We start from the raw sequence: 57,671 nt of genomic DNA, 5'->3' as shown, positions 1-57,671 counted from the left end.
TTCATTTCCCTCGACCGGGCGCTCCAGGACGAGGCCTACCAGAAGCCACACGCGTATTTCGGCGGCAAGGGGGTCGGGTATCTCGAGATGATCGACCGAAGCGACCCGGACTTGCTCCCGGCGGGCGAGTGACAGTCACTGCGGCGCGGGAGGTTGGGTACAGCCGGCCCGCGCCGCGCGGACGGGAGGAGGTTTTATGCGCAGGGCAAGGTCATTCCTGTTGGTTCTGTTGGCGACGCTGCCGGCCGCCCCGGCCGGCGCCGATCCGCTTGACCGCCCCGGAGAGGCGGCTCTCAGCGCCGGCATCACGTGGGCCGAGGGGGATGTGTCCCGCTACGGTCTCCGCGCCTTCAGCGTGCTCGGCCGGGTCACTTTGCGCCCGAAACCGATGAGCATCTTCGCCCTCTGGTCCAATCTCAGCGGCAACCTTTTCAACAGCGAGGAGGAGGTCGTGAGTGTGCCGACCGACGGCGGGTACATGCCGGCCACCCGCTCGACCACCGAGACTGCGTTCGCCCTCCACCTGGGCGTCCAGCTCAATCCGCCCGCCGCCCGCAGCCCGATCCGCCCGAGAGTCGCGTTGGGGGCGGGCCTGTGGATGTTCAACAGCGACATCGCCTACCGCGTCGACCGCGAGGACGACCCGTTCCTGTCCGATGACGAGACCAGTTTCGAATTCGGTCTCCGCGGCAACGGCGGGATCGACGTGTTCTTCGCCGAGAAGTGGGGAATTGCGCTCGATTTCACCTTTGACCGCCTGTTCGGGGTGGACCGGGTGGTTCCAACCGACGATGCCGGGGGCGGCCGCCCGGCGGCGCAGACCGCCCGCTACTTCTCGGCCGCGCTCGGGCTGGTCGCTCCGCTGGACCGGCTCTTCTGACGCCTCGCGCCGGGCTGAGCGGAGGCCCCGAAAAAAGCTGCTTTTTTTTCGCGCGGGGAGCTTGACGGCCGGGCGGCAGAGCGTATTTTGCGCCCCGGAAATGACCGCAGGCCGCCCGCGCGCCTGCGCCCGGTCGCCCGACCGAACCTTTTAAGGTGATCCGGTGAGGTCACCAAAGGATTGACGGAGTTGAACGCCGAACAAGGATACGCGCCGCCGGCCGATTCCCCGCGCCGCCCGCGCCGCGCACCACGGAGCATGCGCCAACCCTATCCACTGTTGCCGACATGGAGGTTTCATTGCCTGCACAGACGGATCTAATTCTCGATGAGAAGAAAATCGCCCGCGCCCTGCAGCGGATCGCGCACGAAATTGTCGAGCGCAACGCCGGGGCCGAATCGCTCGTCATCATCGGTGTGCTCACCCGCGGCGCCTTTCTCGCCCGCCGCATCGCCCGGCACATCGAGGAACTGGAAGGCGTCAAAGTCCCGGTCGGGCTCATGGATATCAGCCTCTACCGGGACGACGTGCACTCGAAACTCGACCAGCCCATCGTCCAGCAGACCCAGATCCTCTTCGCCGTCGTCGACCGCAACGTCATCCTCATCGACGACGTGCTCTTCACGGGGCGCACGGTGCGCGCCGCGCTCGATCAGATCATCGATTTCGGCCGGCCGCGCTCGATCCAGCTGGCCGTGCTCGTCGACCGCGGCCACCGCGAACTGCCTTTCCGCCCCGACTACGTGGGCGTGAATATCCCCACCGCCCGCGACGACCGGGTGGTTCTGGAAGTGAAGGAGAAGGAAGGTCAGGACCGGGTGTACGTGATCCGCGCCGGGGGCCTGAAGAGCCGGCCGGCGGCTCCCGGGACAGCGCCGGCGAAGAAGACCGCACGCGCGGCCGGGAAAAAACCGAAAGGGAAGGGGAGCGCCAAATGAGCCGACTGAGTTCCAACCACCTGCTGGGACTCGAAGGGGTCCCGCGCGCCGACATCGAACTGATCCTGGATACGGCCGACACCTTCCGCGAGGTGCTGGAACGGACGATCAAGAAGGTGCCGACCCTGCGCGGCCTCACCGTTCTCAACCTCTTCTACGAGCCGTCCACGCGCACCCGGATTTCCTTCGAGCTGGCGGAGAAGCGGCTCTCGGCCGACACCATCGCCTTTACCAAGGCCGGCACCTCGGTGTCGAAAGGGGAGTCCCTCCGCGACACGGTGCAGAATATCGAGGCCATGAAGATCGACATGGTCGTGGTGCGGCACAGCTCGGCCGGCGCGCCCTACTTCCTGACCCAGTGCGTCGACGCCAACATCATCAACGCCGGCGACGGGTCGCACGAACACCCCACCCAGGCGCTTCTGGACATGTACACGATCCGCAAGAAGTACGGCCGGCTCGACGGTCTTCGGGTGGTGCTGGTCGGGGACGTGCGGCACTCGCGCGTGATCCGCTCGAACATCTGGGGGCTCAAGACCATGGGCGCCTCGGTCGCCCTCTGCGGACCATCCACCCTCCTGCCGCGCGAGATCGAGCAGTTCGGTTGCGACAGCTACACCGATCTCGATGAGGCGCTCGACGGCGCGGACGTCGTCAATGTCATGCGCATCCAGCTCGAACGCCAGCAGGCCGGCCTTTTCCCGTCCCAGCGGGAGTACACCAACCTCTGGGGCATCAACCGTGAGCGCCTCAAACGGCTCAACAAGAACTACACGATTATGCACCCGGGTCCGATCAACCGCGGCGTGGAGATCACCAGCGACGTGGCCGACGGCGACCGGTCGGTGATCCTCGACCAGGTCACCAACGGGCAGGCGGTCCGCATGGCCGTCCTCTATCTCCTGCGCGGCAAGGACGAGGGGGAGGTCGAGTAATGCCGAAAAAATCATACGATCTGGTCATTCGCGGCGGCCGCGTCATCGACCCCGCGCTCGGCTTCGGCCGCGAAGCGAGCATTTTCATCAAAGACGGCAAGATCGTCAAGATGGAAAAGACCTCCGAGGGGTCGCGCGACCTGAAAGGCATGCCCGAGGAGAAAGTCATTGATGCGGCGGGGATGATCGTCACCCCCGGCCTGATCGACGTGCACGTCCACCTGCGCGAGCCGGGGCGCGAGGATGAGGAAACGGTCGAGACCGGCTGCCGGGCGGCCGCCGCCGGCGGCTTCACCTCGCTCTGCTGCATGCCCAATACCGCCCCGGCCATCGACAACCAGGAAACCGTCAAGTTCGTCCAGGACCGCGCCCAGTCGGCCGACGCCCGCGTGTACGTGGTCGGCGCCATCACCAAGGGACGCAAAGGGGCCGAGCTCTCCGAAATCGGGGATCTCGTGAAGGTCGGCGCGGTGGCGGTCTCCGACGACGGCGCCTACCTGCAGAACGCCGAGATCATGCGCCGCGCCCTCCAGTACAGCCGCATGTTCAACATCCCGGTCCTCCAGCACGCCGAGGACCAGCAGCTGTGCGAGGGCGCCGTCATGAACGAATCGTTCGAGTCGACCAAGCTCGGCCTGAAAGGGGCGCCGCCCGAGGCCGAGGAGATCGCCGTGCTCCGCGACATCGCCCTCGCCCGCTCGACCGGCGGACGGGTGCACTTCCAGCATATCACGACCAAGCGGGCGATCGAGGCCATCCGGCAGGCCAAGAAGGAAGGGATCCGCGTCACCGCCGAGGCCGCCCCGCACCACCTCGTCCTCAACGACGCGGAAATCGCGAAAGCGTTCAATACCAACCTCCGGGTCAACCCGCCCCTCCGCTCGGAGAGCGACCGGCAGGCGCTCATCGAAGGCCTCGTGGACGGCACGATCGACTGCATCGCCTCCGATCACGCACCCCACTCCGAGGAGGAGAAAGACTGCGAGTTCGACCTGGCTCCCCCCGGTATGATCGGGCTGGAGACTTCCCTCGCACTCATCAACACGTTCCTCATCGAGAAGGGTCTGATGAACTGGGCCGACGTGATCCGCAAAATGACCGTCAACCCGGCCCACATCCTGAAACTCCCCGGCGGGACGCTGGCGGTCGGTTCCTCCGCCGACATCACGATCATCGACCCGGAGAAGAAGTGGACGGTGCGGGCCGACAAGTTCCGGTCGAAATCGAAGAACTCGCCCTATATCGGGTGGAAGCTGACGGGCCAGGTCGCCCGGACCATTCTCGGCGGCCGCACGGTCTACCAGCGCTAAGGTGCGGCGCAGGACGCCCCGGGGGCGGCGGTTCGCCCCCGGCAGTCCCGCGCGGGGCCGCGCGTGCGGTTTCCCAAAATGACCTTGTGATCGGGGCCGCGCCCGCGTACCTTTGACCCATTGACAGCGGATCGCGGCGGCCCGGCCGCCCGGTCCGATCGGCATCCACCAGCAAGGAGGCGAAATGCCGACCTTAAGTCGCAGCCGCATGGCGCGGATCGCTGCACGGACGCTCGCAAACATGGCCCGCCGCCGGCCCATCAATGTTTCGTTCGAAATCACCTACAACTGCAACGCCCGGTGCGAACACTGCGACCTCGGCGACTATGTCAAGGAACCCCGGCTCGGCCCGGAGGTGTTCGCCGACTGGCTGACCCGCCTCAAACCGGCAGTCGCCCAGATCTCCGGGGGAGAACCGCTGCTGCGCAAGGACCTCGTCGACATCGTGCGCGCCATGCGCGAGCGCGACCCGGTCCCCGTCTTCGTCATCACCACCAATGTCCAGATCATGACCGAGAAGAAATACCTCCAGCTCCGGGAGGCCGGCATGGACGAGTTCTCCTTCTCGCTGGACTATCCCGACGACCGCCACAGCGCCTTCCGCCACCTCAAGGACAACTTTCGCAAGATGAGCGAGTTGGTCCCGACGCTGGCGGCCCACGGCCACAAGGACATCGTGCTCGCCTGCGTCGTGCAGTCGGACAACTTCCGCGACCTTCCGAAAATCGCCGAGCTCGCGCGGGAATGGGGGGTGGGGGTGAATTTCAGCACCTACAACGCTCTGCGCACCGGGAAGAAGTACTACCTGATCACGTCGCCGCAGGATCTCGCCGAGCTGGAGACGATTGTCGACCGGCTGGCGGCGATGCAGCGGGAGGGCTACCCGATCATGACCTCCGAATGGACGATGCGGCAAATGATCGACTTTTTCCGTACCGGCGGCCACCCCCGCTGCCGCGCCGGGGAACGGTTCATGATCGTCAACCCGTGGGGGAAGCTGACCCCGTGCGGCATGTGCCGCGACCACTACGATGATCCGGCGCAGATCCGCGAGCGGTTCAGCCGCACGAATGAGTGCGGCGACTGCTACACGGCGATCCGCGCCAATTCCGAAAAAACCCCCTACCGGCTGATTGCCGATGCCCTCCGGGTGGTGCGGCGCTAGGCCCGGCACTCTCTTAAGCGCGACGTCCGCGCCGCCCACTCCCGGGTGAGCCCTATGCCGACACCGGCGCCGAAAGCCCCTACCGTCCTCGGCCACCTCGGCCTCTTCTACGCCGCCGCTATCTGGGGGGCGACCTTTTTCGTCGTCAAAGGGGCGCTCGCCGCCGTCGATCCCCTCATCCTGGTCGGGTACCGCTTCCTCATCGCCGGCGGGCTCCTGCTGGCGGTTGTGATCATCCTCGGACGGAACCTCACGGCCCATCTCGGACGGTCCGCCATCCTCGCCGTGATTCTCTGGACCCTCTACATCTCGCAGACGGTCGGCCTGCAGTACACCACGGCCTCCAACTCCGGCTTCATCACCGGTCTATTCATCGCTTTTGTCCCGATCCTTCTGAGACTGCTCTTTCGCCGCCGGCCGACGATCATGGAGGTTATCGCTTCGGCGGTCTCGCTGGTCGGGCTGTGGATTCTCACCGGGGGATTGCGCCAGGTCAATGTCGGCGACATGCTCACCCTCATTTCGGCCATGACCTACGCCCTGCACCTGCTGTATTCCGACAAGTATCTCAAGGAGGGCCTGGATCCTTGGGTGATGAGCTGCCAGCAGTTTCTCCTGGTGGGCGCACTGAGCATTGCGGCGGGGTGGGTGACCGGGCGGCCGTTCGCGGTGCGGACGGCCGGTGCGATGTGGGTGGTGATCTTCCTGGCCCTGCTGCCGACCGCCTCGGCGTTCGTGATTCAGATGCTGGCCCAGCGCATCATCGCGCCGGTGCGGGTGTCGCTGGTTTTTGCCTTTGAGCCGGTGTTTGCGGGGGTTTTCGCCTGGACTCTGGGCGGGGAGCCGTTCATTCTCCGCACGGCCGGCGGCGGTCTGCTCATATTCCTCGGCCTCATTCTCTCCGCCTTGCCCGATCCCCCGGCTTTCCGGCCGAAACGCGCGCCCACCGCCCGCCGGCGGGCTACTTGAGGAGGAGCATTTTCCTGGCGGCGCAGCGGGAGGGGGTCTCCAGGCGGTAGAGGTAGACGCCGCTGGCCGCCGGCCGCCCCTCCCCGGTTGTCCCGTCCCAGACGGCCTCATGCCGTCCCCCCGCCTGCTCCCCATCCACCAGCACCCGCACCTGCTGCCCGAGCAGATTGTACACCGTCAGCTTCACCCGCACCGTCCGGGGAAGCGTGTACCCGATGGTCGTGCGCGGATTGAACGGATTGGGGTAATTGGGCGTCAGGGCGAATCCGTCCGGCAGCGTCTCCTCCGGCGGCAGAGCAGTCGCCGTGCCGGTCAGGTCATTGACCGCCCGGTGCACCGCCGCGATCGCCGCCGCCTCGTCGAAGAACGACAAGGGCAGGTCAAACCAGATGTAGCGGTAGTCCGCCCCCAGGTACCGCCAGGCCACCGCTTTCCCCTCCGTCAGCGTGTCATCCGTGCCCGAATCGTAGGTGTAGAGGACATCGGGCAGGGAAGAGTTCAGCGTCACAAACGACCCCGCGCAGATGCCGAAAGGCGTCTGGATCGAGGGCTCCTGCTGCGCCGTCCGCAGCGAATCCCACGGCAGCGCCGGCCAGCCCGCCTGCTGGGGATGGGCCCCGACCAGATCCCCGGAGACCTGGCCTCCCGCCACCAGGGGCAGCACCGACCGCTCGGCGAGGTGGAACACGGTGCTGTAGGCGTCGTCCCAGGCGGCCGCGGTGGCCGCGTAGGGGATGGTCACCACCGTGTTGCCCGAACTCGGACCGAACCGGCCGAAGACGAGCAGCTTCCCGCCGATCGCGAGGTAGTAGGCCAGGGTGTCGAGCAGTCCGCCCCCCGCCGGGCTGAAAGCGACATTGTCGTAGAACGTCTCTCCGGCCACCACCACCAGTTCGTAGCTGACGAGGTCGTAGAGCCGGGTGCGGGAGGAGGCGTCGGCGTAGGCGGAATCGGAGCGGTAGTCGCAGGCGGCGCCGGCCAGGGCGGCGCGGAGGAACTCCCCGGTGAGCGCGACCTCGGCTCCGGGAACCGCGACATTGTCGCGGTTGATCGCCAATATCCGCCCCGGCGTCAAGGTCGCCGCCCGGGCCTCGAACGGCGTCCGGCCGATCGTGTCGGAGACAATGCCGTCGTCATCCACGGCCGCGACAAGGTACTCATGGAACTCCTCCCCCAGCCCCGGATCCTGGTCCTGAAAAACCGTGTCGGAAGTTGTGCCCGCAAGCGCGCCGTCGCGGTAGATCGCGTAGTGGCTCAAATCCAGTTCCTGGTTGTTCCGACCCCACTGCAGCGCCACGCCCTGATGAATCGGCAGTCCTGTCAGCCCCTCCGGCGGCGCCGGCCGCGACTGCGGGATGCCGATCCCGTCGGGCCACGTCAGCGAGGTCTGTCCCGCGGAATCGAACGCCTGCACGTAGAAGATGTACGCGGCCCCTTCGGTCAGCCCCTCCACGGTGTGTATGCTGTCGGAAGGAGGGAGGTCGAGACACTGGAGGGTCGCGGGGCTTCCCTGGCGGTACCAGCAGAGGCGGTAGTGATCGAGCGCGGTCCGGCGGAGGGGGCGCCACTCCACGAGGAGCGACCGGCCGTCGCCCGGCTGCCGGATCGCGGCTATCGGCACCGGCGGCGGCAGCGTCGCCGCCGCATACACGGCGGCCAGCGACACGCGCACGATCCGCTCCACGTAATCGAAATTGAGATAGGTCGTCGAATCGCTCGGCGAGTGGTAGTGGGTGGAGAAGTCGTCCTCGGTCAGACTGAGGAAGTCGTAGCCGTTGCTCCCGAACGGCACGTGGTCCGATCTCCCGCCGTACCCGGCGATATCCCCGACGAGCGGTCCGGTAGTCGGGGCGAGGAGCACCCACAGATCGGCGTAGACCGAATCGTGGTTGAAATACACGCGCGCGACCGAATCGTTCGTCTCGTGCCCGATCATGTCGAAATTAACCATGAGGACGATCTCGCGGTTGAGCGCCGCCATCGAATCGGCGTAGTGGCGCGAGCCCAGCAGGCCGCTCTCCTCGGCGTCGAACGGGATATACGTCAGAGTCACGGGCGCCGCGCACCCGGCGAGAACGCGGGCGAGTTCGAGCACCGCCGCCGTCCCCGAGGCGTTGTCGTCGGCGCCGGGGCTGCTTGCCACCGCGTCGTAGTGCGCGCCGATCACGATCTGCTGTTCGGGATATGCCGCGCCCGGCCGGCAGGCCACCACGTTGCAGCACTCGCCGGGGGGCGTGCTCGATGAGGGGTAGGGATCGAAATAGTCGAGCACCACCGAATCGTAGCCGAACGCGGCAAACTTAGCCGCCAGCCAGTCCCGCGCCGCCCGGCTCGAGTCGGTGTCGGACACGCGGCGGTAGAATGCCTGCAGCCGCTCGGTGTAACTGCGCAGCGAGTCCTCGCTCACCAGGGCGACCAGGCTGTCGATTGTATCCATGGCGCCGGCGGCCGGCTGCGGCGCCGGGCGCGCGGGGGAGTAGCGGATCGGCACGGGGAAGTCGGTGATCGGAACCAGCTCGGGGTCCTTCTCGGCGGCGGCGCGAGAATCAACCTGCACCAGCCGGAGTCGATCGCGCGCAAACACCACCGCGTGCGGTCCCCGGTACGCGCCGGGGGCGCTGCGGTCGATCGCCAGACGGTCGGCTGCGACGCCCTGGGCTACGACAGCGGCCTCCACGCCGGCCGCGGTCAGGCGGGCCAGGCCCGAGTCGGAGATCACCGCCAGGTACAAGTTCCCCGCCGCCGCCACCGCCGTCGCGCCGGCGGCCTCGAGCTGCTGGGCCTCGGCAAAATCCCGAAGCGTCACTTCCACCAATTTGTCGGCGACTACCGGGGCGGCGCCGAGCATCACCGCCGCTAGCGTCAGGAATCCCATGCGGAACGTCATATCCACTTTCCTCCAACGCCACCGCCCGCCGGCGGGCTACTTGAGGAGGAGCATTTTCCTGGCAGCGCAGCGGGAGGGGGTCTCCAGGCGGTAGAGGTAGACGCCGCTGGCCGCCGGCCGCCCCTTCCCGGTTGTCCCGTCCCAGACCGCCTCATGCCGTCCCCCCGCCTGCTCCCCATCCACCAGCACCCGCACCTGCTGCCCGAGCAGATTGTACACCGTCAGCTTCACCCGCACCGTCCGGGGAAGCGTGTACCCGATGGTCGTGCGCGGATTGAACGGATTGGGGTAATTGGGCGTCAGGGCGAATCCGTCCGGCAGCGTCTCCTCCGGCGGCAGAGCAGTCGCCGTGCCGGTCAGGTCATTGACCGCCCGGTGCACCGCCGCGATCGCCGCCGCCTCGTCGAAGAACGACAAGGGCAGGTCAAACCAGATGTAGCGGTAGTCCGCCCCCAGGTACCGCCAGGCCACCGCTTTCCCCTCCGTCAGCGTGTCATCCGTGCCCGAATCGTAGGTGTAGAGGACATCGGGCAGGGAAGAGTTCAGCGTCACAAACGACCCCGCGCAGATGCCGAAAGGCGTCTGGATCGAGGGCTCCTGCTGCGCCGTCCGCAGCGAATCCCACGGCAGCGCCGGCCAGCCCGCCTGCTGGGGATGGGCCCCGACCAGATCCCCGGAGACCTGGCCTCCCGCCACCAGGGGCAGCACCGACCGCTCGGCGAGGTGGAACACGGTGCTGTAGGCGTCGTCCCAGGCGGCCGCGGTGGCCGCGTAGGGGATGGTCACCACCGTGTTGCCCGAACTCGGACCGAACCGGCCGAAGACGAGCAGCTTCCCGCCGATCGCGAGGTAGTAGGCCAGGGTGTCGAGCAGTCCGCCCCCCGCCGGGCTGAAAGCGACATTGTCGTAGAACGTCTCTCCGGCCACCACCACCAGTTCGTAGCTGACGAGGTCGTAGAGCCGGGTGCGGGAGGAGGCGTCGGCGTAGGCGGAATCGGAGCGGTAGTCGCAGGCGGCGCCGGCCAGGGCGGCGCGGAGGAACTCCCCGGTGAGCGCGACCTCGGCTCCGGGAACCGCGACATTGTCGCGGTTGATCGCCAGTATCCGCCCCGGCGTCAAGGTCGCCGCCCGGGCCTCGACAGCCGCCGCGGTGTCCGACAGGTTGCCGTCGAAGTCGACCGCCGCGACCAGGTAGCGGTGCAGCTCGGTTCCCAGCGCGGGGTCGCGGTCCTCGTACACGCTGTCGGCGGTCGTGCCTGCAAGCGTGCCGTCGCGGTAGACGGCGTAGTGCTCGAAATCGAGTTCGTGATCGGTGTGGCGCCACCAGACCCGGACCCCGTGAGAGATCGGGAGCGCCGCCAGTCCGGGCGGCGCGGCCGGCCGCGAATCGGGCCGTCCGAGCACCTCCTCCACCGCCAGCGCCGTCCGCCCCTGCACGTCGTACGCCCGCACGCCGAAGACATACGTGACTCCTTCGGTGAGCCCGGTCACCAGCGCGCTGCTGTCGCCGGCGGGGAGGGTGAGGTTGTGCGCGTTTCCCGGAGAACCGTCCGGGTACCAGTACACCCGGTAGTGGTCGATGTTGGCGCTGTGAATCGCGCGCCACTGGACCAGTTGCGACTGGCCGTCGCCCGGCTCCCGGATGGCCGTGATGCGCACCGGCGGAGGCAGCGTCCAGACTGTCGCCGCGGTCGCCAGGCTCACTTTCACCATGCGCGTCATGTATTCGAAATTGAGGTGGGTGGTGCTGTCGCTGGGCTCGTGGTAGTGGGTCGAGAAGTTGCGCTCCTGGACGAAAATCACGTCGTAGCCGTTCTCCGCGAACGGCAGGTGGTCGGAGGCCGTGCCCCCCATCAGGCTCGCGGCAATTCCGCCGTAGGTCGGCGCCAAATCCGCCCAGAGCGCCGCGTAGGACTGGTCGGCTCCCCAGTAGAGGTTCGCTCCGGCGGTGTTGGATTCATGCGCGATCATGTCGAGGTTGATCATGAGGACGATTTCCGCCCCCTCGGCCGCCACCGAATCGGCGTAGTGGTACGATCCCCACATCCAGGACTCTTCCGAGTCGAACGCGATGAATTTGAGGGTCATGGGGAAGTCCCCGGCGGCGAGCACGCGCGCGATCTCCATCGTGCCCGCCGTTCCGGTGGCGTTGTCGTCGGCGCCGGGACAATCCGGCACCGCGTCGAAATGGCCGCCGATGATGATCTCCTGCTCCGGGTAGAGCGCCCCGACTTTGCACGCCACGACGTTGTAGCTCGGCACCGGGACCCGGTCCCAGAGCTGCTCGCCGACAAAGGGATCGATCGCCACCGAGTCGTAGCCGAAGGCCAGGAACCGGGCGGCAATCCAGTCGCGCGCCGCGGCGGAGGAATCGGTGCCGGTGAGGCGGCGGTGAAAGGCCTGCAGGCGCTCGGTGTACGACCGAAGCGAATCTTCGCTGATCAGCGCGACCAGGCTGTCGATGGTGCCCATGGCGCCGGCGGCCGGCTGCGGCGCCGGGCGCGGAGGGACGTAGCGGACCGCAACCGGGCCCCGGACGAGCGGCGCCAGGTCGGCGGCGTGCGGGCCCGCGAGGGCCGAGCGGTTCGGCAGAGCGACGAGGCGAAAGCCGTGGCGGTCATACACGGCCGGGTAGCCGGGCCGGGCATCTCCCGGCGGACGGCGGTCGAACGCCAGCAGAGGCCGCGCCACATCAAAGGCGACCGGTTCGATCCGCACCCCCGCCTCGACCAGCTTCTTCCACTCCGCGCGCTCCCCCAGCGCGAGGTACACGTTGCCCGTCAGCGCCACCGGGGTCAGCGCAGATTCGCGCAGCGCCCGGGCGTCACGATGGCTGCCGATTGTTACTTCGAGGAGATCTTCCGCCGCGGCCGAGGCCGCCAGGCAGATACAGAATGCCGCTGCGAGCACCCGACTCATAGGTCTGTTCCCTATTGAGGTTCCTTCTACTGCCAATATACGAAAACACAACGGCCGCGCCGCAGACGGTTGTGAAAAAAAACGCCCCGAACCGGCCGGCGCAGACTCGGCTTTTTTGTTCTCTCCCGGGCCGCCCCGCGCTAAGTTGAGAAAAAGGATCCGTCGATGATTCAGATATTCGGCACGCGAAAATGCCCGGACACCCGCAAGGCGGAACGGTTCTTCCGCGAGCGCGGGGTGGCTATCCAGGTCATCGATCTGCGCGAGAAGGGAGTGAGTCCGGGGGAGCTGCGCAGCCTCGCCCGCGCCGTGCCCCTTTCCGAACTGATCGACACGGAGGGCAAGGAGTACGAGCGGCTGAACCTGAGATACATCCGCCACAACGTGGAGGAGATGCTCCTGGCCCACCCCCTTCTTTTTCGCACGCCGATTGTGCGATCAGGCCCGCGCGCGGCGGCCGGGTATCATCCGGAAATCTGGCAGACTTTCGCCGAGGCCGAGAAGTGAGTCGCGGCGCGCGGGATCCCGCCGGTCAGGGACAGGGGGACGGCGCCGGACCGCCGCGGAACAGGTAGGAGATCAGGAACGTCAGGTCCGATACGGTGATTCGCCCGCCGCTCTCCGTGCTGCCGTTGGCGTTGGCTTGCTCCGGGCACGGGGGCGTGGCTCCGCCCTGCAGCAGGTAGGCAATGAGGGCCGTCAGATCGCTCACATTGACCTGCGCGCCCGGCAACCCGCTGTCGTTGACGTCTCCCCGCACCGCGCAGCAGCAGGCGTCGCCCACGCCGTCGCCGTCCGTGTCCGTCTGATCGGGGTTGTGGTCCTCGGCGCAGTTGTCCGCCCACGAGGGCAGCCCGTCGGCATCCGGATCATCGAGCACCACGGTCACGGTGAACTGCGCGGTATCGGCATTGCCCGCGGCGTCCTGCGCGGCGACCGTCACCACGGTGCTCCCAAGCGGGAACAGCGATCCGGAGGGCGGCTCGGCCGCAGCCAGAGCCCCGGCGCAGTTGTCGAGCGCGGCGATCGCGAAATGGACAACCGCTCCATACAACCCCGAATCGCTCGTCACCTCGACGGCCTCGGGACACTGGACGGTCGGCGGTTCGGTGTCGTGCACGGTCACTGTGAAAAAGGCGGTATCGGCATTGCCGGCGGCATCGACCGCCACCGCCCGGACCGCGGTCGCCCCGACGGGAAAGAACGAACCCGCGGACGGCTGGAGCGTCACCGCGGGAAGGCCGCAGTTGTCCGACGCCGCGGCCTCGTAGGCGGCCGCGGCCCCGCAGGCTCCGGAGTCGTTCGGCAGATCCAGATCGGCGGGCGCCGTCACCGCGGGCGGCTCTTCATCCCGCACCGTCACCGTGAACCGCGCGGTGTCGACGTTGCCGGCGGCATCGACCGCCACCGCCTCGACCGTGGAGACTCCGACCGGAAAGTACGATCCCGAGGGCGGGTTGACCGACAGCGCGGCGCTCCCGCAGTTGTCGGCCGCCGTCACCGCGTACGCGACCATCGCGCTGCACACTCCCGGTTCGGCGGGCACCATCAGGTCATGGGGCGCCGTGAGGCGCGGAGGCTCGTCGTCCACGACCGTGATGTAAAAGGCTGCGGAGTCGACGTTGCCGGAGAGGTCCGCCGCCGCCGCCGTCACCGCCGTCGTGCCCAGCGGGAAGAGCGAGCCGGGCGGCAGCGACACCGTCACCGCCGGCGTGCCGCAGTTGTCCACTGCCGACAGGGTGTAAGTGACGGCCGCGGCGCACTGGCCGCTGTCGACGCCGACCACCAGGCTCTCCGGGTAGATCAACTGCGGCGGCTCGGTATCGCGAACGGTGACCGGAAACCAGGTCGTATCGCAGTTATTCAGGAGGTCGGTGGCGATCACCTGCACCATCGTTGTCCCCACCGGGAAGACCGATCCCGATGGGGGGTAGGCGACCGCCGTGGCGAGCGGGCAGTTGTCGGTTGCCGTTACCGAAAACGTCGCCGGGGCGCTGCATTGGCCGGGTGCGGCGGCGACCATGACCGAGTCGGGGTGATGGGCCACCGGCCATTGCCGGTCCTCCACCGTCACCCAGAATGTGTCGACTTTCCGGTTGCCGGAGTAGTCGACGGCGGTGACGATCACGTCGGTGGCCCCGACGGAGAAGTACGAACCGGGGGGAGGCGACCCGGACCAGGTCACGCCCGGGCAGTTATCGTACGTCGCGGCGCTGTAGGTCCACACCGTGCCGCACTCGTTCGGGGCATTGCCGATGACCGTATCGCGCAGGGCAGCCAGGATCGGCGCGGAGGTGTCGGTCACCGTAACCGTGAACCCGCAGGTGTCCCGGTTCCCCCAGGCGTCGACGGCAATGCACTGCACGTAGTTGGCGCCCCGGTAAAAATACGTGCCGGAGGGAGGGGTGCACGAGATGGTCGCTCCCGGGCGGTTGTCGGTGACGGTGGCGGTGAACTCCACCACTGCGGCGCACTCGCTCGGCCCGGCCGCCACCGTCGTATCATTCGGGCAGTGCGCCACCGGCGGCTGAAAATCCTGCTGAATGAGACTGACCCCGCCGCTGTAGAAATCCAGAATCCGCCCGCCCGCCACCGAGCTGCACCAGCTGGGCGCACCGTACGGGGTGGGAAAGGCCGTATCCCGCGTGATCTCCCACTCCGAGATCCCATCGAAACCGTAGACATCGTCCGACATGTAGAGCGTATCCCCCCAGCGCGAGGACACGGCGTTGTCGCCGCAGTCGTACCAGATGTATTTCACGGGCAGGAACCGGCCGTAGAGGCTGTAATCCCAGGGGATGTCGAAAGTGATGTCCACCAGATCCGCGGTTGGCATCCCGAAGCACGAGGGGTGGTGGGCGCCGTTGGATATGTCGGCGATCGCGGTGATGTGGATATTGTTGACGCCGATCAGGTTGGAGGTGAAATACTCCCACCCGCAGAGATTAAGCATCTGCCCCCGGTTGACCGCGATCAGCGTGAGCGTGGTGTCGTAGCGGACCGTCATCTCGAATCCGCCCATCTGAAAAGCCCCCGTGCTGTCGACGGCCGCCAGGGTCAGCGTCACCCGGTCGCCCGGGCGCGCCAACTCCGACCGCTCGATCCGCATCGCTATATCGGCGAGCGCCCGGCCCGCGAGGCTCGCTATGACGGCTGCCGCAACGACGAGTACTTTCATGGACGCATACACCCAGCTACACCCTAATCTAACGGATTCGTCTCCGCTGTCAAACGTCGATTCCCGACGTTGCCGAATCTAATTGCACGCCGCGACGTACTCTAGTATCAATCGGCTGCGGACGGGAGCTTGGTTACTCCCGCCGCGGCGGAAGTGGAGGCGCGTATCGGCGGCCCGCCAGCCGGTCAGCATCGGCGAACTTCTCATGATGGATTCTGCGGCCTACATCCAAACCGACGAGGTCTGCCGCTACTATCGACGCGGCGCCAGCGAAGTCCGCGCGGTCGACCGGGTCAGCCTGGCCGTTGAGAGGGGCGGCTTCCTCGCCATCGTAGGGGCTTCCGGTTCCGGTAAGTCGACATTGCTCAATCTCTTAGCCGGTCTTGACACGCCCACCTCGGGACACATCGCGGTCGCCGGAGCCCCGCTCGGGGCGATGTCGCGGCGCGAGCTGTCGGCCTACCGCGCCAACCGGGTGGGGGTCGTCTTCCAGACCTTCAACCTGATTCCCCATTTAACCGCCCTCCGCAACGTCGAGCTGGCGCTCTGTTTCAACGGTACGCCGCGCCCCGAACGCCGCCGCCGGGCCGCTGCGATGCTCGACCGCCTCGGCCTGGCCGACCGGGCCGACCACCGCCCGGCTGATCTGTCGGGCGGCGAGCAGCAGCGGGTCGCGCTGGCCCGCGCGCTGGTGAAAGGCCCGGAGATTCTGCTTGCCGATGAACCGACCGGCAACCTCGACCGCGAGAACACGCGGCAGTTGGCGGACCTCCTGACCGCACACAATCGCGACGGGCTGACCGTGATCCTCGTCACCCACGATCTCCCGTTGGCCGAGCGGCTCGCCGGCCGCGTCGTGCGGATGCACTACGGGCGGCTGGTCGAAGGAACCGAGGCCGGATGATGACCGTCCGCGACCTCGTCGAGATCTCCGCCGGCAATCTCTGGCGGATGAAACTGCGGACTTGCCTCACCCTGGCGGGTGTCGTTATCGCCATCGGCGCCTTCGTCGCCATGGTCTCGTTCGGGGCCGGCGCGGAGAAGAACGTCTCCGAGGAGTATGAGAAACTCGGTTTGTTCACGACCATGCAGGTCTACCCGCCGGCGGCCGACAGCCTCGGCGACTCGGTGCCGCCGCCGCCGCTGACCGACTCGGTCGTCGCCCGCCTGGCGCGTCTGCCGGGCGTGCGCCTCGCTTATCCCTACGACGCCTTCAGCGTCTCCGTCCGCCTCGACACGCTCGAGCTCTCGGCTGAGGCTCAGGTGCTTCCGCCGGCGGCCGTCGCGACCCGTCTGTATTCCCGTCTCGTCGCGGGGCGGCGACCGGACGCCAACGGCTCGCGCGAGGCGATGGTGACGCGCGAGTTTCTGGAAGATCACGCGCTCGGACCCGCCGACTCGATCCTCGGTCGATCGATCGCCGTCTCCGTCTCGTCCTCGACGCTCGACAGCGCCGTGGTCCACGTCGTCCGCCAGGAGAGCCGGCGCGTCGAACAATTCATCGACGCCTTTGACTTCGATTCCCTCGACAACGTCGGGTACCTTCGGCGGACGGCGACCGGCGAATTCAACGCCGCGGCGCGGAGCTTTCTCGAGGGGTATCTCGGGCGGCCGATGATTACCACCGACACGCTGACCATTGTCGGCGTGATCGACGGCCCGCAGGGCCGCCGGCTCCGGGTCAAACCCCTCATCATTCCGGAGCAAAGCGCCCGGCGCTTCGCCGCGGCCAAGAGCGGCCCGGACCCGGCCGAACTGCTGGCCGCCTTCCAGAGCGGGCGCGTCGGCAACCTCTTCGGCGGCGACACAGCGGCGCCCGACGCCTACAGCCGCGTCACGCTCGACCTCGAACCGGGGACCGGCTACGCCGCCCTGAGCGACAGCATCAGGGCGATGGGCTACGAGACCTTCAGCTACCTCGAGCAGTTCGCCGAGATCCAGCGCTTCTTCCTCTATTTCGACCTCATGCTCGGGGTGGTGGGGATGATCGCGCTGGTAACCGCCTCCCTGGGGATCGTCAACACCATGGTCATGTCGATCCTCGAACGCCGCCGCGAGATCGGCGTGCTGAAATCGCTCGGCGCCGACGACCGCGACGTCTGGCTCCAGTTCCTCGCCGAATCCGGCGTCATCGGCTCGGTCGGCGCCGTCCTCGGCATTCTCCTCGGTTGGGTTGTGACCCGCATCGCTTCGTTCGTGGCCGTGCGGGTGATGGAGAACCAGGGAATGACGGCGGTGGAATTGTTCGATCTCCCCCTGTGGTTGATCGCGGTCGCGCTCCTGTTCGGCACGGCGGTGAGCGTCGCCGCCGGCCTTTACCCCGCCGCGCGGGCCGCCCGCGTCAATCCGGTCGAAGCCCTCCGCAATGAGTGAGCCCGCTCCGGAGAAGGGAGACGTCTGTGGACCGACGATCCCGTGAGGCATTCGCAGCCGGCCGAACCGCGCTGCTTTCGGAAGCGGCGCGCGAGTGGGATTTTGAGCCGCGCACGGCCGCCGAACTGGATGGCTTCGAGAACCACATCTTTGAGGTCGCGCGCGGCGGGCGTCCGTTCGTGCTCCGTCTGTGCCACTCGCTCCACCGTACGGCCGCGCTCGTCTGCGCTGAATTGCACTGGCTGGACTTCCTGGCCCGGCGCGGGTTGCCCGTGGCCGCGCCCGTTCCCGGCCGCGGCGGCGCCCTCGCCCGCGTGATCCCCGCCGCCGACTCCTTCTTCGTTGCCTCACTCTGTGCGAAAGCCCCCGGCCGGAGACCGCTCCGGAGCGACTACAGCGACCGCTTCTTCGAAAACTGGGGGGAGCTGGTCGGCCGGATCCACCGCGTCACCCGGGAGTACCTGCCGCTCGCGCCGCCGGTCCGGCGCTTCCACTGGCATGAGGACCCGACGCTCGACCCGGCGCCCTATCGCCCGGCCGTCGACGACGACGTCCTCGCCCGCTTCGCCCGGATCGTGGCGCAGCTCAGGGCGCTGCCGGTCGATCGTACGGCCTACGGTCTGATCCACAACGACCTTCACCCCGGCAATTTCTTCATCGACGGCGACTGTCTGACGGCGTTCGATTTCGACGATTGCCACTACCAGTTTCTGGTCAATGATGTAGCGATGGCCCTGTTTTATGCCTTGCCCTTGCCCGCTCGGCCGAGGACCGCCGAGGCGTTCGCGGAGACGTTCCTTCCGCCGTTCCTCCGCGGTTACCGCCGTCACGCCGCGCTGGGGCCGGAGGACCTGCGGCGTCTCCCGATGTTCCTCAAACTCCGCGAGCTCGACCTCTACAGCCAGATTGTGCTTCACCTCGGAGCCGACGTCGGCGGCTGGCCCGGCGCGTACCTCGAGGGGCGGCGCGACCGCATCCTCGCCGATCGCCCGGTCGTCGACCTGGATTTCGCGGAATTTTGACCCGGGCCCCGGTGGGCGGCAGCCCGTCCTATCCGGCCCGGGTGTCCGCCTGTTGCCCGAATCGCGCCCACGGCCTCCGATGCGCGGCGGCCATGATGACGCAGCCGATCAGGAGCAGCAACCCGCCGAGCGCCTCCCGCGCCGTCGGCAACTGGTGCAAGAGCGCCAGCGCGATGAGCATCACCACCACCGGCTGGCTCTGGCTGATCACCGCCACCTTGGTGAGTTCCAACCGGGCCAGCGCCTGCAGGTAGAACAGCCGGGAGACGAGCGGCCCGAACAGCGCCAGGGCGATCACCCCGGGCCACACCTGGGCGAGTCCCGCCAGATCGCCGCCCGCGGCGAACAGCACCGCCCAGTACCCCAGCGCGAGCAGTCCGTTGCGGATGTATGTCAGGATCAGCGGGTCGACATGCCGCACCGCGTGCTTGGAAATGAACTCGGTGAGGCCGAAACCGATCGACCCCAGGAGCACGAGCCCGAACCCGACCGAGTATTCCCCCCGCAGCGTCAGCCGCATGAGCGCGATCCCGGCCAGCGACAGCAGCACCCCCAGCGTCTCGATCCGGCTGAGCCGCTCCCCGAGGAACAGAATGCCGAGCGCGATCGCCACCAGCACCTCCGACCGGTTGAGGAAGGAGGCCAGCGATGGATCCATCTTCTGGACGCCGGCCCACACCAGGAGGACGGCGAACCAGGACGAGAGGCTGAACAGGAGAATCCAGAACCAGGCGCGCCGGGTCTGCCGGAAAACCCGCGCCGGACCGTAGCCGGGCAGCACCCACGCCGACAACATCACCGTCGCCAGCGAGAAAATCAGCGCGTTCATGGCCAGGGGGGAGAGGTGCACAAGGTTCCATTTCCCGGTCGCCGTGGCCGCCCCGCCCCCAACCGCCGAAATCAGCGCCAAAAGGTAACCGGTGCGCCGTTGCGCCGCAAGCGCGCCGGCCGGTCCGGGGCGGCTCGGCTTGGTCGGCATGACGGCTACAGCCCCGGTGGGGGCGCGACAAAGGGGGTCAGGGGACCATCGGGGCGGGCGAGCGCCGCCAGGTCGGTATAGGGGACCGTGTAGCCGGTCGGGCCCAATTCCTCCTTGCCCGCCTCGCCGCGGTTGACATAGAAGGCCAAGCCTTTCGGGGTGATGAGGAAGTTTCCGTTGTGACGGAAACCGGCCGTGGAATCGAACGCAAACCCGGCCGCGGCCAGCGACTCCACGAGATCGAGTCTGCGGGCGCGCCGGAACGCCTGCTCGGCGGTTCGGTTGAGAAGTGTGTCGCCGCCGGGAATCAGCAGGTCGCTCAGGGCGAGCAGCCGGCCCGTCCGGGCGTCGAAATTGACATACCGCCGCTCCGCATGCTGGTCCTCCGGACCCTGGTACCGGGTCTCCACCAGGCTCACTCCCAAGATGCCGAGCGTGTCGGTCTCCACCCGGGCTTTCCGCAACCACGTCCAGCCGTAGCTGGCTGTCCGCGCGGGATCCGGCCGGTCCTTGAAATTCCGGATGAACTCCTTGGCCATGTCGTCGACCGTCTCGAACGTGCCCGCTCCCGCCATCGGCCGCAGGAGGAACTGCCAGACGCGCGCGGAGACCGAGTCGGCGACCCCTCTCTCCGAGGCTGCCGTGACCTCCGGGTAGGTCACGTTGAGGTAGGCGAAACCGTTGACCGTGTCTCCCTCGGTGCCGAACCGCCGCTCGATCGTTTTCATCTCATACGTGATTGTGGGGAAGCGGTCCTGGTCGGAACCGCAGGCCGCGGGCAGGAGGGCCGCCGCGCTGATCGAGAGAATCGCGTAATGTCGCGCCGCCATGGGTGATACCTCGAGTTGGTTCCGCCAAGGTAGCGCAAACTCCCGGTAAATTCAACTTCTTTGTGGGAACCGCCGATGGGGGGTGCGGCGGCTGCGGTGCGAAGAGAATCTTGCGCCTGCGGGAGACTCCTGCGTACGTGTTGTCGGCGGGCGGCGCAGCCCCGAAAGTAACGCGCCCGACCCGATTTCGACAGCGAGCGAAATATGACCGACGCGCCATCCGAACCGCCCGACGAGATTGTCCCGAGGAAGCCGCCGCCCGTGCTCTCGGACGACCTGACGCGGCGGATCGCCGAGCAGGTGCTGTCGGGGGAGCGCGTGTCCCGCTGGCAGCGGTTGCTGCCGTTCCTCGGGCCGGCCTTCATCGCCAGCGTCGCCTACGTCGATCCCGGTAATTTCGCCACCAATATCCAGGGCGGCGCCGAGTTCGGCTACCGCCTCCTCTGGGTGATCGTCTTCTCCAATCTCATGGCCATGCTGCTCCAGACGCTCTCCGCGAAACTGGGCATCGCCACCGGCTACAACCTCGCCGAGCACTGCCGCCGCGAGTTTCCGACCTGGGTCGCCTGGGGGATGTGGGTGCTCATGGAAGCGGTCGCCATGTCCACCGACCTGGCCGAATTCCTCGGCGCCGCCCTCGGGTTCTACCTCCTGCTCGGCATCCCGCTCATCTGGGGCGCGGTGCTTACCGGGATCGCGACCTTCCTCATTCTCGGTCTGGAGCGCCGGGGGTTCCGCCGCCTGGAGGCGGTCATCACGGCCATGGTCGCCGTCATCGTCTTCGCCTATGTTGTGGAATCGATCATGGACCGGCCGGACTGGGGGCTGGTGGCCTGCCATGCGGTCGTCCCGAGCCTTCCCGGCCCGGAGGCGGTGTTGCTGGCGGCCGGGATTCTCGGCGCGACCGTGATGCCGCATGCGATTTTTCTCCATTCGGCCCTGACCCAGGGCCGCATCCAGGTTCGCGGCGCCGCCCAGCTGCAGCGGCTCTTTCGTTTCCAAATCATCGACGTCACCGTCGCCATGGGGCTCGCCAGCCTCGTCAACATGGCCATCCTCATCATGGCCGCGGCCACTTTCCATCGCCACGGCCTGTCCGAGATCGCCTCCATCGAGGAGGCCCACCGGACTCTCGAACCGCTTCTCGGCAGCGCCGCCAGCGGCGTCTTCGCCGTGTCGCTGCTGGCCTCCGGGTTGTCCTCCTCAACTGTCGGTACGAGCGCCGGCCAGGTGATCATGCAGGGCTTCCTGAGGCGCCACATCCCGGTCTGGGTGCGCCGGCTGGTGACGATGGCGCCGGCGCTGATCGTCATCGCCCTCGGGCTCGACCCGACGCGGACGCTGGTCATCAGCCAGGTGGTCCTGAGTTTCGGCCTCCCGTTCGCCGTCGTGCCGCTCGTGCTGTTCACCGCTCGCCGCTCGATCATGGGCGTGCTGGTGAACCGGAAACCGACTACCGTCGCGGCCGCGATCGTGGCGTCGCTCATCATCGGCCTGAACGTGTTCCTCCTGTACCAACTGCTTTTCAGGGAGTGAGCTGTGTTTGAACGCGTGCTGGTTCCTCTCGATGGTTCGGCGGTGGCCGAGCAGGTGCTCCCCGCCGTTGGGTGCTTCGCCGAACGCCTCGGCGCGGCGGTGACGCTCGTGCACCTGATTGAACGGCGGGCGCCGGCCGAAATCCACGGCGAGCGCCACCTTCGCACGGCGGAGGAGGCCGAGCAGTATCTCGGCGCGATCGCCCGCCGTATCGCCGCCGGGCGGCTGGCGGTCCGCACCCACGTGCACACGGTGGAGGTCGCCAGCGTGGCGCAGAGCATTGTCGAGCACGCCGAGGAGTTCGCGAGCGGCGTCATCGCCCTGTGCACCCACGGGCGCGGCGGTCTGCGGCACCGCCTGTTCGGCAGCATCGCCCAGCAGGTCATCCGCCTCGGAACCACCCCCGTGCTCCTGGTCCCGGCCGGGGGTGGACCGGACCCCGCCGCGTTCGCGTGCCGCTCGATCCTCGTGCCGCTCGACGGCGATCCCGACCACGAGGGGGTGTTGCCCGCGGTGGCGGCGCTCGCCGCGCGGTGCGCCGCGACCGTCGTCCTCGCCCTGGTCGTCCCCACTTTCGAAACGCTCTCGGGGGCCATGACCGCGCCGAGCCGCCTGATGCCGGCCGCCACCGCCCGGCTCCTCGACATGTCGGCGCAGGAGGCGAAGAACTACCTCGCATCCCCCCGCCGGCGGCTGGTCGGACAGGGCGTGCGGGTAAGCGCGCACGTGTTCCGCGGCGACCCGGCGGCGGTGGTCCGACGGGCGGCGGCGGCGCCCGGCATCGATCTGGTCGCGCTGGCGACCCACGGCGGCACGGGGAGCGGGGCGCTCGGAACGGCCAACCTGACCGCCCGCGTTTGCCGCTCCGCCGGTCTGCCCCTCCTCCTGGTCCCCGTGCGCACCGGGTAGCTCCCCGCGATCCCATCCGCCTTGACTTTTGCCCCGGCGTCGGGTACTTTGGCATCCTACCAAAGGAAGCATCATGAAAGTACCCTACCTCGACCTGCAGGCCCAGTACCAATCGATCAAAGACGATATCGCCGCCGCCGTCCAGCGCGTGCTGGACAGTTCCACTTATGTCCTCGGGCCCTCGGTGCGCGAGTTTGAGGAGGCGTTCGCCCGCTACTGCGGGACGGCGCACTGCGCGGGCGTCAACAGTGGCACGAGCGCCCTCGTGCTCGCCCTCCGCGCCCTCGAGATCGGTCCCGGGGACGAGGTGGTCACCGCCGCCAACACCTTTGTCGCGACCGTCGCCGCCATCGCCCACACCGGGGCCCATCCCGTGCTTGTCGACATCGACCCCCGCACCCGCACGATCGACCCGAGGCTGCTGCCGATGGCGCTCTCCCGACGGACCCGCGCCGTCATCCCGGTCCACCTCTACGGCCGCCCGGCCGACATGGAGGCGATCATGCGCCTGGCCGAAAAATACGAGGTGAGCGTGGTCGAGGACGCCGCCCAGGCCCACGGGGCGCGCTACCGGGGGCGGCGGATCGGATCTTTCGGGCGGCTCGCCGCCTTCTCTTTCTATCCCGGCAAAAACCTCGGCGCCTACGGGGAGGCGGGGGCGGTGACCACCGATGACCCCGAACTCGACCGCCGCCTGCGCATGCTCCGCGACCACGGAAGCGAGCGGAAGTACTACCACGACCTGGTCGGCTACAATGCGCGCATGGAGGGGATCCAGGGCGCGGTCCTCGGCGTCAAACTTCGCCGCCTCGACCAGTGGAATGAGGCCCGGCGCCGGGTCGCGGCCCGCTACGACGAGCTGCTCCGGGATCTCCCGGTGACCACCCCCCCGGTCGATCCCGAGGTCGAGCCGGTCTACCACCTTTACGTGATCGAAACCGAGCGCCGCGACGCCCTTCAGGCCTTCCTCGCCGAGCGGGGCGTCCCGACTCTCATTCACTACCCGGTGCCGGTGCACCTGCAGCGCGGCTATGACTTCCTCGGCCGGCGCAAGGGAGATTTCCCGGTCGCCGAGCGCCAGGCGGAGCAGATCCTGTCGCTCCCGATCTTTCCGGAGATGACGGAGGCGCAGGTGGATTACGTCGCCGCGCAGATACAAGCGTTCTTCCATGGAGCGTAACGCCGGTTTCAGTCCGAGGCTCGAGGTGATCGCGGCGCTGGCCCTGCTCGCGCTGGTGGCCCTCCTGCGCAGCTACCAGTTGGGGGCCGACCCGCCGCTCGGCCTGTCGATATCCACCGGCGAGCAGACCGACCCGCCCCAGTACACGCTGTTCGCGCGGAACTATGTCCAGACCGGGGATTTCGATCCTTTCGATGATGCCCGCCGGGCGGTTTTCCTGAAATCGAGCGTCACCGCCCTCGCCGTCGCGGTCTTCTCCCTCCTCGGCGCCGGGCTGTGGCAGGCGCATCTGGTCGGCCTGCTCCTGGGGCTGGCCGCTCTCGTGTTGTTCTGGCTCTTCATGCGGAAAGTCGCCGGCCCGCTCGCCGGCCTGCTCTTCCTCTTTCTCGCGGCCTTCAACTACAACCTCATTTTCTTCGGGCGGCTGCCCTTTCTGGAACAGGCGCTGGTGTTTTGGGCGTTTCTCGCGGCCGCGCTTCTGGCCTACGGCCGGCGACCGGCCATCGCCGCCGCCGCCGGCGCCTCGCTCGCACTCGGCATTTACTTCGGCAAAGCGATCGGCCTCGTCTTCCTCTTTCCCTTCGCCTGCTGGTTCGCCTACGAGATCCTCGTCGGCCGGCGGGAACGGGGGCGATGGCTGCTCCGGCTGGCCGCTTTTGCGGCCGGTTTCCTCGTCGTGCTCGCCGGTTGGTACCTCTGGGTGTTTGCCCCCGCCCAGGCGCAGGTGGCCGGCTACTACAGCGAGCAGATCGTGGATCTCTACGGGGCGCCCGAGGGGCTGCAGTCGGTCGACGATTTCTTCTTCAAGCTCGTGACTTTCGGCGCCACCACCCGGCTTTTCCCGCGCATGCGGAGCGCGGCGCTGCTCTCCGCGGCGTTCCTGTTGATCATGCTGTTCCACGTCACCCGCCGGACCTCATGGCGCGAGGGATTCGGCCGGCTCGCCGCCGGGCACGTCTTCGTCGCCGCGATGATCGTGGCCTTCTACGGCGCGCTCATGATCTGGAACTACCGCCCCCTCCGCTACCAGGTGGTGCTCATCTACCCGATTTACGGGGCGGCGGCCGTGGTGCTGGCGGGCCTCTGGCGGCCGTGGGGGGTGCCCTCGCGGCGGTCGGTCCCGCTGCTCTTCTATCCGCTCGCCGTTCCGATCGTCATGGTGCCGGTGTATCAGATCTGGGACAGTTTGTCGGAGCACTATGGCGGGGGCCTCGAATGGGCCGACGCGCGGGTGTGGGTGGTCGCCGCGTCCGCCGTGATTGTCGCCGCCATCGCTCTCGGCCTTCGCTTCCGCCCGTTCGGCGGGCGGCCCGGGACTCAGACAGCCGCCCGGGCGCTGGTGGGGGCGGTGCTGCTCGGCACCACCGTGCTCGGCATCAGTAACTACCACAACTGGAGCGTGCGGCCGACCTTCACCGCCCGCGACGTGAGCCGTGATTTGGCGATGACCCTCGGCCCCGGCGCGGTGGTGTCCGGCCCCTACGCCCCCCTCCTGGCCGCGGAGAACAACCTCCCCGTGGTCGTCCATATGTTCGGTGTGGCCAAGGCCGACCCCGGCCTGTTCGGCCGTTTCCCGATCACTCATCTCCTGGTCGATGAGGCCAACGAGGCAAAAGCGCGGGCCGATTATCCCGCGATCATGGACAGCGCCGCCCATGTCGTCACCTACCACGTGGGGACCGATCAGGTGCGCCTCTATCGGATCGCTGGCCGTACCCCCAATCCCGCCGCGAACGCCTACCGGCCCTCGCTTCTGGAGCGGGCGATCGACGCCTACCACGGCGGGCGGACGGGGGAGGGGCACGCGTGGGCCGCCCAGTTCCTCGAACGCCATCCCCGGAACCTCTCCGCCTACCTCGCGGTGGGGGAGATCGCCGACCTTGAGGGACAATTCGATCTGGCCGAGGAGAGCCTCAAGGGCGCTCTGGCGTTTTCACCTACCAGCTACAACCTCAACGCCCGCCTGGCCGAGCTCTACCGGGAACGGTTCGATGAAACCGGCGACCCCGAGTTGCGGCACAAGGGCCTCCTGCTGTACGAGGAAGCCATCCGCCTGGCCCCGTCGGTCGCCAAGCTCAAGTCCGCCTGCAATCAGTTGAAAACCGGCCGGACCGAGCCCGAGGAGGAGGTCGACTCCCCGGCTCCGGCCGGCGCCGACTCGGCGAACCTCGAAAATTAGCGTTGAGTTTCACCGGCCGATTGGCGATGTTTTGAGTATGCAGGATGCTTTACTCAGGTTGGGAGATCGCGCACCCGGGACCGCCTTCAGCCGGTAGCCCGCGGTGGGGGTTAGTGTATGCCGAAACCGTCAGCTCGCTTTCCGTTCTTCGTCTCCACGATTGTTCCGGCCTGTAACGAGGCGGGCAACATCGAGCAGTTCTGCCGGCTGTTTGCCGACATGCTTCAGTCGGCCCCTTTCGACGGTGAGTTGGTCTACATCGACGACGGTTCGACCGATGACACGCTGGACAAGATCAAGGCGGCCGCCGCGGCTTACCCTTTTGTCCGCTATGTTTCGCACCAGCACCGGCGCGGCGTGACCGACGCGCTCCGCTCCGGGTTCAGCGCCGCGCGGGGAGATGTGTTTGTTTTCTATCCGGCCGATTTGCAGTTTCTCCCCGAAGACATCCCGGCCCTGGTGGCGCCGATTGCCGACGGCGCCGACCTGGTGGCCGGCTGGAAACAGGGCGAGTACCAGAAGAGGTTTGTCTCGACAGTCTATAACTGGCTGTCCCGCAAGATCTTCAACCTCAAGGTCCACGATCTTAACGCCTGCAAAGCGTTCCGCCGCGGAGTGGTCGAACAGATCTTCATGCGCAAAGACTGGCACCGCTATCTCGTCGTGCTCGCCGCCAACGAGGGTTTCCGGGTCGAGGAAGTCAAGGTCCGTTTGTACCCGCGGGCCTGGGGCAGATCGAAGTACCAGTCGATCTGGCGCGTCCCGGTCGGCGTGCTGGACATGCTGGCGGTGAAGTTCCAGTTGACCTTTCTGCGCAAGCCGCTCATGTTTTTCGGCTTCACCGGCCTGGGGTTCTTCCTGCTCGGGTTCCTCGTCGGTCTGTGGGCCGTGTACCTGAAATACTGGCGCGGGGAAACGCAGCTCCCGCTTCTGTACCTCGTGCTGTTGCTGGTCGGTCTGGGGATCGCTCTCTTTGCCATGGGATTCATCACCGAGGGTCAGGCCGCCATTAAAGAGGAGCTTGCCTCCATGCGCCGCGAGGTCGAGAGCCGGCTGCGTCAGCTCAGCCGGGACCGCGACCACGGCTGAGCCGTTTTCCTGCCGTCATCTTTCCGGGGGCCATGATTCTCGGGGCCGCGCCACGCCATGATCCGGGGGGACAAAAAAGGTTGCTTTGCCGATGGTTTGTGGTTATGCTTGGCCTCGGGTATCGGCGCGGCCGAAACGCCCTAACAGTTTGTCTCACAAGCCCGTGGCCGTGTCCGACACTTCCCGGAAGCTGAGGCGCAGAGAGCGGAGAATCGTTTGGCCAAAAAGAAAAAAGCGGGGGATGCTCCCCCCGCCGCAAAGCGCGAAACGAGTCGCCTGAATATCGAGCAGTCGCCCTGGTTCACCCCGGTCGCCTTCGCCATCATCTTCATCGGGCTCGTCATCCTCTTCCGCGACTTCATCTTCTCCCGACTCATGCTCGCCGGATCGGACATGATCCAGGCCGGGATTTTCTTCCGCTCCTTTCTGGTTGACTACTACCACGCCCACGGCGCAGTGCCGCGCTGGAACCCCTACATCTTCGGTGGGATGCCTTTTGTCGATGCCTTTCACGGCGACATTTTCTACCCCCTGTCGTTCCTGAAATACTTCGGCAACATCTTCCGCATGCTCGGCTGGGTGCAGTTCTGGCACATTTATCTCGCGGGCATTTTCATGTACCTTGCCGCCCGGCAGTTTCGGCTCTCGAAAATCGCCGCCCTGCTGGCCGGCGTGGCGTACATGTTCGCTCCTTACCTCGTGTCGTTCGTCGCGCCCGGCCACGACGGCAAGATGTTTGTGACCGCCCTGTTTCCGCTGACGGTGTATTTCCTCGACCGGGGGATCGCCCGCGGGTCCTTTTTCGACTTCTCGATGCTCGGGCTCGTGATCGGGTTCATCGTACTCTCGCCGCACCCGCAGATGTCGTATTTCACACTCTGGGCGCTGGCAGCGTACATGGTTTTTCGACTTGTATTTCTCTTTCGGGAGAAGCGCAGGATCCGCCTGCTGGTGCGTCCGGCGGCGCTCACCGCCTACGCCGTGGTGATCGGCCTCCTCCTGTCGGCCATCCAGTTCTATCCCGGTTACACTTACACCCGGGAGTTTTCGCCGCGCGCCGACACCAAGCGCGGCTGGGAGTGGGCGACGTCGTGGTCCCTCCATGAGGAGGAGGCCGTCTCGCTGGTGATCCCGGAATTCGCCGGGGTGATGACCCGGGGGGCGCAGACGTTCTACTGGGGCAAGAACGCTTTCAAGGACAATTCCGAGGCGGTCGGGGCGGTGACATTCTTCCTGGCGCTGCTGGGCGCCTTTTTCGCCCGCCGCCGCGAGGCCTACTTCTTCGCCGGCCTGGCTCTCTTCGCCCTCCTCTATGCTCTGGCCGACACCACCCCGGTTTTCCGATTATTCTACTGGCTCATCCCGATGGTGAAATCGCTCCGCGCCCCGTCCATGATCATGTTCCTGTTTTCGTTCTCGGCGGCGATGCTGGCCGGGATGGCGGTCCAGCGTCTGCGCGATGCCCGTCAGGCCGGGAATGCCGACCCGCCCGGCGCGCGTTTCGAGTGGCTCCTCTGGGGCGTACCCGGCGGGCTGTTCGTCCTCGCGCTGCTGTTCAGCGCGGCGGGGGAGGGGATGCTGAATCTCTGGACCTCGCTGTTCTACAGCGAGGCGGCTCAGACCCAGGTGGCCCGGGGCGTGAGCAAGCTCGACGTCGCCTACCGCAATCTCCCGGCCATCCAATCCGGGGCCTGGCTCGCGTTTGTTTTTGCGGCGCTGGCGGCCGCGCTGATCTGGGCCTACCGCTCGCGGCGCGCCGGCGCGGCCGTGCTGGCCGTTCTCGTGCTGGTGCTGATGGTCGACGGAATTCGTCTCAACAGCCGCTTCATCGAGGTCATGGATCCCCGGCAGGAGTGGCCGGAGAACCATCCGGTCGCCCAGTTCCTCCTCGAGCAGCCCGGCCCGTTCCGGGTCATGAACTTCAGCGTCCTGCGCATGGATCTGCTCCCCTACTACGGGATCCCGGTGGTGACCGGCTACCACGGCAACCAGCTCCGCTGGTACGACGACCTCCTCGGCGGCCCGGGGGCGCCCCACGCGGGCGGCGACCGGATGCCGGCGGCGGCCAATCCCCGCTTCCTCAATCTCGTGGGGGCCAGGTACCTGCTCGTACCCGGCGGCACGCGGCTGCCCGACGGTTTTCTGGGCGACCGCCCGGTGACCGAGCTCGCCTCCAGCGCCCAAGCCTCGGTCCTCCAAAACGACAACGCTTTCCCCCGCGCGTTCCTGGCCGACCGGTTCCGCGTGGTCGAGGACAACGCCGCCATCGACTCGCTCGTCCTCCACGGCGATGAGAACCTCCGCGAGATCGTCTACCTCGAGAAAGCCCCCGGCCTGGACATTCCCCGCGACTCGCTCGGCGCCGACTCCGTCTGGTTTGTCGACTACCAGCCCGACACCGTGGTCCTGGGGCTGCAGGCGGCAGCGAACAAGCTCCTTGTCCTGACCGACAACTGGTACGATGCCTGGCAGGTGATGCTCGACGGCCGCCCCGCCGAGATCCTGCGCGCCGACGGCAGTTTCCGCGCCGTGGCCGTGCCGGCCGGGACAAGAGCCGCCATGTTTGTGTATAAATCCGATAGGTACCGGCTGGGGAAACTGGTCACCGTCCTGACCGCCCTCTTCCTCGCCGGTGTGGTCGTTTTCCAGGTTGTGCGAACGCGCCGCCGCCGCGGCGAGGAGATGGCTGCCTGATATGCCCGCGCCCCACTCCCAGCGTGCGCTGATCATCTTCCCGACTTACAACGAGCGGGAAAACATCGAAAAGATCGTCCACGCGGTCCTGCCGCTGGACCCACGCATCAATGTGCTCGTGGTCGATGACAACTCTCCCGACGGCACGGGGGAGATTGTCGACCGCCTGACCCGGCAGGAACCCAAAGTCCACGTCCTTCACCGCGAAAAAAAGGAAGGGCTGGGCCGCGCCTATCTCGCCGGTTTCCAATGGGCGCTCGAAAACGGTTACGACTTTATCTTCGAAATGGATGCCGACTTCTCGCACGGGCCGGAGTACATCAAGGATTTCCTCCGCGAGATTCAGCGTCACGATCTGGTGATCGGCTCGCGCTACATCAACGGTGTCAACGTCATCAACTGGCCCATGTCGCGCCTGCTTCTGTCCTATTTCGCCAACGTCTACACACGCTGGATCACCGGCCTGCCTTTGCGCGACGCCACCGGCGGGTTCAAGTGCTTCCGGCGGAAAGTGCTTGAATCGCTTGATTTTGATGCTATCCGCTCCAACGGCTACTCGTTCCAGATCGAAGTTTCCATGCGCGTCTGGAAAAAAGGCTTTAGAATCAAAGAAATCCCCATTATCTTTTATGATCGGACCTCCGGGGAATCCAAAATGTCCAAGCGGATTGTCCGGGAGGCTATCTGGATGGTGTGGTGGCTGCGCATCAAAGCGATGTTCGGCCTGCTGAAATGAGAGACGGGGACATGTCGGCGGATAAAGAAACCGTATCGGTCGTCATCGTGACGCATAACTCCATGCCCCCGCTGGAGGACTGTCTGCGCAGCCTGCGCGCCGGCGCTAACGGCACCCGCCTGGAGATTATCAACGTCGATAACCGCTCCGCCGACGATTCGCCCGAGGTGGTGAAACGCTACTTCCCGCAGGCCAAGATTATCCGCAACCCCTCCAATGTCGGGTTCGGCCGCGCCTGCAACCTGGCTGCCGAGCACGCCACCGGCGACTACCTTCTGTTCCTCAACCCCGATCTCCAGGTCGACCGGAATTCGATTGAGAACCTCCTGGAGGTGTGTCGGCGCGCCGAGCGGGTGGGCACGGCCGTGGGGCGGATGCGGTTTCCCGACGGTTCGTTCCAGGCGACCTGCCGCCGCCTGCCGCAATTCAACAACATGCTCTTCTCGCGCGGGTCGATCTTCGCGCGGCTCATGCGCACCAACGGCCAGTACACGCTCCCGGATTTTCCCGAGGTGACCCCGGTGCCGGCGGCGGCCGGGACGATGATGATGATCGAGAAGCGGCTGTTTCGGGACGTCGGCGGGTTCGACAAGCGCTTCTTCATGTTCATGGAAGACGTGGATCTCTGTCTGCGGCTGGGGCTCCTGGGCTACCGGAACTACTTTGTGCCCGCCGCGGGGGCCGTGCACCTGTGGGGGAGAGGCAGCCGGGTCGGCAAGTTCCGCCGCAACCTCCACCACCATATCAACGTCTGGCGCTACTTCGCCAAGCACTACCCGAATATCCTGTCCTATGCCCTGTTGCCCTTCGCTCTGGCGCTCAACCTTCTCTTGGTGACGGTGCTGCCGGTGTCGCAGCCGGCCAACCGCCGCCCCTGACACCCCGCCCTTCCCATCGCTCCATTTTTTGAGGTTGTTATTTCATTGCCGATCGTTATCTTAAAAACTTGACCGCGTCCCGCGGGGCGGCCGGGGAAGCCTGTGCGCGCCGCGGACGGCACAAGTAGCGACGGGGACTGCGTATGCCGGAAGGCCCGATACTGGATTTCGAGAGACCGATCCGTGAGCTGGAGAAGAAGATCTCCGGCATGAAGGATTTCAGCATCGGCGAGAGCATCGAGCTGTCGGGGGAGATTGCCCTCCTCGAGCGCAAGCTCGAGCGCCTGCGGGAGGAGGTTTACTCCAACCTGAACCGCTGGCAGATGGTGCAGCTCTCGCGCCACCCCAAGCGCCCCTACACCCTCGACTACATCCGCCTCATGACCACCGGGTTCATCGAGCTGCACGGCGACCGGCGGTTTGCCGATGATCCGGCCATGGTCGGCGGGTTGGCCTGGCTCGATGACCAGCCCGTCATGATCGTCGGGCAGCAGAAGGGGCGCGACACCAAGGAAAAAGTGCGGCGGAATTTCGGCATGGCCCACCCCGAGGGGTACCGCAAGGCCCTGCGCCTCTTCCGCCTGGCCGAGAAGTTCGACGTCCCGATCGTCATTCTCATCGACACCCCCGGCGCCTTCCCCGGCATCGGCGCGGAAGAGCGCGGTCAGGCGGAGGCGATCGCCTACAACATCCGCGAGATGTTCGGGCTCCGGGTGCCGATCGTCATCGTCATCATCGGCGAAGGCGCCTCCGGGGGGGCGCTCGGAATCGGCGTGGGCGACGTGGTGATGATGCTTCAGTTCTCGTGGTACTCGGTGATTTCGCCGGAGGGATGCGCGGCCATCCTCTGGCGCGACGCGGCCAAAGCGCCCGAGGCGGCCGAGGCCCTCCGGCCCACCGCCTCCGACCTCATGGCGTTGAAGATCGTTGACAAGGTGATTCCCGAGCCGAGCGGTGGGGCGCACAGCGATCCCGAGGGCGCCGCCGCCGCTGTCCGGGCTGAAATCCAGGGCGCGCTCGCCGATCTCAAAGCTCTCCCGGTCGACCGGCTGCTCGAGCGCCGGCTCGCCAAGTACCGGGTGATTGGAGAATTTGACGAGTAAGTAGACGTGGAGTTGTGCATATGCCGTTGTCCGACAAACTGCTTTCCAAACTGGCCTGCCCCAAATGCCGGGGCCCGCTCTCTTTTGACGCCGACCAGAACCGGCTGCTCTGTTCCGCCTGCCGGCTCTCGTACCCGGTCCGCGAGGATATCCCGGTCCTGCTCGTCGATGAGGCGGAAAAACTGTAGGCAAAGGTAGGGGCAATGAAACTGTCTAAGTTCTGCGACGAAACCCTGGTCAAGTTCAACCTCAAGTCGGCCACCAAGGACGACCTCATCGAGGAACTGGTCGACCTCGTCGCCACCTCCAACATGGTCAAGGACCGCGACCAGCTGCTGACCGACGTCCGTGAACGCGAGAACCTCGTCACCACCGGGGTCGGCTACGGGGTCGCCTTCCCCCACGCCAAGACCAAGTCGGTCAAAGGCATCGTGATCGCGTTCGGGCGAAGCAAGCAGGGGGTGGACTTCGACGCCATGGACCACAAGCCGGTCCATTTGTTCTTCCTGATCGCCGCCCCCGAGGACGCCATCGGCGCTCACCTGAACGTGATGGCGCGGCTGTCCTTTTTGATGAAGTCCGAGAAGAACCGGCAGAAACTGCTCGAGGCGAATTCGCCGGGGGATGTACTGGCCTTAATGGATAACGTCGAATAGCCGCCCTGCCGATCATCCCGGTATGACCTGGATTTCGACGCAGTTTGCCAAGCACTGGCGCAACATCCAGTATACTCTCGTGGCCGTTTTGTCGGCCGCGCTCATTCTTTGGCCCGCCCTCTTGGACCAGACGGTCCGGCCGGTGGTGCTCAACGGTCTGTACTACCCGTTTTTCAAACTTCGCAGCGCCGTGGAACTGCTTCGCTCGCAGGCGGCGGCCAACCAGCAACTGCGCGAGGCGCTCATGGCCGCGTCGCTCGAACTGGCCGCCAGCCGCGAGGCGGTCCGCGAGAACGCCCGCCTGCGCGAGCAGCTCGGCTACACCCCACCCCCCGGCCGCACCATTCTCCCCGCCGAGGTGGTCGCCGTGGCGGGCGCCGAGATGCCGGTGAGCGCGGTGATCGACCGCGGCTCGGCCGACTTCGTCCGCGTCGACCAGCCGGTCATCAACCAGTACGGCCTCATCGGCCGGGTGCGCTCGACCACCCCGCGCTTCGCCACCGTCCAGCTCCTCACCGACCCCGCCAACCGCGTCGCCGGGCGGATCGAACGCAGCCGCGAGATGGGCATCGTCCGCTACCTGCCGGGCCGAGGGATGATCCTCGACAACTTCCCCATCTTCGGCGACATCGCCGTCGGCGACACGGTCGTCTCCTCCGGTCTCGGCGGAATCTACCCCGAGGGTCTCGTGGTCGGGGTGGTGACCGACGTCCACCGAGGGGAACACGCCGCTTTTGCCGACGTCGCCATTGACCCGGCCGTGAATTTCCAGTCCATCGAGGAGCTCTTCCTCCTGCGCACGGAGGGGCGGCCATGACCGTCATCCCCTACCTCCTCTATCTGCTCCTGGTGGCTTTTCACGAGGTGATCCTGCGCGACCTCACGGCCATCTACGGCGTCACGATCAACCTGCCGGTTCTTTTGGTCCTCGGGGTGGCGCTGTACAAGCCGGAGGCGGCGGCCCTGTGGTTCGGCTTCGCCGCCGGGCTCGCGGCCTCGGCCGCCCGGCCCGAACTGTCCGGCTGGTACGCCCTCCTGACGGCGGGGCTGGCCGCCGCCGCCTGGCACGTGCGCGAGCGGCTCAATCTCGAGGCTCTCCTGTCGAAACTCTTACTGGTGTTCCTCGGCGTCCTGGCGTATAACTTGGTGGCCGCGGCCGTGGGGGGGCTGGAGGGGTACTGGTTCCACGTCTACCGGCTGCAGATTCCGGGCGCCGTGTACACCGCCCTCGTCGCCTGGGTGTTCTTTCTCTTCAAGGAGAGACGGGTGACGGCGCAGAAACTGAAAGCGATGTTTTGACGCGGTTTCCCGCAGGTTATGACGCACCCGCATTTGCCACTGGAGCTTCGCGCGAAGGCCGCCCTCGCCCTTGTGATCGCGGGCGCCCTGTTTCTCGTCGCCGGGCTGGTCCGCCTTCAGATTTTCAAGTATGCCCAGATGGCCGCGCAGTCGGAGGCCAACCGCCTCCGCATCGTGCCGATCGTTCCCCGCCGCGGTGTCGTGTACGATCGCGACGGCCGCCGGATCATCGACAACCGGCCCTCCTACACCCTCTCCGTCGTCCCCGCCGAGGAAGTCCGCGGGGTGACGGTGCCGAATCTCGCCCGCCTCCTCGGTGTCGACACACTCGAGATCCGCAAGCGCATCCGCCGCAACACCATCAGCGTTTTCCAGCCCGCCCCGGTCCAGCGCGACGTCTCCTTCGAGACGATCGCCGTGATCGAAGAACAGGTCGAGCAGTTCCCGGGTGTCGGTTACCAGGTGGAACAGGTGCGGCAGTACCCGGTCGGTCTCGGGGCCGAGGTTTTCACCGGCTACGTGGGCGAGGTGTCGCGCGAGGAACTCGAGCGCTACGGCAATGACAACTACCCGCTCGGCAGCATGATCGGGAAAAAGGGGATCGAGAAGCAGTACGACCAGCTTTTGCGGGGGCGGGAAGGCACGCGCTACATGGAGGTCTCGGCCACCGGCCAGTTGCTCGGCGAGTACCGGGGGAGACAGCGCCAGGAGGCCACTCCCGGCACCGATCTCACCCTCACCATCGACCTCGATCTCCAGCGCGCCTGCGGCGAGGCCCTCGACACGCTCCGCTGCGGCGCCATCGTCGCCGCCGACCCGCGCACCGGAGAGATCCTCGCCATGGCCTCGTACCCGGCTTTTGACGCCAACGTCTTCTCCGGCGTCATCCCCGAGTCCCTCTGGACCGCCATCTCCTCCGACACCCTCCACCCGCTGCTCAACCGCCCCCTCGCCGGGCTCTATCCGCCCGGTTCGACCGCCAAGGTGGTCACGGTCGGCGCCGGCCTCGAGGAGGGCCTCATCACGCCCTCGTCGACGTTCAGGTCGTGCATCGGGGGCTACCAGTTCGGCAACCGGTTCTTCCGCTGTTGGGAGAAAGGGGGCCACGGCAGCCTTGTGGCCGCCCACGCCATCGAGCAGTCCTGCGATGTCTACATGTACCAGGCGGGACTCAAGCTCGGCGTCGACCGGCTGAGCGAGTACTACATTAAGTGCGGCTTCGGCCGCCCGACCGGCATCAATCTCCCCGGCGAGCTGAAAGGTTTCATCCCGACCACCGAGTGGTACAACCGGACCTACGGCAAGAGCGGCTGGACGCGCGCGGTTGTGCTCAACAACTCCATCGGCCAGGGCGAGGTCCTCGCCACGCCGCTCCACCTCCTCCAGCTCTACTGCGGCCTGGCCGGCAACGGCATCGTGCAGCAGCTCCACATCGTGCGCAGATTCACCACCCCGGCGGGGGATGAACTGGAGGTGAGTCCGAAGATCAAGTTCGCCCTCCCCTTCTCCGAATCTACGCTGGCGATTCTCCGCGAGGGCATCGAGCTGGTCGTGCAGGGAGACCGCGGCACGGCCCGCTCGCTGCGGCGCAAGGAATACCGCATTGGCGGCAAAACCGGCACGGCCCAGAACCCGCACGGCAACGACCACGCCTGGTTCTGCGGCGTCGCCCCGCTCGAGGCCCCCGAGATCGTCGTCGTCGCTATCGTCGAGAACGCCGGCCACGGTTCCACGGCGGCCGCCCCGGTGGTCGGCAAGATCATCGACGCCTACATGAAGAAGAAGCGCGATCCCGAGGCCTTCTTCGCCGAACAGCAGGCCCGCGCGGACAGCCTGGCCGCGGCGAGAGCCCTCGCGGGCCTTTCCGACACGGCGGCCGCGCCGGCGCGCGCCGCGAGGGGGAACTGATGCTCGACTATCGCCAGCTGGACTGGAAACTCATCGGCGCCGTCTTCGCGCTCTCGGCCATCGGGGTGGTTCTCATCATGACCGCCCAGCACCATGCCGAGAGCGAGTACGCCCGCACCTTCTACCTGCGCCAGTTGCTCTGGCTGGTCATCGCCCTGGCCGCGGCCGCGGCCGTGCTCCACCTGCCCTACCGGCTGTTCGACTTCGCCGCCTACATTTTCTACGCCGTCGCCGTGCTCCTGCTGGTGGCGGTGCTGATGTTCGGCGCCACGCGGATGGGGGCGACGCGCTGGTTTTCTTTCGGCCCCATAAATTTCGCGCCGGCGGATGTCGCAAAACTCGCACTCATTTTCGCCCTCGCCCGCTTCTTCGCCTACTCGAAAAGCCCCCTCCTGTCGGGTCAGCGGGTGGCGGTCTCGCTCGGACTCACCGTCGTCCCCATGATGCTGATCCTGAAGCAGCCCGACCTCGGCACCGCCCTCACTTTCCCCGTGGTCATGTACGCACTCTGGTTCTGGTCGGGCATTCCCCCTCTCTACCTGCTGCTCATCGCCTCGCCCCTGTTGTCGCTGGTAGCGGCCAGCAACGCGATCTCGTGGTCGATCTACATGGCCGTGCTTCTGGCCGTGCTCATCCTGTTCAAGCCGGGCCGCCAGCTCATCTTCAGCGTCCTCATCGTCGTCGCCAACCTCGCCTTCGGCGCCGTCATGCCGCTCGTGTGGAACCGTCTCGAGGAGTACCAGCAACTGCGCATCATCTCGTTCGTCGATCCCTCGCAGGATCCGCGCGGCGCCGGCTATCAGATCATTCAGTCGAAAATCGCCATCGGGTCGGGCGGTCTCTGGGGCAAAGGGTTTCTCGGCGGGTCGCAGACCAAGCTTGATTTCCTCCCCGAGCGGCACACCGATTTCATTTTCAGCGTGCTCGGCGAGGAGTTCGGCCTCTGGGGGGCGCTCATTGTCCTCGCCCTCTTCTTCGTCTTCTTCTACAGGGGGATTCGCATCGCCGCCCGTTCCCGCTCGCGTTTTCTCTCCTATGTCTCTTTCGGGGGCGTGGCGATCATCTTCTTCCAGTTCCTCGTCAACATCGGCATGACGCTCGGTCTGATGCCCGTCACCGGCGTGCCGCTCCCGTTTCTCTCCTATGGCGGCACGTCGCTCGTCCTCTCGTGGGTGCTGGTCGCGTTCCTCCTCAAAGCCGACTACCACTGGCAGGAATACTGATCCGCCGGGGCCGCGCTCACAGCTCCCCGCTCAGCCAGTGCAGGACGTTCAGTAGAAACCGGGCATTCTGCGGCGCCGCCGGGCTGTTCATCCCGGCCGGCGTCCGGTTCGGACCCGCCAGTTGCGCCGAGAACATCGCCGCCTCCCCGAACACGGCCACCCGCCCCGCGCCGATCACTTTCACCGCTCCCTGACACCACCCGCTCACCGCGACCGCGGCTGTGTTGGCGTCGAATTGCCAGGCAGTATCGGGCGCAAGCGACACCACTCCATCGCCGAACACCATCAGCCCGGCCGCGCTATCCGCACGAAAAGCCTCGCCCGTAAACGACGCGACCGAGTCGATCCGTTCCCTATCGTTGCGCCCGCGCGTGATCGCGTGGTCGCGCAGCGTGCCGTCCGCCCGGCGGAAGACATACGTGCCGCCGGTCGGCGAGGCCGTGTCGACGGCGAAACCGTTGTGCAAATGGAAGCCGAAGGCCGCGGCGAGTTCGGCCGCCGCCCCGGGAAACGGCATGTGATCGGCGATCAACAAGAGCGCGCCGCCCCCCTGCACCCAGGCCGCGACCGCGGCGATTTCGTCGGGCGTGAACGCCGAGGGCGTCGGCAGCGACCACTCCTGCGCGTTGCGCTCATGGAGCGCGTTGGAGACCACCAGGATCTCCCCCCGCGCGAGCGAATCCCCCGTGAACCGGCAACCCGAGGGGAGCACGCGGTACCCGTCGCGGCGCAGCAGCTCTGCGAACGTGTAGTAGCGGCCGCCGGCGGTGTGGAAGTTGTGATGCCCCTCGTCGATCAGCACCACCGGGCCGTTCGGGGCGGGGAAGGCCGGGTTTTCGATCGGCGGCCGGAAAGCCGAGTCCGGCACCTGCTGGGCCGGGGCGGCCGGCGCCGCCAGCATTAACAGCGACAGAACCATCGGGCAATACGATCGCACGCAAGCCTCCTTCCACGGCCGCTGCCGTTTCCGCACGATGATGCCAAGAGACGCGGGGCTGCAGAATCTACGAATTTCCTTGGCCGGTGTTGCGGCCGCGGCTATCATGGGCCATGCGCAGACATTCGCAAGAGAGAACCGGGCGGGCGCTGGCGATTCTGGCGTTCGGGGCGCTGTGTATCAGTTTCGCCGCGGTTTTTGTCACATTGCTCGGGGCTGGCCGGCTGGGGCCGGGCGCCATCGCTTTCTGGCGAACCTTCTTCGGCGCCGGCATCCTCTTTGTCTGGGCGGCTCTCGCCGGCCACCGCCTCGGCCTGCCCTGGGCGCTGAAACGCTGGACTATCCTCGCCGGCGTCCTCTTCGCCGGCGACCTCTTCGTCTGGCACCGCTCCGTTCTCCTGGTCGGCGTCGGCATGTCGACCATTTTCGCCAACACGCAGGTGTTCGGCACCGCCGTCCTGAGCTACTTCATCTTCAGGGAGCGGCTCACGCTCGGATTCTTCGCCGCCGCGGCCGGTGCGATTCTCGGCCTGATCCTGCTGATCGGGGTCGGGAGCGACATCGCCTTCACCGCCCCCTACCTCCGCGGAGTGCTGCTCGGCCTGCTCACGGCCGTGTTCTATGCCCACTACATCGTCACGATCAAGATTGCCGGGCAGCGGGAGGGACCGCCGCCGAGTTTCATCACGCTCATGGCCTGGGTGTCGTCCGCCGCGGCGTTCTTCCTGCTGATCGCCTCGTTGCTGTATGAGCGGCACGAATTCTTCCCGCCCGACTGGACGAGCGTGGGCATCCTCGTCCTGCTCGCCCTCGTCGCGCAGGCGCTCGGCTGGTGGGCGATCTCGCAGGCGCTCCCGCGTCTCGATGCCCACCGGAGCGGCCTCGCCCTGCTGCTGCAGCCGGTGCTGGCCGCCGTCTGGGGGGCGCTCTTTTTCGCTGAACGCCTGACCCCGCTGCAGACGCTCGGAGCAGCCATAACCCTGCTCGGAATCTACCTCGGAACCGTCCGCCGCCCCGCCGGGCAGCAATCCCGCACCACCCCGGCGGGCACGTGAACGACTCGTGAGGCATTGCCAATGGAAAGCAACCCCCGTACCGGCTCCCTGTCGGAAAAGACCGCGGCCTGGCTGAAACACATCGAACAGGTGAATCGCCACCCCATGACCCTGAATCGGGGATCCTCCGCCCTCCTCGTGGTCGACATGCAGAACTTCTTCCTCGACCCGAACTCCGCCGCCTTCACCTGCGGCGGTCCGCCGATCATTCCCAATGTAATTCTGCTGATCGCTGCCTTCCGGGCGCAGAACCGTCCCGTCATCTACACAAAGCACGTTCACCACCCGTCCGGTCACGACGCCGGCATCATGGCCTGGTGGTGGAAAGGAATGTGCCTCGAGGGAACCCCGGAGAGCGAAATTCACCCCGACCTCGCCCCGGCGGCGGGGGAGAAGGTCATTGCGAAACACCGCTACTCGGCTTTCTACGGCACCGACCTCGAGATCGTCCTGCGCGGCCTGCGCATCACCGACCTTGTCATCACCGGCGTGATGACCAACCTCTGCTGCGAATCCACCGCCCGCGACGCCTACTTCCGCGACTACCGCGTGTTCTTTCCGGCCGATGCCGCCGGGTCGGTCAGCGAGGAACTGCATCTGGCCGCCCTCATGGGCCTGGCGTTCGGGTTCGCGCACGTAACGCGGACCGCCGACCTCCTCCGGGATCTCACTGAATCCCGCCCCGCCCGGACTGAGCCTTGATCCAAAGCTGATGCGCCGCACAAAAAAAGCACGGCGGATCACCTGATCCGCCGCGCTGTTATAAACGTCGCTCGTGGGCTCCCGCCCGCTACACGAGCACGCGCTCCAAACCGGCCGCGATAAAGTCGGCGTCCTTCTTCGTGATGATGAGCGGCGGCGAGATCCGGATCGTGTGCCCGTGGCTGTCGTTGGCCATCAGGCGCGCTCCGAGCATCTCCCGGCAGTACTTCATGGCGTCGCCGTTCTTGACCTCGATGCCGATAAACAGCCCGCGGGCCCGCACCTCTTTCACGTGCGGCGAGCGCGCCCCGATCGCCCGGATCTGCTCGGCGAGGTAAGCGCCGACCTGATCGGCGTTCTCCGGCAGCCGCTCCTCGACAATCACGTCGAGCGCCGCATTCCCGGCCACGCACGCGAGCGGGTAGCCGCCGTAGGTCGACCCGTCCCGGCCCGGCTGGAAAACGATGTCCATGAGTTTCGCGTTGGTGACGAAACACGACAGGGGCACCAGCCCGCCCGAGAGCGCCTTGCCCAGGATGATGCCGTCCGGAACCACCCCTTCGTGCTCGAACGCAAACATCTTGCCGGTCCGCCCGAGTCCCACCTGGATCTCGTCGAACAGGAGGATGAGGTTGTGGCGGTCGGAGAGCTCGCGCAGCCCTTTGAGGAACCCGGCCGGCGCCTGGTACATCCCGCCCTCCCCCTGCATCGGCTCGACGAGGATCCCGCAGGTGTTCTTGGTAATGGCTTTCTCCACCTTGTCGAGGCTGCCGAAATCAACCGTCCGGAACCCCGGCGTGAGCGGGCCGAATCCCTGTTTGTAGTAGGCGTTGCTGGAGAAGGACACCGTGGTGATCATGCGGCCGTGGAAATTGTTGTTGAAGACCACGATCTCCTGCTGCCCGTCCGGAATCCCCTTCTCCTTGTAGCCGTAGTACCGGGCCAGCTTGACGGCCGTCTCCACCGATTCGACCCCGCCGTTTTTCGGCAGCACCTTGTTGCCGTTGTCGCCGAAACGCGGGCCCATCTGCGGCACCAGCGTCGCCAGCTTCTTGAGGAACACGCCCAGGGGATCGGTATAGACGACGTTGGAAATGACCGAGCCGTAACCGCTCTGGAGCGCCTCAACGACCGCCTGAACAATACGCGGATGGTGGTGGCCCTGGTTCACGGCCGAGTAGGCCGCCAGGCAATCGAGGTACCGGTCGCCCTTCTCATCGTGCAACCAGATCCCCTCGGCCTTCCGGACCACCAGATGCTGACGACTGTAATGGTGTGCACCGTAACTGCTCTCGAAATCGTAGATCATCTGGTCAGAGTACGTCGAGTACCCAACCGGTCCGCGGTGAGTCGTTCTTACATCAGCCATGGTACACCTCGTAAAAAAGCCATAAAAAATGGCGTTACACGTCGCCCAAATATATGTCGTCCGCCCCAAAAACTCAAGTGATGCCGCTCGAAAAACGCGCATTCTGCGTTGTAGTTCAGTCACTTTCGCGCCTGTTTCCGGCCCGCTCCGCAGCGTGATTTCATTCGGGGAATCGTCGAAAATAGACCAGATCGGGGCTATTTGGTCCCTCCGTCGCGCGTCGGACCACCCGTTCCGGGTCGGTCGGGAAGGACATGTGCCCCAAGCGAATGTGCGCGAAAAAAAATACCCGATCGTACCGGTTTTGCTCGACCTAACAGGAGTAAAATTGACCGGATAAGCTTGATTTTTCGGCCCCAATTGGTATATTCTTCGGCTGATTCTACCACCACTTTGGAGGTCTGATGCCTAAGATTGTCGACAATGTTGAACTCGGCCCGATGATCTGGAAAATGCGCGTGGCTGTCCCGCGCCTCGTCGCGAAAGCCAAAGCCGGCCAATTCGTCATCCTGCGCGTCAACAACGAGGGGGAGCGCGTGCCGATGTCGATCGCCGGCCTCGACCAAGCCAACGGACTCCTCACCATCGTCTACCAGGTCGTGGGGAAGACCTCGGCGTTGATGACGACCGTTGCGCCGGGCCACGAGCTGTCCGATTGCGTCGGGCCGCTCGGCATCCCCACCCACGTCGATACCTGGGGCACCGCCTGCGTCGTCGGGGGCGGCATCGGCATCGCGCCGGTCTACCCGATCGCCCAGGCCTTCAAAAAAGCCGGCAACAAAGTGGTCACGATCATCGGCGCCCGCACCAGGGACCTGCTTTTTTACGAAGAGGAGCACAAGGCCGTGGCCGATGAGTTCTACCCGTGCACGGACGACGGATCCTATGGCCACCATGGTTTTGTCTCCGACGTTCTCAAGCAGCTTCTCGACCGCGGCGCCCCGATCAAGCACATCATGGCGATCGGCCCGGTGCCGATGATGCGCGTCGTGTCAAAGCTGACGGCGCCCTACGGCGTCTCGACCTGGGTGTCGCTGAACCCGCTGATGATCGACGGCACGGGCATGTGCGGCGGGTGCCGCGTGAAAATCGGCGAGGAAACCAAGTTTGCCTGCGTCGATGGTCCGGATTTCGACGGCCACCTGGTCGATTTCGACCTGCTCACCTCCCGCCTGACGGCCTACCGCGAGCAGGAGCGGCGGGCGATGAAACGGCTGCTCGACGACCCGAACTGCCGCCTGACCAAGTCCGTCCAGGCCTTCGCCTACCCGGATGAGAAGTGAGGAAACGACCATGAGCGAAAAAGACACCGCCCTGGGGCAGGATGAATCCCGGGCCGAGGCCGGCTCCTCGAATCCGATCGCCAAGAAAGACCGCATGCGCATCCCGCGCCAGAAGATGCCGGAACAGCAGGCGGAGGTGCGGGTCGGCAATTTCAAAGAGGTTCCCTTCGGGTTCACGATTGACCTGGCGCTCACCGAGGCCCAGCGCTGTCTCGAGTGTCCCAAAGCCCCCTGCATCAAGGGCTGCCCGGTGGAGGTCGACATCCCCGGCTTCATCCGCCTCATCCTGGAAAAGGACTTCGCCGCCGCCGCCCGCAAGATCAAGGAGACGAACTCCCTGCCCGCCGTCTGCGGCCGCGTCTGCCCGCAGGAGGAGCAGTGCGAAATCGCCTGCGTGCTGCACAAGAAGTTCCAGCCGGTCGCGATCGGCGCCCTCGAACGCTTCGTCGCCGACTACGAGCGCGAGAACCATCTCGTCCAGCTTCCCCGGAAGCAGCCGCCGACGGGGCGCAAAGCCGCGGTCGTCGGCGCCGGCCCGGCCGGACTCACGGTCGCCGGCGACCTCATCCTTCTCGGCCACGAGGTCACTATTTTCGAGGCTCTCCACAAGCCCGGCGGCGTGCTCGTCTACGGCATTCCCGAATTCCGCCTCCCCAAGGCGATCGTCCAGTCCGAGTGCGACTACCTCCGCGACCTCGGCGTCGAATTCCGCAATTCCACCGTCATCGGCAAAATGGACACCATCGACGAGCTCTTCGAGATGGGCTACGACGCGGTTTTCATCGGCACTGGCGCCGGCCTGCCGAATTTCATGGGCGTCCCCGGCGAAAACCTCATCGGCATCTACTCCGCCAACGAGTACCTCACCCGGTCGAACCTCATGCGGGCGTTCGAGGAGGACAGCTACGACACGCCGATCATCCGCGGCCGCAACGTCGCCGTCCTCGGCGGCGGCAACACGGCCATGGATGCCGTCCGCACCGCCCTCCGGCTCGGCGCCGAAAATGCCTACATCGTCTACCGCCGCAGCGAGGCCGAAATGCCCGCCCGCAAGGAGGAAATCCACCACGCGCTCGAAGAGGGCGTGCAGTTCCACATGCTCACGACCCCCATCCGGTTCCTGGGCGATGAACGGAACCGGGTGCGGGCGATGGAGTGCCTCCAGATGGAGCTCGGCGAACCGGACGCCTCCGGCCGGCGCCGGCCCGTCCCCATAGAAGGTTCGAATTTCACCATGGAGGTCGATCTCGTGGTCGTGGCGATCGGCAACGGTTCCAACCCGCTGATCCCGCAGACCACTCCCGGCCTCAAGACCAACCGGTGGCAGAATATCGTCGTCGACGAGGAGACCATGCAGACCTCCCGCGAGGGGGTCTACGCCGGCGGCGACATCGTCACCGGCGGGGCCACGGTCATCCTCGCCGCCGGGGCGGGGAAGAAAGCCGCCCGCGCCATGCACAAGTACATGATGGAGAAAGTCAGGACATAAGCCCGCGGCGGATTTCTCCCTCCGGGTGATGGTAGCAATACAGCAGAGGCGGGCCGCGCGGTCCGCCTTCGCTGTTTCACCCTCCGCCGCCCGTCAAGGCCGCCATGCTCACCAGCGAACTCGTCAAACGCCTCGCCGCCGCCGCCGGCTTCGACCTCTGCGGCGTCACCTCCCCCGAGGTCATCCCCGAGGCCCGCGACCGGTTTCTCCGGTGGCTCGCCGAGGGCCGCCACGCCGAGATGCACTGGATCGCCCGCTCCACACACCGTCGCGTTGACCCAAGAGAACTGCTGCCGAGCGTCAAGTCGGTCATCATGCTCGGCGTTAACTACTACAATCCCAACAGCCCCGATCGCCCGCCGGGCCACGGCCGCGTCTCCCGCTACGCCCGGGGCCGCGACTACCACAAGGTCATCCGGCGCCTGACCCTCCACCTGATCCAACGCCTGCAGGAGCAGGTTGCCCCGCAGCGCCACGACTTCATCTGGTACGTCGACTACGGCCCCTTTCTCGAACGCGCCTATGCGGCCAGGGCCGGGCTCGGCTTCATCGGCAAGAACAGCATGCTCATCAACCGGACGTTTGGATCGTGGGTCTTCCTCTCCGAGATCCTCACATCGCTGGCGCTTGATCCGGACGAACCCTGCGGCGGGCGCCACGGCGCCTGCGGGGAGTGCACCGCCTGCATTGATGCCTGCCCGACCGGGGCCATCGTCGGCCCGGCCATGATCGAGGCCGCGAAGTGCATCTCGTACCTGACCATCGAACGACCCCGCGCGATTCCCGAAGCGCTGCAGAGCCGCATGGGGGCGCTCATTTTCGGCTGCGACATTTGCCAGCAGGTCTGCCCGTACAATCGGCGGGCGACGCCGACCCCGCACCGGGAACTCCTGCCGGCCGCCGGCGCGGGGGAGTTCGTCGACACCCGGCGCGTCCTCGCCCTGCGCGACCGCGAGGAGTTCCTCGCGTTCGCGGCCGGCACGCCGCTCGTTCGGCCGCGCCTGGAGGGCCTGCAGCGCAACGCCCGGATCGTCCTGGAGAACGAGAGCCGCCGCACCCGGGAAGGCGGCGGCGCCGCCGGCGGGGGAGAGGTTCCGCAATAAACGGTTGCCCCGTCCGGGGGATGTGCCTATTATTGCCGTATGGTCAAGGACGCGCAAGCGACAGCGATCCGAACGGGCTCCGGCCGGGGTCCGGGGCGGATCTCCGTGCGCCGCTGCTCCCCCGGGCCTTCGGCCCCGGTCGCGCTCTCCGTCCCTCCCGCGTCGCGCCGCGCCCGCACGAGCAGGAAAATCCCAGTTCCAATAGCAGTGAGGTGGCAACAACGGTGAAGCCGGGAGCCTTTTCCATTAGTGCCGGTCGGACGGAGGCGGCCTGTCAGCGCGCCCTGCGCCGGCTGGAACGCAACGCGGTTCTGCCGCGCATCATGGTGCGCGACGCCGGGCTGTTTTCGCGGCAGCCGGCCGTCCGCGACAAGATCGCCAACCGCCTCGGTTGGGTCGATGTGGCCGGCACCATCCGCAAACGCGTCGCCGCCATCGAATCGTTCGGTCACGACGTCATCAAGGCGGGCTTCCGCGACGTCGTGCTCCTCGGCATGGGCGGATCCTCGCTCTGCCCCGATCTCTTCGGCCGCATTTTCGGCCGCCACCGATCGCTCGACTCTTTTGCCGTGCTCGATTCCACCGATCCCCGCGCCGTCACCGCCGCTCTCCGCAAGGTCCAGCTTGACCGCACGCTCTTCATCGTCTCCTCCAAGTCGGGCGCCACGGTCGAGACGCGCTCGCAGATGATCTGCTTCCTCGACCGTCTGCGGCAGGAGGGTTTTTCGCGGCAGGGGCGCCAGTTCGTCGCCATCACCGACTCGGACAGCGCGCTGCACTCCGCCGCCCGGAGCGAGGGATTCCGCCGCATCTACCTGAACCCGCCCGACATCGGGGGGCGCTACTCGGCCCTCTCCTACTTCGGGCTCGTCCCCGGTTTCTTCGCCGGGGTCAACCTGGCGGCGCTGCTGGACGATGCGTATGCGATGGAGAAGATCCTCCGCGCGCGCGACGACGAGACCAACCCGGCCGCAGCGCTGGCCGCGCTCATGGCGGCGGGCGCCGAGTCGGGCAGCGACAAGATGACATTCATCGCCTCGCGGGGTCTCGCCCCGCTTGTCCCGTGGATCGAGCAACTGGTGGCCGAGTCGACCGGGAAGAAGACCAGGGGTGTAGTCCCGATCGACGGCGAGCCGCTCGGCGCAGCGGCGGACTACCGGGACGATCGGATGTTCGTCACCCTCCGCCTGGCCTCCGAAAAACCTCCGCTGCCCGAGAACCTTCGCGCCGCTTTCCGGAAGAAAGGGTTCCCGATCGTCGACCTCAGTTTGCCCTCGTACGATGCCCTGGGCGGCCAGTTTCTCCTCTGGGAGGTCGCCGTGGCCGCGGCCGGCTATCTCATGGGGATCAACCCGTTCGATGAACCCAACGTCACCGAGAGCAAACGCAACACCGAACGCATCCTGGACCAATATCGCGAGTCGGGCCAGTTCGCCGACCTGGCCGCGGGCCGGACCTACGGCCGTCTCACGCTCGTGAGCCACGGGGGCGAGAGTCACCTCCGCCCGTCGGACCTGGCCGATTTGAAACGGCTGCTCACCCGATTCCTGGCCGGCCTCCGGCCGCCCGAATATGTCGCGCTGCTCTGCTACAGCAAGGAAGAGCGCGCTCTGGATCGCCAGTTCGCGGGCATGCGGGCGGCCATCCGGCGCCGCCGGGGGGTCGCGACCCTGTGCGGCTACGGACCGCGCTACCTCCATTCCATCGGCCAGCTCTACAAGGGCGGGCCCGATGTCGGCCGGTTCATCGTCTTCCTCCGGGCCGATTATGACCGGCTCGAGATTCCCGGGCGGTTCTACGATTTCGGGCAGCTCATCACGGCCCAGGCGATCGGCGATGTGCGCGCCCTGGCGAGTCGCGACCTCCCCGTGCTCGTCTTCGCCGTCAAGGGAAACGTCACCACTGCGGTAAAGGAGTTCGCCGATGTCCTCCATGCGGTTTGCCAATGAACAGGATACCCGAGTGAAAGATTTCGATCCCTGGCGCGGCTTCACCTCCAGCGCTCTCTCGCCCGAGTGGCGGAAGAAACTCAGCGAGACGGCCCGCCGTTGCCGCGCGCAGATTCTCAAGATGACCAGCCTCGCCGCCTCCGGCCATCCCGGCGGTTCCATGTCGTCGCTCGAGCTGTACCTCACTCTCTACCACATGGCCCGCGTCGATCCCCGCAACCCGATGCGCGATGACCGCGACCGCATCATCGTGTCGCACGGCCACACCTCGCCGGGCGCTTATACGGCGCTGGCGGCCGCCGGTTTCTTCGATCCCGCCGCGGCCATGCACGGTTTCCGCCAGGCCGGCTCCCCCTTCGAAGGGCATGTCGAGCGGAGCGTCCCCGGCATCGAATGGGACACCGGCAACCTCGGGCAGGGGCTCTCGGTCGGCATCGGCAAAGCGCTCTACGCGCGGCTCTCGGGTCTGAATTTCCACACGTTCGTGATCATGGGCGACGGCGAGCAGCAGAAGGGGCAGGTGGGCGAGGCGCGCCGGGTCGCCGCCAAATTCGCCCTCTCCCGTCTGACCGCGATCATCGACCGCAACCGCCTCCAGATTTCCGGCCGCACCGTCGACATCCTGCCGCAGGATCTCGCCGCCGAGTGGGAGGCCGACGGTTGGCAGGCGGTCGAAATCGACGGCCACTCATTTGACCAGATCTACGGGGAACTGCACCGCGCCGTCACCAATGAAGGCCGCCCGATCGTCATCATCGCCAACACCGTCATGGGCAAAGACGTCGGCTTCATGGAAAACGACGAGGCTTTCCACGGGGCTCCGGTCGCCCCCGACATGCTCACCCCGGCCCTCGCCCTCCTGGGCGACCACGGGAAAGACCTCCCCGCGCTGCGCGAGCTGCGCAAGCAGGGGCCGCCGCCCGCGTTCAAGATCCCCCGGCCCCCCTACCCGCCGGTCGAAACCGGGCAGCCGGCCACCTACGGCGCCGACGTCAAAATGGACAACCGCACGGCTTTCGGCAAAGCTCTCCTGGCCGTCGCCGATCTCAACCTCCCCCGCGAGGACTTCGTCATGGCCGTCTTCGACTGTGACCTCGCCGGCTCGGTCAAGACTGCGGCCTTCGGCCAGAAGTACCCCGACAATTTTTTCCAGTGCGGCATTACCGAACACAACACTGCCGCCATCGCCGGCTCCCTCTCCGCCGAGCGCGCCGTCTCGATCTGGGCCGACTTCGCGGTCTTCGGCGTCGACGAGACTTTCAACCAGGCCCGCCTGAACGATATCAACCACGCCAATCTGAAACTCTTCTGCACCCACACCGGCGTTCAGGTCGGCGAGGACGGCAAGACCCACCAGTGCATCGACTACTTCGCCCTCCTCAACTCGACTTTCGGCTGGAGAGTCATCACCCCGGCCGATCCCAACCAGACCGACCGCATCACCCGGTGGGTTTTGAGCCGGCCGGGCAACTTCGCCGTGTTCATGGGGCGTTCCGCGACGCCGATCATCCCCGACGCCGACGGCCGTCCCTTCTTCGGCGGCGACTACGAGTACCGCTACGGGCGCATGGACGTCCTCCGGCGCGGCGAGCGCCTCGCCCTCGTCGCCGCCGGCAACATGTGCGCAATCGCTCTCGACGCCTGGCAGCGGCTGTCCCGAGAGGGCGTGGGAATCTCGCTCATCAGCGTGGCCGACTGGTCGGACTTTCACGCCGATGATCTCCAGATGCTGGCGGCCCACGAGCACCTTGTCGTGCTCGAGGACCACAACGTCAAGACCGGATTGGGGACCGCTCTTGCCGCCGAGCTCTTCCAGGCCGGCGCCCGCTCCACGCTCACCAAAATGGGCGTGACGGCGTACGCCTCCTCGGGCCCGCCCGCCGACCTCTTCCGGCTTTTGGGGCTCGACCCGGCGTCCGTGGTCGCTCGGGTGAAGGCCATTCTCGGCTGACGGTCCTCGGCAGTATCCGCGCCGTCGGGCCGCAGGCGTCCGCCGGCCCGGGCGGGGCTGTGCCTCCCGCCGCCGGGCGTTTCCGCCGGCAAGTTTTCCCTTGCCCGCCCTCCCCGCGCGCGGTTATGCTACCGCCGTGAACGCCACCGTTCCCCGAACCTGCTGTCCACAATTGCGGAGCCTGTGAGCGCCATGTTTGTCGCGTCCGTCAGCCGGCGTACTGTCCGCCTTGCCGCCGTTACCGAGGCCCAGGGGCGCGTCACCCTGAAAGACCAGGCCCGCTTTGACGCGGCGGACTTCGACAGTTTCGAAACTATTCTCCAGCGCTATTTCAGCCGGCGGCGCACCGAGGGCGCGCTCTTCTTCGTCGCCGTGGCCGGCCTCCCGGTCGGCTCGACCGTCTCCTCGGCCCTGCTGCCATGGGCGATCGACGGCGACAGCATTCGCGCGCACTTCTCATTTGACGTCGTCCGGCTCGTGAACGAACACCTCGCCACCGCGCGCGGTCTGTTCGACCTGCCGCCCGATGCGCTCTTCACGATCAACGACCAACCGGCGGTTCCCGGCAACATCGGTCTCATGGCGGTCGATGAACTTCTCGCCGAGGTGCTCATGGTGCGCCGGGACAACGGCTACCTCAGCTTCCTCACCAACGGCGGCCACACCGGTCTCGCCCCCGCCACCCAGCTCGAGGCCGAGTTGTGGCAGTATCTCTACGCCCAGCGGGATGTGGTCGAGGTCGGCGACGTGGTCAGTTCGGCGGGGCTTGTCCGGCTCGTGGACTTCTATCTCGAGTCGCACGGCCACGAAGTGCCGGAGTGGCTGCAGAACGCCCCGGACCCGCCCTCCCGCATCGTCGAGACGGCCCTCGCGGGAAAACAGCAGGTGGCTGTCGACGCCGTCGACCTGTTCGTCGACTGCTTCGCGGGCGAAGCGGCCAACCTCGCCCTGCGCGGCGCGACTACGGGCGGGCTCTACCTCGCCGGCCGCGTCACCACCGAGCTGCTCCCCTCGCTCGACCAGGGCCGCTTTCTGGACAACTACCTCAAGCGCGGGGCCGCCGAGGAGAAGCTGCGTCCCATTCCCATCCGGGTGATTCTGGACAGCGCCGCGCCGCTGCGGGGAGTCGCCCGCATGGCTCTGGAATTCGAGCACCCGCAATGACGCGCGCCGTTGCGTTCCTCCACGGCGTCTACCGCCGCCGCGATCTTCCGTTCTACCGCGCGCTCTGCCGCGGGCGGCTGACGATTGCGGTCGACGGCGGTTACCGCTTTTTCCGGATGGCTGGGCTGTTTCCCGACATTCTGCTGGGCGATTTTGACTCGCTGAAACGCCTCCCCGCCAACCTCCCGCCCCGCACCCGCGTCCTGCGATTCCCGTCCCGCAAGGACAAGACCGACGCCCACCTGGCGATTGAGTGCTGTCGGGAGCGCGGCCTCGGGGCGATCGACCTGGTGATGCCCGGCCTCGGCGAGATTGACCATGCCCTCGGCGTCGTCTTTCTCCTCGGCCTGCGCGATCGCCCCGCCGCCCGAAGCGGCCGCGCCGATATCCGTGTGGTCAGCCCGCAATGCGAGATCCGCCTCGTGGCCGACAGCCGGATCACCTATCGCCGGCGCGGGGGAGACCTCGTCTCGGTTCTGCCGCTCTCGGCGCGAATCCGGCTCACCACCGAGGGGACCGAGTACGACGTGACTGAGGCTTGGCTGCAATTCGGCGATACCCGGGGGCTGCGCAATCGCATCGTCCGCGCCCGCGCGACGGTCGCTGTCCGGGGGCAAGCGCTGGTGGTGCGCCGTTTTTCCGGCGGCTTGGCGGCCCGCCCATAAGGCGGTGTCTCCCATCGGGAAAACTGCTGTCGCGGCCGCCCAGCCGCCCGGCGCGCGCCGGCCCGGCGCTCCCGACTCTCCCCCGCAAAATTGCCCCCCGTTTATCTTGACAACAGGGTGCAGATGCCTATATTCAGGGCCTGTAAAAATCGGCCGGGCATCCAGAGATCGTTGTGTCCTGCCGACAAGACCGTAGACACTGGGCGATCGTCCAATGGTAGGACATGCGGCTCTGGACCGTAGAATCGGGGTTCGAATCCCTGTCGCCCAGCTTTTTTATGCCCGCCGCGCCCGGCGCTCTCAGCCGAACGTCGCCAACAGCACCCCTGCCGCCACCGCCGACCCGATAACTCCCGCCACATTCGGCGCCATGGCATGCATGATGAGGTAGTTGTTGGGATCCTCGCGGGCGCCCATCACCTGGCAGACGCGCGCCGAATGCGGCACCGCCGAGACGCCCGCGGCGCCGATGATCGGGTTGATTTTGTTCCGCGCGATCAGGTTCATCACTTTCGCGAACAGCACGCCGCCGGCCGTCGCGATCGCAAACGAGGCCGCCCCGAGCACGAACACCTTGATCGAGTCCGGCGTGAGAAACCGGCTCGCATCGGTCGAGGCGCCAACGGTGAGGCCGAGCAGGATCGTCACGATGTCGATAAACGCCGTCCGCGCCGTCGCCGCCAGCCGCTCCGTGACCCCGGACTCCTTGAGCAGATTCCCGAAAAACAGCATGCCCAGCAGAATCAGCGCGCCCGGGGCGATGAAACAGGTGATGATGAAGGCGACAATGGGGAAGAGGATGCGCAGCCGCTTGCTCACCGGCGGCGCCGGTTTCATCCGGATCAGGCGCTCGTTGCGCGTCGTCAGCAGCTTGATGATCGGCGGCTGAATCACCGGCACCAGCGCCATGTAGGAGTAGGCCGAAACCGCGATCGCCCCGAGCAGGTGCGGCGCCAGCTTCGACGTCAGAAAGATCGCCGTCGGTCCGTCCGCCCCGCCGATGATGCCGATCGAGGCGGAACTGTCGGCGTCAAAGCCGAGCCAGAGCGCCCCCAGGAAAGTCACGAAGATGCCCAACTGGGCCGCCGCGCCGAGCAGAATCAGCCGCGGACTGGCGAGCATGGCCGAGAAGTCGGTCATCGCCCCGATCCCCAGAAATATCAGCGGCGGGTACCACCCCTCGCTCACTCCCTTGTAGAGGATCGACAGCACGCTCCCTTCCTCGTAAATGCCGATCTCCTGGCCGGGCGCGAGGGGGATGTTCCCCATCAGAATTCCGAAGCCGATTGGCACGAGCAGGAGCGGCTCGTACCCTTTGGTGAGGGCCAGGAAGAGGAAGCCGCACCCGGCGAGGAGCATTACGAGGTTGCCCCAACTGAAGTTGAAGAACGCGCCCTGCTGGAGGAAATTGAGCAGCATGTCCATAGCGTGTCCCGTGGCGGGGCCGCGCCCGCTACTCGAACTCCACGAGTGTCTGGTTTTCGCGCACCGAGTCGCCGACCGCCACCGGGATCGCCTTCACCTTGCCCGCCGTCGGCGCCGCGATCGCGGTCTTCATTTTCATCGCCTCGATCGACAGGAGGATGTCCCCCTGTTTGACCGCCATTCCGACTTTCGCCTTGATCTCGACCACCGTCCCGGCGATCGGCGAGGCGACCGCTCCCTGGCCGGCGGCGGCCGGCGCCGCCGGGGTCGGGGCGGGGGCAGGCGGCCCGCCCGCCGTCAGCGACTGGCGCGGCCGCGGGCGCGGCGCCGCGGCCGGGAAACCCTCCCCGGCGTCAAGCACCTCGACATCAACTTCATACGCCACCCCGTGCACCGTTATTCTCAGCTTCATCGTCTCACTCCTGGTCTCTCGTTTCTTTCTCTGGGGCGCTACCTTCGCCGCGGCACGACGTGCGATCCCATCAGCACCGCCCGGCCCGAGGCCGACCACGTGCGCGTCCCGCCATCGACCGGCAACAGCCGCCGGATGCGGGTGATGTGGAACCGCCCCTGGGTGACGGTGGCCGCGGCCGCCGCGATCAGCACCAGCGTGGTGGTGTCGATCGTCGGCTCCTTCCCGAAAGCCGCCTCGTCGGCCTGCGCCTCGCGCGCCCGCCACCGCTTGTCGAGCCGGCCGAACAGGGAGACGGCCGTGACGATGATCGCCAGCGCGGCAAACACGACCAGCAGGCCGACCACGACAAAAAGCGCGACATTGAACTCTGCTCCGTCCGCCATCACCGTCTCCCGGGCTAGAGCGGGATCAGCCCGTGTTTCTTGGCCGGCCGCAGCTCCCGCTTGGCTTTCAGCACTTCGAGCGCCTGGGCTAGGTAGGGGCGGGTGTCGGCCGGTTCCAGTATCTCATCGACGAGTCCGTGCGCCGCGGCGGCGTACGGGTTCGCGAACATGTCCTTGTACTCCGTGATCCGCCGCGCCCGCTCCTCCTCGGGGTCGGCGGCCTCGCCGATTTCTTTGCGGTAGAGAACATTGACCGCTCCCTCGGCGCCCATGACGGCGATTTCGGCCGAGGGCCAGGCGCAGAGCAGGTCGGCGCCCATGCTCTTGGCGCACATGGCGAGGTAGGCGCCGCCGTAGGCCTTGCGGATCACCACTGTCATCTTCGGCACGGTCGCGGCGGCGTAGGCGAAGAGCATCTTCGCGCCGTGGCGGATAATCCCGCTGAATTCCTGCTGCACCCCCGGCATGAACCCCGGCACGTCCACGAGCGTGAGAATGGGGATATTGAAGGCGTTGCAGAACCGGATGAACCGCGCCGCCTTGTCCGAGGAATCGATATCGAGCACCCCCGCTTTCTGCACGGGCTGGTTCGCCACCACCCCGATCGAATACCCCGCCAGCCGCCCGAACCCGATCAGAATGTTCGGGGCAAAGTGCTCCATCACTTCGAGGAAGTCCCCCTGGTCGAGGATTCCGGCGATCACCTCCCGCATGTCGTACGGTTCCCGGGGATCCTCCGGCACGATTTCGTTCATCGCCGGATCGGGGCCGATCGCCTCCTCGTGCAGCGCCGCGTCGAACGGCGGGTCCTCGGTGTTGTTGCTCGGCAGGTAGGACAGCAGCCGCCGCGCGAGGGCGAGCGCGTGTTCGTCGTTTTCCGCAATGAAATGCACCACCCCCGAGTAGTAGGCGTGGCTCTCCGCGCCGCCGAGCTGTTCGGCCGTGATCTCCTCGCCCGTCACCTGCTTGATCACGAGCGGGCCGGTGATATAGAGCTGTCCCTGGTGGCGCACCTGGATGATAAAATCGGTCAGCGCGGGGGAGTAGGCCGCGCCGCCCGCGCACGGACCGGCGATTATGCTGATCTGCGGCACCACCCCGGACAAGAGCACGTTGCGGTAGAAAATGTGCCCGTATCCCTGGAGCGAGTCCACCCCCTCCTGAATCCGCGCGCCGCCGGAGTCGTTGATCATGACCAGGGGATCCCCGGTTTTGAGCGCCGCGTCCATGGCTTCGCTGATCTTCCGTCCGGTCATTTCACCCACCGACCCGCCCCCGACCGTGAAATCCTGGCTCGCGACGTACACCGGGCGGCCGTCGATGATCCCGTGCCCGCACACCACCCCTTCGCCCGGAAATTCCTTCCCCGCCATCCCGAACGCCGTCTGCCGGTGCTGGATGAACAGAAGCGACTCGCGGAATGTCCCTGGCTCAAACAACAGGTCGATGCGCTCGCGGGCGGTCAGCTTGCCGCGCTCGTGCTGTTTGTCGACTGCCTGGGGACCGCCCCCCGCGGTCATTTGGCCGCGTTTCCGGCGCAGGGCCTCGATGCGTGGATCAGCCATGTCCAATCCTTGTTACAAATTTCACATACTTCGCCCCGGTAGTGTAAGTGCTTTCCTCTAAAATGCAAGCGAAAGTTTGCCCCCGCTCCGCTTTTGGCGCGGCCGCGCACAGGGCGCCCGCCGGGGGGCGGCGGAGGCCGGTCGACCGCGCTTCTCCTGCCGCCGGCTGTCACCCCTTTCCCGCAAAAAAGGAGACCGCCGGCGGATACCCGACGGCGGCCCGAATGTCCGATGTCGCGTGCGCGCGGCTAGTCTTTCGCGGCGAGTTTCGCCCACGTGTCCCGGAGGCCCACGGTCCTGTTGAAAATCGGCCTCCCGGGCGCGGAGAACTTGTTGTCCACGCAGAAATAGCCGTGGCGCAGAAACTGGAAGCGGTCGCCCGGACGGGCCTCTTTCAGCATCGGTTCGAGTCTGCAGCCGGTCAGGATGCGCAGCGAATGCGGGTTGATGTGGGCGGTGAAATCCTTCCCGGCGGCCGCCTCCTCCGGCGCAATCTCCTCCGGAAACTCGTTCGAGAACAGGTTCTCGTACCACCGCACCTCGCCTTCGAACGCGTGCGCGGCCGACACCCAGTGGAGCGTCCCCTTCACCTTGCGGCCGTCCGGCGCCTCGCCCCCCCGCGAGGCCGGGTCGTACGTGCAGCGGAGCTCCACAATCTTCCCGGCCGCATCCTTGACCGCCTCCTGGCACCGGATGAAGTAGGCGTGCTTCAGGCGCACTTCGGCGCCGGGGGAGAGGCGGAAAAACTTCGCGGGCGGGTGCTCCATGAAGTCATCGCGCTCGATATAGATTTCCCGGGCGAACGGCACCATGCGGGTTCCCTCGGCCGCATTTTCCGGATTGTTGACCGCCTCGATCTCCTCGACCCGGTCCTCCGGGTAGTTCGTGATCACGACCTTGAGCGGATCAAGCACCGCCATCACCCGCCGCGCCCGCTTGTTGAGGTCGTCGCGCAGGCAGTGCTCCAGAAGCGCGAGGTCGGCCACCGAGCCTTTCTTCTTGGCCACGCCCACCCGCTCGGCGAAATCGCGCAGCGACTCCGGCGTGTACCCCCGCCGCCGCAGGCCGGAAATCGTGGGCATCCGCGGATCGTCCCACCCGTCGACATACTTCTCCTGCACCAGCCGCAGCAGCTTCCGCTTGCTCATCACCGTGTAGGTGAGATCGAGGCGGGCGAACTCGATCTGCCGCGGGTGGTAGATCCCCAGCTGGTCGAGAAACCAGTTGTACAGCGGGCGGTGGTCCTCGAACTCGAGCGTGCAGATCGAGTGCGTGATCCCCTCGACCGAGTCCGACTGACCGTGCGCCCAGTCGTACATGGGGTAGATGCACCAGGCGTCGCCGGTGCGGTGGTGCCGGGCGTGCAGCACCCGGTACATGACCGGGTCGCGCAGGTTGACATTCCCCGCTCCCATGTCGATCTTCGCCCGCAGCGTCTTCGCCCCGTTGGGAAACTCCCCGTTCTTCATCCGCTCGAACAGATCCAGATTCTCCTCGATCGGCCGGTTGCGGAAGGGCGACTCCTGGCCCGGCTCGGTCAGCGTCCCCCGCGTCGCGCGGATCTCCTCGGGCGTCAGATCATCGACATAGGCTTTCCCCGCCTTGATCAACTGCACCGCCCACTCGTAGAGCTGCGGGAAATAGTCCGAGGCGAAAAAGAGACGGTCCTCCCAGTCGGCTCCGAGCCACCGGACATCCTCGATGATGGAGTTGACGTACTCCTCCTCCTCTTTAGTCGGATTCGTGTCGTCGAAGCGGAGGTTGAACTTCCCGCCGTAGGTCTGGGCCAGGCCGTAGTTCAGGAGAATCGACTTGGCGTGCCCGATATGGAGGTACCCGTTCGGCTCCGGAGGAAAGCGGGTGTGCACCCGTCCGTCGTAGGTTCCCTTCGCAAGGTCATCATCGATAATGTCGCGAATGAAGTTCGATGTCGCTCGTTCGTCGCTGGCCATAGGCACCCTTCATCAATCTTCTCGTATCACTCTTTATCGGCGGCGCGCAGGGTCGGGCTGAACGCCTCCGCCGCCCAATTCCACACACTAATACACCCTTTCCGCGGAGTCAACGCAATTTCCGCCTGGCCCCGGACGTTGGCCACGTTGCGGTTCGGCGGCCCCATCCCCGAACCTCCCGCCGTTTCTGTCCGGCATACTGCGCCGGCGACGGTCCGATTTCCGACTATATTCAATTAGTGATGGACTTGCTGGATCAGGCTGCGCCAGAAGACATACGGTAGCCGTAAACCTGCTGGGCTCGATCATCCAGGGGCGCCGCCGCTGCCGGTTCAGGATTCACCTTCGATGACGCTGCTATCGCATGCCCGGCCAGGCCATCTGTCTCGCTCTCGGGCAGACTGAATGCTGCTCCTCGTGCTGGTCTGGGATTACATACCCCCGGCAGGACTCGAACCTGCTACCCTCTGCTTAGAAGGCAGATGCTCT

47 protein-coding genes and 1 tRNA gene (1 of these 48 running past the window's edge) are annotated in these 57,671 nt (G+C 66.5%); 36 read left to right on the top strand and 12 right to left on the bottom strand.

All coding sequences use genetic code 11. The annotated features are described in order from the left end of the window. From KA261_08425 to KA261_08395, 7 genes are all read left to right on the top strand, one after another. Nucleotides 1–132, top strand: the end of a protein-coding gene (locus KA261_08425; protein MBP7697821.1) for a polysaccharide deacetylase family protein. 783 nt of this gene lie to the left of the window's left edge; only the last 132 of its 915 coding nucleotides appear in the window; its start codon lies beyond the left edge, outside the window; the stop codon is at nucleotides 130–132. A 64-nt stretch (nucleotides 133–196) separates the two neighbouring features. Next, complete coding sequence (locus KA261_08420; protein ID MBP7697820.1) at nucleotides 197–880, top strand: hypothetical protein; 684 nt, start codon at nucleotides 197–199, stop codon at nucleotides 878–880. A gap of 287 nt (nucleotides 881–1,167) precedes the next feature. Then, on the top strand, nucleotides 1,168–1,818 hold the full coding sequence (pyrR, locus tag KA261_08415) for a bifunctional pyr operon transcriptional regulator/uracil phosphoribosyltransferase PyrR (GenBank protein ID MBP7697819.1): 651 nt from the start codon (nucleotides 1,168–1,170) through the stop codon (nucleotides 1,816–1,818). Further along, complete coding sequence (locus KA261_08410) at nucleotides 1,815–2,753, top strand: aspartate carbamoyltransferase catalytic subunit (protein ID MBP7697818.1); 939 nt, start codon at nucleotides 1,815–1,817, stop codon at nucleotides 2,751–2,753. Before pyrR ends, KA261_08410 begins: the two co-directional genes overlap by 4 nt. After that, complete coding sequence (locus tag KA261_08405; protein MBP7697817.1) at nucleotides 2,753–4,063, top strand: dihydroorotase; 1,311 nt, start codon at nucleotides 2,753–2,755, stop codon at nucleotides 4,061–4,063. The genes KA261_08410 and KA261_08405 overlap by 1 nt, the downstream gene beginning before the upstream one ends. A 184-nt stretch (nucleotides 4,064–4,247) precedes the next feature. After that, nucleotides 4,248–5,228 (top strand): radical SAM protein, encoded by a 981-nt coding sequence (locus KA261_08400; GenBank protein MBP7697816.1) that lies wholly within the window; start codon nucleotides 4,248–4,250, stop codon nucleotides 5,226–5,228. A 54-nt stretch (nucleotides 5,229–5,282) separates the two neighbouring features. Further along, entirely contained in the window at nucleotides 5,283–6,197 is a 915-nt protein-coding gene (locus tag KA261_08395) for an EamA family transporter (GenBank protein MBP7697815.1), read from the top strand. Here the strand turns inward: KA261_08395 and KA261_08390 are convergent. Together KA261_08390 and KA261_08385 are read right to left on the bottom strand one after the other, a co-directional pair. Further along, entirely contained in the window at nucleotides 6,190–9,084 is a 2,895-nt protein-coding gene (locus tag KA261_08390) for a M28 family peptidase (GenBank protein ID MBP7697814.1), read from the bottom strand. The genes KA261_08395 and KA261_08390 overlap by 8 nt on opposite strands. Nucleotides 9,085–9,120: 36 nt before the next feature. Further along, complete coding sequence (locus tag KA261_08385; GenBank protein MBP7697813.1) at nucleotides 9,121–12,003, bottom strand: M28 family peptidase; 2,883 nt, start codon at nucleotides 12,001–12,003, stop codon at nucleotides 9,121–9,123. A gap of 165 nt (nucleotides 12,004–12,168) precedes the next feature. Here KA261_08385 and KA261_08380 point away from each other — a divergent pair, with 165 nt between their 5' ends. Continuing rightward, nucleotides 12,169–12,510, top strand: a complete 342-nt coding sequence (locus tag KA261_08380) for an arsenate reductase family protein (protein ID MBP7697812.1) — start codon at nucleotides 12,169–12,171, stop codon at nucleotides 12,508–12,510. A 25-nt stretch (nucleotides 12,511–12,535) separates the two neighbouring features. On the opposite strand, the gene KA261_08375 is transcribed toward KA261_08380, so the two are convergent. Beyond that, nucleotides 12,536–15,181, bottom strand: coding sequence for an HYR domain-containing protein (locus KA261_08375; GenBank protein ID MBP7697811.1), 2,646 nt, complete (start codon nucleotides 15,179–15,181; stop codon nucleotides 12,536–12,538). Nucleotides 15,182–15,386: 205 nt separating this feature from the next. On the opposite strand from KA261_08375, the gene KA261_08370 reads away from it, so the two are divergent. Genes KA261_08370 through KA261_08360 form a run of 3 tightly spaced genes read left to right on the top strand, consistent with a single transcriptional unit; the run spans nucleotide 15,387 to nucleotide 18,576 of the window. After that, nucleotides 15,387–16,085: an ABC transporter ATP-binding protein gene (locus KA261_08370; protein MBP7697810.1), complete on the top strand. Its 699-nt coding sequence runs from the start codon at nucleotides 15,387–15,389 to the stop codon at nucleotides 16,083–16,085. Beyond that, nucleotides 16,082–17,554: an ABC transporter permease gene (locus tag KA261_08365; GenBank protein ID MBP7697809.1), complete on the top strand. Its 1,473-nt coding sequence runs from the start codon at nucleotides 16,082–16,084 to the stop codon at nucleotides 17,552–17,554. Before KA261_08370 ends, KA261_08365 begins: the two co-directional genes overlap by 4 nt. A 26-nt stretch (nucleotides 17,555–17,580) precedes the next feature. Further along, on the top strand, nucleotides 17,581–18,576 hold the full coding sequence (locus tag KA261_08360; GenBank protein ID MBP7697808.1) for a phosphotransferase: 996 nt from the start codon (nucleotides 17,581–17,583) through the stop codon (nucleotides 18,574–18,576). 28 nt (nucleotides 18,577–18,604) lie between these two features. On the opposite strand, the gene KA261_08355 is transcribed toward KA261_08360, so the two are convergent. Together KA261_08355 and KA261_08350 are read right to left on the bottom strand one after the other, a co-directional pair. Further along, nucleotides 18,605–19,555: a DMT family transporter gene (locus KA261_08355; GenBank protein MBP7697807.1), complete on the bottom strand. Its 951-nt coding sequence runs from the start codon at nucleotides 19,553–19,555 to the stop codon at nucleotides 18,605–18,607. Nucleotides 19,556–19,560: 5 nt separating this feature from the next. Further along, complete coding sequence (locus tag KA261_08350) at nucleotides 19,561–20,385, bottom strand: DUF3298 domain-containing protein (protein MBP7697806.1); 825 nt, start codon at nucleotides 20,383–20,385, stop codon at nucleotides 19,561–19,563. A 204-nt stretch (nucleotides 20,386–20,589) separates the two neighbouring features. Here KA261_08350 and KA261_08345 point away from each other — a divergent pair, with 204 nt between their 5' ends. The 15 genes from KA261_08345 to rodA all read left to right on the top strand — a co-directional run bounded on the left by KA261_08345 (nucleotide 20,590) and on the right by rodA (nucleotide 37,775). Continuing rightward, a complete protein-coding gene (locus KA261_08345) occupies nucleotides 20,590–21,921 on the top strand; it encodes an Nramp family divalent metal transporter (GenBank protein ID MBP7697805.1) in 1,332 nt (443 codons plus the stop codon). 3 nt (nucleotides 21,922–21,924) lie between these two features. Continuing rightward, complete coding sequence (locus KA261_08340; GenBank protein MBP7697804.1) at nucleotides 21,925–22,830, top strand: universal stress protein; 906 nt, start codon at nucleotides 21,925–21,927, stop codon at nucleotides 22,828–22,830. A 73-nt stretch (nucleotides 22,831–22,903) separates the two neighbouring features. Beyond that, entirely contained in the window at nucleotides 22,904–24,010 is a 1,107-nt protein-coding gene (locus KA261_08335) for a DegT/DnrJ/EryC1/StrS family aminotransferase (protein ID MBP7697803.1), read from the top strand. After that, nucleotides 24,000–26,189: a hypothetical protein gene (locus KA261_08330; GenBank protein ID MBP7697802.1), complete on the top strand. Its 2,190-nt coding sequence runs from the start codon at nucleotides 24,000–24,002 to the stop codon at nucleotides 26,187–26,189. Before KA261_08335 ends, KA261_08330 begins: the two co-directional genes overlap by 11 nt. Before the next feature lie 117 nt (nucleotides 26,190–26,306). Then, nucleotides 26,307–27,278 (top strand): glycosyltransferase family 2 protein, encoded by a 972-nt coding sequence (locus tag KA261_08325; GenBank protein MBP7697801.1) that lies wholly within the window; start codon nucleotides 26,307–26,309, stop codon nucleotides 27,276–27,278. Between the two features lie 216 nt (nucleotides 27,279–27,494). Beyond that, nucleotides 27,495–29,972 (top strand): hypothetical protein, encoded by a 2,478-nt coding sequence (locus KA261_08320; GenBank protein ID MBP7697800.1) that lies wholly within the window; start codon nucleotides 27,495–27,497, stop codon nucleotides 29,970–29,972. Between the two features lies 1 nt (nucleotide 29,973). Beyond that, the gene (locus tag KA261_08315) at nucleotides 29,974–30,708 is read left to right on the top strand and encodes a polyprenol monophosphomannose synthase (protein MBP7697799.1); all 735 of its coding nucleotides are present in this window, start codon (nucleotides 29,974–29,976) and stop codon (nucleotides 30,706–30,708) included. 11 nt (nucleotides 30,709–30,719) lie between these two features. Then, entirely contained in the window at nucleotides 30,720–31,586 is an 867-nt protein-coding gene (locus tag KA261_08310; protein ID MBP7697798.1) for a glycosyltransferase family 2 protein, read from the top strand. A gap of 143 nt (nucleotides 31,587–31,729) precedes the next feature. Next, nucleotides 31,730–32,689, top strand: a complete 960-nt coding sequence (locus tag KA261_08305) for an acetyl-CoA carboxylase carboxyltransferase subunit alpha (GenBank protein MBP7697797.1) — start codon at nucleotides 31,730–31,732, stop codon at nucleotides 32,687–32,689. Nucleotides 32,690–32,709: 20 nt separating this feature from the next. Next, entirely contained in the window at nucleotides 32,710–32,877 is a 168-nt protein-coding gene (locus KA261_08300; GenBank protein ID MBP7697796.1) for a Trm112 family protein, read from the top strand. Nucleotides 32,878–32,892: 15 nt separating this feature from the next. Continuing rightward, entirely contained in the window at nucleotides 32,893–33,345 is a 453-nt protein-coding gene (locus tag KA261_08295) for a PTS sugar transporter subunit IIA (protein MBP7697795.1), read from the top strand. Nucleotides 33,346–33,367: 22 nt separating this feature from the next. Next, a complete protein-coding gene (gene mreC / locus KA261_08290; protein ID MBP7697794.1) occupies nucleotides 33,368–34,162 on the top strand; it encodes a rod shape-determining protein MreC in 795 nt (264 codons plus the stop codon). Further along, complete coding sequence (mreD, locus tag KA261_08285; GenBank protein ID MBP7697793.1) at nucleotides 34,159–34,644, top strand: rod shape-determining protein MreD; 486 nt, start codon at nucleotides 34,159–34,161, stop codon at nucleotides 34,642–34,644. Before mreC ends, mreD begins: the two co-directional genes overlap by 4 nt. A gap of 18 nt (nucleotides 34,645–34,662) precedes the next feature. Then, the gene (mrdA, locus tag KA261_08280; protein MBP7697792.1) at nucleotides 34,663–36,552 is read left to right on the top strand and encodes a penicillin-binding protein 2; all 1,890 of its coding nucleotides are present in this window, start codon (nucleotides 34,663–34,665) and stop codon (nucleotides 36,550–36,552) included. Further along, the gene (gene rodA / locus KA261_08275) at nucleotides 36,552–37,775 is read left to right on the top strand and encodes a rod shape-determining protein RodA (GenBank protein MBP7697791.1); all 1,224 of its coding nucleotides are present in this window, start codon (nucleotides 36,552–36,554) and stop codon (nucleotides 37,773–37,775) included. The genes mrdA and rodA overlap by 1 nt, the downstream gene beginning before the upstream one ends. A 16-nt stretch (nucleotides 37,776–37,791) precedes the next feature. Here rodA and KA261_08270 read toward each other — a convergent pair whose 3' ends face one another. After that, the gene (locus KA261_08270) at nucleotides 37,792–38,712 is read right to left on the bottom strand and encodes a DUF4350 domain-containing protein (protein MBP7697790.1); all 921 of its coding nucleotides are present in this window, start codon (nucleotides 38,710–38,712) and stop codon (nucleotides 37,792–37,794) included. Between the two features lie 113 nt (nucleotides 38,713–38,825). Between KA261_08270 and KA261_08265 the strand changes: the two genes are divergently transcribed. Together KA261_08265 and KA261_08260 are read left to right on the top strand one after the other, a co-directional pair. Then, a complete protein-coding gene (locus KA261_08265) occupies nucleotides 38,826–39,767 on the top strand; it encodes a DMT family transporter (GenBank protein MBP7697789.1) in 942 nt (313 codons plus the stop codon). A gap of 21 nt (nucleotides 39,768–39,788) precedes the next feature. Next, nucleotides 39,789–40,469: a cysteine hydrolase gene (locus KA261_08260; protein ID MBP7697788.1), complete on the top strand. Its 681-nt coding sequence runs from the start codon at nucleotides 39,789–39,791 to the stop codon at nucleotides 40,467–40,469. 88 nt (nucleotides 40,470–40,557) lie between these two features. Here KA261_08260 and KA261_08255 read toward each other — a convergent pair whose 3' ends face one another. Next, complete coding sequence (locus tag KA261_08255; protein MBP7697787.1) at nucleotides 40,558–41,838, bottom strand: aspartate aminotransferase family protein; 1,281 nt, start codon at nucleotides 41,836–41,838, stop codon at nucleotides 40,558–40,560. A gap of 404 nt (nucleotides 41,839–42,242) precedes the next feature. Here KA261_08255 and KA261_08250 point away from each other — a divergent pair, with 404 nt between their 5' ends. The 8 genes from KA261_08250 (at nucleotide 42,243) to KA261_08215 (ending at nucleotide 51,713) form a co-directional block, all read left to right on the top strand. Next, nucleotides 42,243–43,121 (top strand): sulfide/dihydroorotate dehydrogenase-like FAD/NAD-binding protein, encoded by an 879-nt coding sequence (locus KA261_08250; protein MBP7697786.1) that lies wholly within the window; start codon nucleotides 42,243–42,245, stop codon nucleotides 43,119–43,121. 10 nt (nucleotides 43,122–43,131) lie between these two features. Beyond that, on the top strand, nucleotides 43,132–44,610 hold the full coding sequence (gene gltA, locus KA261_08245; GenBank protein MBP7697785.1) for an NADPH-dependent glutamate synthase: 1,479 nt from the start codon (nucleotides 43,132–43,134) through the stop codon (nucleotides 44,608–44,610). A gap of 104 nt (nucleotides 44,611–44,714) precedes the next feature. Then, entirely contained in the window at nucleotides 44,715–45,713 is a 999-nt protein-coding gene (queG, locus tag KA261_08240) for a tRNA epoxyqueuosine(34) reductase QueG (protein ID MBP7697784.1), read from the top strand. 224 nt (nucleotides 45,714–45,937) lie between these two features. Continuing rightward, nucleotides 45,938–47,662: a hypothetical protein gene (locus KA261_08235; GenBank protein ID MBP7697783.1), complete on the top strand. Its 1,725-nt coding sequence runs from the start codon at nucleotides 45,938–45,940 to the stop codon at nucleotides 47,660–47,662. Next, nucleotides 47,646–49,613 carry a transketolase gene (locus KA261_08230; protein ID MBP7697782.1) on the top strand — a complete coding sequence of 656 codons (1,968 nt, stop codon included), beginning with the start codon at nucleotides 47,646–47,648 and terminating at the stop codon, nucleotides 49,611–49,613. Before KA261_08235 ends, KA261_08230 begins: the two co-directional genes overlap by 17 nt. Nucleotides 49,614–49,805: 192 nt before the next feature. Next, on the top strand, nucleotides 49,806–50,777 hold the full coding sequence (locus tag KA261_08225; GenBank protein ID MBP7697781.1) for a glucokinase: 972 nt from the start codon (nucleotides 49,806–49,808) through the stop codon (nucleotides 50,775–50,777). Beyond that, on the top strand, nucleotides 50,774–51,442 hold the full coding sequence (locus tag KA261_08220) for a thiamine diphosphokinase (GenBank protein ID MBP7697780.1): 669 nt from the start codon (nucleotides 50,774–50,776) through the stop codon (nucleotides 51,440–51,442). The genes KA261_08225 and KA261_08220 overlap by 4 nt, the downstream gene beginning before the upstream one ends. Before the next feature lie 200 nt (nucleotides 51,443–51,642). Beyond that, a tRNA-Gln gene (locus KA261_08215) sits at nucleotides 51,643–51,713 on the top strand. A gap of 29 nt (nucleotides 51,714–51,742) precedes the next feature. Here the strand turns inward: KA261_08215 and KA261_08210 are convergent. From KA261_08210 to KA261_08190, 5 genes are all read right to left on the bottom strand, one after another. Then, on the bottom strand, nucleotides 51,743–52,867 hold the full coding sequence (locus tag KA261_08210; GenBank protein ID MBP7697779.1) for a sodium ion-translocating decarboxylase subunit beta: 1,125 nt from the start codon (nucleotides 52,865–52,867) through the stop codon (nucleotides 51,743–51,745). 28 nt (nucleotides 52,868–52,895) lie between these two features. Further along, nucleotides 52,896–53,279, bottom strand: a complete 384-nt coding sequence (locus KA261_08205; GenBank protein MBP7697778.1) for a biotin/lipoyl-binding protein — start codon at nucleotides 53,277–53,279, stop codon at nucleotides 52,896–52,898. A gap of 38 nt (nucleotides 53,280–53,317) precedes the next feature. Continuing rightward, nucleotides 53,318–53,665: an OadG family protein gene (locus KA261_08200; protein MBP7697777.1), complete on the bottom strand. Its 348-nt coding sequence runs from the start codon at nucleotides 53,663–53,665 to the stop codon at nucleotides 53,318–53,320. A gap of 14 nt (nucleotides 53,666–53,679) precedes the next feature. Beyond that, the gene (locus KA261_08195) at nucleotides 53,680–55,230 is read right to left on the bottom strand and encodes an acyl-CoA carboxylase subunit beta (protein MBP7697776.1); all 1,551 of its coding nucleotides are present in this window, start codon (nucleotides 55,228–55,230) and stop codon (nucleotides 53,680–53,682) included. A 248-nt stretch (nucleotides 55,231–55,478) separates the two neighbouring features. Next, complete coding sequence (locus tag KA261_08190) at nucleotides 55,479–57,182, bottom strand: glutamine--tRNA ligase/YqeY domain fusion protein (protein MBP7697775.1); 1,704 nt, start codon at nucleotides 57,180–57,182, stop codon at nucleotides 55,479–55,481. Nucleotides 57,183–57,671 lie beyond the last annotated feature (489 nt).

The organism is Candidatus Zixiibacteriota bacterium, assembly GCA_017999435.1.
Taxonomy (GTDB): Bacteria; Zixibacteria; MSB-5A5; order GN15; family FEB-12; genus JAGNLV01.
The sequence above is the reverse complement of the archived record's forward strand: the minus strand, read 5'-3'. Positions and strand labels throughout refer to the sequence as shown.

Bases quoted from the DNA above. Each gene is read 5' to 3' on its own strand.
- KA261_08255 (MBP7697787.1), bottom strand. From the start codon at position 41,838: ATGGCTGATGTAAGAACGACTCACCGCGGACCGGTTGGGTACTCGACG.
- KA261_08305 (MBP7697797.1), top strand. From the start codon at position 31,730: ATGCCGGAAGGCCCGATACTGGATTTCGAGAGACCGATCCGTGAGCTG.
- queG (MBP7697784.1), top strand. From the start codon at position 44,715: ATGCTCACCAGCGAACTCGTCAAACGCCTCGCCGCCGCCGCCGGCTTC.
- mrdA (MBP7697792.1), top strand. From the start codon at position 34,663: ATGACGCACCCGCATTTGCCACTGGAGCTTCGCGCGAAGGCCGCCCTC.
- KA261_08195 (MBP7697776.1), bottom strand. From the start codon at position 55,230: ATGGCTGATCCACGCATCGAGGCCCTGCGCCGGAAACGCGGCCAAATG.
- KA261_08370 (MBP7697810.1), top strand. From the start codon at position 15,387: ATGATGGATTCTGCGGCCTACATCCAAACCGACGAGGTCTGCCGCTAC.
- KA261_08375 (MBP7697811.1), bottom strand. From the start codon at position 15,181: ATGAAAGTACTCGTCGTTGCGGCAGCCGTCATAGCGAGCCTCGCGGGC.
- KA261_08355 (MBP7697807.1), bottom strand. From the start codon at position 19,555: ATGCCGACCAAGCCGAGCCGCCCCGGACCGGCCGGCGCGCTTGCGGCG.
- KA261_08330 (MBP7697802.1), top strand. From the start codon at position 24,000: ATGGAGCGTAACGCCGGTTTCAGTCCGAGGCTCGAGGTGATCGCGGCG.
- KA261_08420 (MBP7697820.1), top strand. From the start codon at position 197: ATGCGCAGGGCAAGGTCATTCCTGTTGGTTCTGTTGGCGACGCTGCCG.
- KA261_08200 (MBP7697777.1), bottom strand. From the start codon at position 53,665: ATGGCGGACGGAGCAGAGTTCAATGTCGCGCTTTTTGTCGTGGTCGGC.
- KA261_08395 (MBP7697815.1), top strand. From the start codon at position 5,283: ATGCCGACACCGGCGCCGAAAGCCCCTACCGTCCTCGGCCACCTCGGC.
- KA261_08250 (MBP7697786.1), top strand. From the start codon at position 42,243: ATGCCTAAGATTGTCGACAATGTTGAACTCGGCCCGATGATCTGGAAA.
- KA261_08205 (MBP7697778.1), bottom strand. From the start codon at position 53,279: ATGAAGCTGAGAATAACGGTGCACGGGGTGGCGTATGAAGTTGATGTC.
- mreC (MBP7697794.1), top strand. From the start codon at position 33,368: ATGACCTGGATTTCGACGCAGTTTGCCAAGCACTGGCGCAACATCCAG.
- KA261_08295 (MBP7697795.1), top strand. From the start codon at position 32,893: ATGAAACTGTCTAAGTTCTGCGACGAAACCCTGGTCAAGTTCAACCTC.
- gltA (MBP7697785.1), top strand. From the start codon at position 43,132: ATGAGCGAAAAAGACACCGCCCTGGGGCAGGATGAATCCCGGGCCGAG.
- KA261_08190 (MBP7697775.1), bottom strand. From the start codon at position 57,182: ATGGCCAGCGACGAACGAGCGACATCGAACTTCATTCGCGACATTATC.
- KA261_08405 (MBP7697817.1), top strand. From the start codon at position 2,753: ATGCCGAAAAAATCATACGATCTGGTCATTCGCGGCGGCCGCGTCATC.
- KA261_08335 (MBP7697803.1), top strand. From the start codon at position 22,904: ATGAAAGTACCCTACCTCGACCTGCAGGCCCAGTACCAATCGATCAAA.
- KA261_08365 (MBP7697809.1), top strand. From the start codon at position 16,082: ATGATGACCGTCCGCGACCTCGTCGAGATCTCCGCCGGCAATCTCTGG.
- KA261_08400 (MBP7697816.1), top strand. From the start codon at position 4,248: ATGCCGACCTTAAGTCGCAGCCGCATGGCGCGGATCGCTGCACGGACG.
- KA261_08210 (MBP7697779.1), bottom strand. From the start codon at position 52,867: ATGGACATGCTGCTCAATTTCCTCCAGCAGGGCGCGTTCTTCAACTTC.
- KA261_08260 (MBP7697788.1), top strand. From the start codon at position 39,789: ATGGAAAGCAACCCCCGTACCGGCTCCCTGTCGGAAAAGACCGCGGCC.
- KA261_08385 (MBP7697813.1), bottom strand. From the start codon at position 12,003: ATGAGTCGGGTGCTCGCAGCGGCATTCTGTATCTGCCTGGCGGCCTCG.
- KA261_08265 (MBP7697789.1), top strand. From the start codon at position 38,826: ATGCGCAGACATTCGCAAGAGAGAACCGGGCGGGCGCTGGCGATTCTG.
- KA261_08350 (MBP7697806.1), bottom strand. From the start codon at position 20,385: ATGGCGGCGCGACATTACGCGATTCTCTCGATCAGCGCGGCGGCCCTC.
- KA261_08390 (MBP7697814.1), bottom strand. From the start codon at position 9,084: ATGACGTTCCGCATGGGATTCCTGACGCTAGCGGCGGTGATGCTCGGC.
- KA261_08315 (MBP7697799.1), top strand. From the start codon at position 29,974: ATGCCCGCGCCCCACTCCCAGCGTGCGCTGATCATCTTCCCGACTTAC.
- KA261_08380 (MBP7697812.1), top strand. From the start codon at position 12,169: ATGATTCAGATATTCGGCACGCGAAAATGCCCGGACACCCGCAAGGCG.
- KA261_08230 (MBP7697782.1), top strand. From the start codon at position 47,646: ATGCGGTTTGCCAATGAACAGGATACCCGAGTGAAAGATTTCGATCCC.
- KA261_08310 (MBP7697798.1), top strand. From the start codon at position 30,720: ATGTCGGCGGATAAAGAAACCGTATCGGTCGTCATCGTGACGCATAAC.
- mreD (MBP7697793.1), top strand. From the start codon at position 34,159: ATGACCGTCATCCCCTACCTCCTCTATCTGCTCCTGGTGGCTTTTCAC.
- KA261_08225 (MBP7697781.1), top strand. From the start codon at position 49,806: ATGTTTGTCGCGTCCGTCAGCCGGCGTACTGTCCGCCTTGCCGCCGTT.
- pyrR (MBP7697819.1), top strand. From the start codon at position 1,168: ATGGAGGTTTCATTGCCTGCACAGACGGATCTAATTCTCGATGAGAAG.
- rodA (MBP7697791.1), top strand. From the start codon at position 36,552: ATGCTCGACTATCGCCAGCTGGACTGGAAACTCATCGGCGCCGTCTTC.
- KA261_08220 (MBP7697780.1), top strand. From the start codon at position 50,774: ATGACGCGCGCCGTTGCGTTCCTCCACGGCGTCTACCGCCGCCGCGAT.
- KA261_08410 (MBP7697818.1), top strand. From the start codon at position 1,815: ATGAGCCGACTGAGTTCCAACCACCTGCTGGGACTCGAAGGGGTCCCG.
- KA261_08325 (MBP7697801.1), top strand. From the start codon at position 26,307: ATGCCGAAACCGTCAGCTCGCTTTCCGTTCTTCGTCTCCACGATTGTT.
- KA261_08300 (MBP7697796.1), top strand. From the start codon at position 32,710: ATGCCGTTGTCCGACAAACTGCTTTCCAAACTGGCCTGCCCCAAATGC.
- KA261_08345 (MBP7697805.1), top strand. From the start codon at position 20,590: ATGACCGACGCGCCATCCGAACCGCCCGACGAGATTGTCCCGAGGAAG.